Here is a 56,668-nt window from a genome sequence, read left to right as displayed (position 1 = left end):
TTTTCCGGCCTTCGGCGTGTTGCTTTCACCTGTTCTGGCTGCCGGGGCCATGGCTCTGTCCTCGGTGTTCGTCCTCACCAATGCCTTGCGACTTCGCCGGATCGCGCCAGTGATGGATGAAGCAAGGTCAAGGGTCGCTTTCACGCCAAGTGCCGAAGCCGCGCCTGCTGAATAGGAGGGGGTGACATGAACATTGGAGAACCTTCGCGCCAGTCCGGGCTACCGACCAAGATCATACGCTGCTTTGAGGACATCGGCCTGAGTGCCCACAAGACGGCCTCGATCAAGCTTTAATGGTGCGGATCGGCAATATGCCGGCCAGAGAAGGGTTGACCGGGGCGCAGGTTCACCGGATTGTGACACAGGTTCGGGTTCGTTGCTGGCAAACAGGATCCAGTAGGTCATTGCTGATGCGGTTGCAGTCTTGCTTTTGGATGACTTTGAAAATGCTCCTCGTGGCGGCCTTCGTTGCTGCCGGAGGATCGTTCAGTCATTCGCTTGCCGGAACTGCCCACGAACACTCACATGAAACCGCTGCCGCCTCCGGCGGCGATATTCCCCACGATCATGCTTCAAACCATTCCGATCACAATATGGCAGATCATGAAACCGTGCATTGTGGGGCCTATTTGCTGGCGTTGACGGATGACGAGCATCTGAGCATCCCTGACCTCATCGAAGACAGCGTCCGTGACACCGTGGTGTCCAATGTGTCCCGGGTGTGGAAGATTGATCCGCCTCCCCCGCGACCGGCTCCTTTATCCGTTTGAAATCGCTTGAGGCGGAATATCCGCCACGCAATCTGGATACAGGACAAGATCAATGAAATTTACGGTTATATCAGTGACTGGCGCGCTGTTGCTTGCAGGCGTTGCCGGCGCCTTTGCACATGGTGGGGCGTCCGGAATCGTCAAGGAACGCATGGACGCGATGGATGAGATGGGCGACGTGATGAAGTCGCTGACTGCCATCATGCGTGGAGAAAAGGACTATGATGCGGACGCAGTGCGTGAGGGCGCTGCGGTTATCCAGTCCCATTCCGGCGAGGCCCTGACCAAGCTGTTCCCGGAACACAGCATCGAAGGCCCATCGGAGGCGAAACCGGAAATCTGGACCGACTGGGAAGAATTCTCTGAGCTCGCAAAACAGCTGGACGTTTTTGCAGCAGGACTTGGCGCAGCGGCCGAAAACGGCCTGGCACACGGCAAGGGCGGTGCAGGTATGACGGGTCAGTCGGGCATGATGGGGCAAGACACCATGATGGGTGGAAATTCCATGATGTCCCAGGGCGGTATGATGGGCTCCGGAGGAATGATGGGGGACGCCGGTCACATGGCCGATCCCGAAATGCTGGCCCAGATGCCTGCGGACGGGCTTTTCAACATGGTCGCGCAGACCTGTTCGGCCTGTCACTCAAAATTCAGGGTCGAGAAAAACTGATCGATGCGCCTCTGGCTCGTTTTTGCGATCGTTGCTCCCGCGTTGGCGGGAGCGGCGTTCGCCGTGCTTTACCTCTGGCCTGTCGACAAGCCCGAACGGATCGAAGTCCTTGCCGGCGATCCGGGCCGCGGCGCCTATCTTGCCAGGATGTCGGGATGTATCGCCTGCCATACCAATACGGAAGGTGGCGGGAAACCTCTGGCTGGCGGTGTCAGGCTGCCGACGGACTTCGGCACGTTCTATTCGCCCAACCTGACGACGGATCCGGATCACGGCATTGGAAACTGGAACTTGCAGGATTTTGCAGCGGCGGTACGACAGGGTATTTCGCCGGAAGGAGAGCCCTACTATCCGTCGTTTCCCTATCCGTTTTACGGTTCCTTGAGCGACCAGGATATCGCGGACCTGTGGGCAGCCTTCAAGACGGTTCCCCCCGTTGCTGAAGCATCGACACCACATGACATGTTGCCGCCATTCAATCTCAGGATGGGCCTGAAACTCTGGCGCGGACTGTTTTACGTGCCGGAGACATTCGACCCGGATCCTGCGCGCTCTGATCTCTGGAACAGGGGCAAGTTCATTGTTGAGGGACCGGCTCATTGCGGCGCTTGCCACACCCCTAGAAATGCCGCAGGTGCACGTCAGGCGGAATTGGCTCTGCATGGCGCCAGCGAACTGCCTGACGGCGGCAAGTCTCCACCCATCACGAGTGCCACGCTGAAGAGGCAGGGCTGGACGATAAGTTCTCTGCAGTATGCGCTGAAAACCGGGATCATGCCCGATGGGGATGTCTTTGGCGGCTCCATGGGCGAGGTCGTGCGCGACGGCACTGCTTTCCTTTCCGAAGAGGACAGGGAAGCAATAGCAACCTTTCTCCTGGAGAGGGACGGCTGACCGTCTGAAGGAGAGAAACCATGAGAAGCCGCATCTTACTCGGTGCACTTTCTGCGGCAGTGTTGATTGTCGTCGCCAGTGCCATTTTCCTCCTGGCACCCCCCGATGTTGACGAAGGTGTCGCCCGGCTGAAGCCGGGCGACCTCAAGCTTGTGCGTTTGGGAGCAGACATTTACGCGCAGCATTGTGCAGCTTGCCATGGAGACGACCTGAAAGGAGAGCGCGACTGGATGGACGCCAATCCGGACGGTTCCCTGAAGGCCCCGCCGCACGACGAAACCGGGCACATCTGGCATCATCAGGACGACCTGCTGTTCCGTATCACGAAGCTTGGCACCGCGAAGGCGGTTGGCCTTGAGAATTTCAATTCGAACATGCCGGCGTTCGAAGGAGTGCTGACAGATACCGAAATCATCGCCGTCCTGTCCTGGATCAAGGCACAGTGGCCGCAGGAAATTCGTGAAAGGCATGACCTCATCAATACGCAAGGAGGGGCCCCATCGTCTTGAAGGCCGTGCGTTTTCGCCATACGGCTATGAAGCATTGCGGTTGCGGCACAGGTTCGATCGCAAGGCGCGGTGAAGCTGGACGGCTGGAGAGTTAAGTGATTTCGGTACTTGCCAATCAAACCTACCGCCATCTTTTTTTCGCGCAGGTCATCGCGTTGTTCGGCACAGGTCTGATGACGGTTGGTCTGGCGCTGCTGGCCTTCGATCTTGCAGGCGATGAGGCTGGCGCCGTTCTGGGAACAGCCCTTGCGATCAAGATGATTGTCTACGTCGGCATCAGCCCGATTGCTGCCGCTTATGCGAGCCGGTTTCCGCGTCGGATGTTTCTCGTCACGTTGGATATCGTCCGGGCTCTGACCGCGGTGGCCCTGCCCTTCGTTGACGAGATTTGGCAGATCTACGTTCTGATCGCCCTGTTGCAAACCACGTCCGCGGCCTTCACCCCTGCCTTCCAGGCCAGCATTCCCGATATCCTTCCGGATGAAAAGGACTACACGAGTGCCTTGTCGCTGTCGCGCATGGCGTATGATCTTGAAAACCTTCTCAGCCCAATGATTGCAGCCGTCCTGGTTGGCCTTGTCGGCTTCCACTGGTTGTTCGGTGGTACCGTTGCCGGCTTCCTGTTCTCCGCCGGGTTGATCCTGACCATTCGGCTCGTCTCGCCGCAGGCCGACGCGGAAGAGCCCGCATTCCGAAGAACCGTCAAGGGTCTGCAGATCTATCTGAAGACACCACGCCTGAGAGGATTGCTGGCCCTCAATCTCGCGGTTGCCGCCTCGGGAGCCATGGTGATCGTCAACGGTGTTGTCATCGTGAAATCGTACCTTGGTCTCGACGACACCGACCTGGCCTTGTCGATGGCGGCCTATGGCGGAGGCTCCATGGTTGTCGCGTTGACGCTGCCAAAGCTTCTTGCAAGCCGTTCCGAACGCTTCGTCATGCTCGCCGGCGGGGCACTGCTTCCCGTTTCATTGCTGATATTCGCCGGCCTGTTGGCGGTCCTGCCGGAGCCTTTCGTTTGGCCAGCCCTGCTGCTGGTCTGGTTTGCCATGGGGGCGGGCATGTCAGCGGTGCTCGTGCCATCTGGACGGCTTCTTAAAAATTCCGCCCATCCCCAGGACCGTCCATTGGTTTTTGCGGCACAATTTGCTCTTTCGCACGGTTGCTGGCTGATTGCCTATCCGCTCGCCGGCTGGCTTGGAGCAAATTCCTCGATGTCTGTGACAATGGTCGTTCTCGCCGGTTTGGCTGTGCTTGGCTGGGCTGTGGCCGGCAAGTCCTGGCCTGCAGACGATCACAGTATTCGCGACCATGCGCACCCCGACCTGCCGGCAAACCATCCGCATCTTGCCAAAGCACATGGAAAACGACACGCACATGCGTTCGTGATCGACAGCCTTCACCACACCTGGCCGGATCGCCAGCCATGATGGATCTTCTCATCTCCTGGCAACGCTGGATCTATGGCGGTGTGCGGGCATCGTTGCTGGAATTCAGCCAGTCGGGGGATTTCTGGCTTCTTGCGAGCATGATCGGGACAGGGGTGCTGTTCGGCGCCATCCACGCTTTGACGCCCGGGCACGGAAAGACGATCCTGGCTAGCTATGTCGCCGGAGCCAGAAGCAGCTTCGCCCGCGCATTTTCGGTCTCGACACTTCTGGCGGCAACACATGTGCTCACAGCCGTTCTGATCGCCTTCTTTGCCTCCCAGCTTGTGGAAAGATCCTTTGTTGGTGGCGGCCGGGCCCCGGCCCTCGAGTTGATCAGCCGCGTCACGCTGATCGGTATCGGCGCATGGCTTTTTGTCCGGGCAATCCGCTCAAGGCCGGGCAGGAAGCGAGCCGAAGGCTTCTGGGTGGCCCTTACAGCCGGTCTCGTACCGTGTCCTTTGACATTGTTTGTCGTGGTGGCAGCCCTGTCGCAAGGCGAACCGGTGGCGGGTCTGATGTTCGCGGCATCGATGCTTGTCGGCATCGCCTTCACACTTTGTGTGGTTGCAGGATTGGCGGTTGCCGGCCAGCGCCTGTTTCTTGATGTCGCTCTCAGGAACGGCGCGACCCTCAACGTGGTTTCACGAGCGCTCGATGCGACTGCCGGAATTCTCATTATCCTTTTCGCCGGTATCCAATTGCTTGAATAGACGCGACCCTGTTCAGATCCGCTTCAATTTCCCAGACGCAAACGAAAAATTGAAGGGCCGACGCTCATATTCGCTTCTGCTTCGGCCCCGCCAGGCGTATTTAGGTCTCAGGTTGTCTTGTGATCGGATGAACTATCGCAGAACCGGACGTTTCACGGTTCCAGATCAAGAACGGAAATTTATTAACCGCCCTTCGAAGGCTTGCTCAACAGCACCTATCAGGCACTTGTATTTGTGCTGGACTGGATTATATCGCGCAACATGACCCGACCCGTGCATCACATCAGCAGACTGGCCGCGACGATCCTGTTCGCGATTGCCCTGCTGTTTGCCGGGTTTGCACCGGCGCACCAGGCGATTATGGCTCCTGGAGAACATGTTGCGGCCAACGCCGGCATGCCGTGTGAAACAATGATGGGTCATGTCTCGGCCATGATGGGCGATGAAATGCCGGACGACGGACAGGTGAAATTCGACCTGTGCTGCGACGGTGCGTTGTGCGCTGCCGATACGGTTCGCGATAGCCAGGAAATGGCACTGGGTTTTGCCCAGGCCCTCGCCTTCACACAGTTGCCGCCTGATGCCCTTCACGTCTCGGACACCACCCTTCCCGAACGACCTCCCCGCCGCCTCTGAAAACATCGTTTCTCCGCAGATTTTCGCGGAGCCAGAAGTGATGGACATGCCTTCGGCAAACAGCCGCTGGCAACTCAGAGGTTACTATGCGTGGACGTTATACCGCGCTCAGCATCATCGCCCTTGCCGCAGGTGTGGCAGGCGGGGTGTTTCTTGAGCGCCTCTATCTGAACCCGGGCGACGGCAAAGCGTCGGGGGGACCAGAAATTCTCTATTGGGTCGCCCCCATGGACCCGAACTTCCGCCAGCCCGGGCCCGGCAAGTCGCCGATGGGAATGGATCTGATACCGGTTTATGCCGGACAGGAACCTTCCGCTGATCCGGCTGAAGTCAACCTGTCGGCGGCCGAGGTCAATGCCATCGGTGTACGTACCGCTTTGGCCCGTGTCGGTGAAATCTCCCGGCAAATCGAAACCGTCGGCTTCGTCGGTTACGACGAACATCTGACCAGTCATGTTCACACCCGGGTGGACGGCTGGATCGAGACGCTGAACATTCGCGCCGTTGGCGACCGGGTGAAAAAGGGCGAAGTGCTGTTCGAGCTGTTTTCGCCCGAATTCGGCATTGCCAGCTTCGATTTCCTGCGCTCGCTTTCGAACGGCAACGGTCTGTCCCTGGAGGCTGCCCGCAACAAGCTGCGCAGCCATGGGGCTTCAGAGGAGCAAATTGCCGAGATCGAGGCAGACGGCAAGGTCGCCCGCAGGATCAAGGTGGTCGCGCCGCGCGACGGGGTCGTTATTGCCCTCGCTGCCGCCGACGGTATGTTCCTGCAGCCCGGCGCTCAGGCCATGTCCATCACGGATCTCAACAAGGTATGGCTGATTGTGGATGTCTTCGGGCGCGACATCGCGCGTTTGACGGAAGACATGCGTGCGGTCGCCCGCTTCGAACATCTGCCGGGACGGACATTCGAAGGCCAGATCGATTACATTTACCCGGAACTCGATCCAAAAACGCGAACCCTGCCTGTCAGGCTCCTGTTCGACAACGCCGAAGGTCTGTTGCGGCCGAACATGTTCGGCAACGTCAGGCTGTTTCCCAACGAGACCCGCACTGCCGTCACCATTCCCTCCGAAGCCGTCATCCGGACGGGGACAGCGGAGCGTGTTGTCATCAAGGTCGGCGAAGGCACCTTCAAGCCAAGGCTGATCACCACCGGATTGCGTGACAATTTTGGAGAAAACGGGCGCACGGAGGTTGTTCAGGGGCTTGAGCCCGGTGAAGAGGTTGTTGCTTCGGCCCAGTTCCTGATCGACAGCGAAAGCGCGCTCAATGCGGGCTTGATGCGCATGGCGCCTACGAACGAAGTTCCTGCGCGCGGAACCGGTGAACTGGTCGCGCTCGACCGCGAAGCCCGGCTTGCAACCATCCGCCACGACAGTCTGGAAAGTCTCGACTGGCCCGCGATGACAACACGTTTTCCTGTTGCGGCGTCCATCGCTCTCGACCGGTTGAGCGAAGGCCAGCAGGTTTCCTTCAAGGCAGCGCGCGGCGCTGATGGCCTGCTGGGGTTGATCGAGCTCGGGTCAGACGACGGCATTGCAGCCACGGGGTCGGGAACCGTTCTTGCGGTTACAAGCGACGGTAAACTGACGATGGAGCATGGTCCGATCCCGGATCTCGGCTGGCCTGCCATGCAAATGGACCTGGATGTCTCGGGCTTCGATCCGCAGTCGGTTCCGGTGAATGTTCCGGTCGAATTCGACCTTGCCAAGGGCGACGGCGGTCTCTTCTCGATCGTGGCAGTAAGGCAGCCGGGCGTTGCCGAGGACCCGGCGGCAGGGCAGGCCGAGGAAGTTGCCGACGACGCGCAAGCAGAAGCCGCACCCATCGTGGTGGCGGGAACGATCAACTCGATCGATACCGAAAACGCGAAGGCTACAATCACCCATGGCCCCATTGCCGAAATCGGCATGCCTGGCATGACCATGGCATTCGCTGTGGACGAGGCCCTGGATCTGGATGCCCTGCCGGTCGGCACAGAAACCACGCTCACCTTTTCAAGGCCGGACGGAATGACGATGGTCCTGGCAAAGGCAGAGCCGGTTACCCCGCCGATGGAAGTCCGCGGCACCATCAATGCACTTGATCGGGATGCAGGCACGGCCAACATCACTCACGGACCGATGGCAGAGATAGGCATGCCGGGCATGACCATGGATTTTGCCGTTGATCAGGCCGTTGCCGTTGGTGATTTGCCACTGGATCAGGAGGTAACACTCTTGCTCCAGCGCAATCCGGATTTCTCCATGACATTGGTCGGCGTCCGGCGTGAGGAGGGTTTGTGATGATTGCCGCAATCATTCGTGCCTCCATCGCCAACCGGGTGATCATGTTGGCAATCGCCGCCATGATCGCCGTCGCCGGTATCTGGGCAATCCGTGAAACGCCTGTCGATGCAATCCCGGATCTTTCGGACGTTCAGGTCATCGTGCGCACGCCCTACGCCGGCCAGGCGCCTCAGGTGGTGGAGGACCAGGTCACATTCCCCATCGCCACGGCGATGCTTGCCGTGCCAGGTGCCAGTGATGTGCGCGGCTTTTCCTTCTTTGGCGACAGCTACGTCTACATCGTTTTCGAGGACGGCACCGATCTTTACTGGGCCAGAACCCGTGTTCTGGAATACCTCGGTCAGATCGCTGCAAACCTGCCTGAAGATGTTTCACCACAGCTTGGCCCGGATGCGACGGGTGTCGGCTGGATTTACCAGTATGCCCTGATCGACCGCACCGGAAATCATGACCTTGCCCAACTGCGTGCCCTTCAGGACTGGTTCCTGAAATACGAACTTCAGACCGTCGACGGCGTGTCGGAAGTCGCCACGGTCGGCGGCATGGTGAAGCAATACCAGGTGGTCGTGGACCCCAACAAACTCAGGGCCTACGACATAACGCTGGCGCAGATCCGAGGTGCCATTCAAGCCGCGAACCGGGAGACCGGTGGCAGCGTGATCGAGATGGGTGAAGCCGAATTCATGGTGCGTTCGACCGGTTACGTCGATGAGCTTGCCGATCTTGCCACGGCGCCGTTGATGGTCAACGACCGCGGTGCACCGCTGACCCTCGGAGACGTTGCCGACATTCGCCTCGGGCCGGAAATGCGCCGTGGTGTCGGTGAATTCGGCGGCGAAGGCGATGCCGTCGGCGGGGTTGTGATCCTGCGCTGGGGTGGCAACGCGCTGGCAGCCATCAAGGCAGTCGAAGCGCGGATCGGCGAACTGCGCAGCAGCCTGCCCGAAGGAGTGGAGATCGTCACGACCTACGACCGCTCCGGCGTTATCGAACGTGCGATCGACAATCTTCAGACAAAGCTGACCGAAGAATTCATCGTTGTCGTTCTGGTCTGTGCGGCGTTCCTTCTGCACTTGCGCTCGTCGCTCGTCATCCTGTTTTCCCTGCCTCTCGGCATTGCGGCTGCCTTCATCATCATGAAGCTGCAGGGCGTGAATGCGAACATCATGTCGCTTGGCGGCATCGCCATCGCCATCGGCGCGATGGTGGATGCGGCGATCGTCATGATCGAGGCGATGCACCGTCGGCTGGAACATGAAAAACTGACCGCGGAGAACCGCTGGCGGATCGTGGGGGAATGTGCCTCGGAAGTGGGCCCTGCCCTCTTCTTCTCCCTGGCGATCATCACCGTCAGCTTCCTGCCGGTGTTCGTTCTGGAAAGCCAGGAAGGCAGGCTCTTCAAGCCGTTGGCCTTCACCAAGACCTACGCCATGGCGGCCGCGGCCATACTCTCCATCACGCTGGTTCCGGTGCTGATGGGGTACTTTGTCCGCGGGCGAATTCTTGCGGAGAACAAGAACCCGCTCAACCGGATCGTGATCTGGCTCTACCGCCCCTTTCTGGATGCAGCCGTTGCCTGGCCCTGGGCAACGACCGTTCTGGCAGGTGTTCTGGTCGCCTCCATGTGGTGGCCCCTTCAGAGGATCGGCACGGAATTCATGCCAGCCCTCAATGAAGGTGACTTCCTTTACATGCCGACGCTTTATCCCGGTGTTTCCATCGGCAAGGCGCGTGAGGTTCTTCAGCAGTCCGACCGTCTTATCGCCACCGTACCGGAAGTAAAGACGGTCCACGGCAAGCTGGGCCGTGCCGATACGGCGACCGACCCTGCCCCGCTGACGATGATCGAAACGACCATCCAGCTGAAGCCGCGCGCCGAGTGGCGGGAGGGCATGACGATGGACCGGATCCGGGATGAGCTGGACCGGGCCGTCCAGATACCGGGTGTCACCAACGTCTGGATCCAGCCGATCAAGAACCGCATCGACATGCTGGCAACCGGCATCAAGACCCCTGTCGGGGTCAAGATCACCGGGGCCGATCTTGGCGTCATCGAGAAAATCGGTATTGAAGTCGAAAACGCGGTCGCAGGAATTGATGGCACGGCATCGGCCTATGCCGAGCGGCCCGTCGGGGGACGCTTCATCGAGATCGACGTCGACCGGGAGGCGGCTGCCCGCTTCATGCTGAGCGTGCGGGACATCCAGGACGTCGTGCAGACTGCGATTGGCGGCATGCAGGTGTCGGAGTCCGTCGAAGGTCTGGAGCGCTTTCCCATCAACCTCCGCTATCCGCAGGACTGGCGCAACAGTCCAGAGCGCTTGCGGGAACTTCCGGTGGTCACGCCGTCCGGTGCCCATATTCCGCTCGGTGCCCTGGCAGACGTCAGCGTTGTTGACGGACCGGGCATGATCCGGTCTGAAAACGCCCGGCGCACCGGGTTCGTCTTCATCGACATCACCGGCCGGGATCTGGGCGGCTACGTTGATGAAGCGCGCAGGACGGTTGCGGAGAAGGTGCAATTGCCTCCCGGCTATTCGATCGCCTGGTCGGGCCAGTATGAGTACATCGAACGCATGCAGGAACGTCTGAAGCTGGTAGCTCCGGCGACCTTGCTGATCATCACGCTCATGCTGTTCATGGCGTTCAACCGGGTCATCGAAGTCGGCATCATCCTTGCCGCCCTTCCCGTTGCGCTGGCCGGAGGTGTCTGGTTCCTCTGGTACCTGGATTTCGACATGTCGGTCGCGGTGATCGTCGGGTTCATCGCCCTTGCCGGCGTTGCGGTCGAGACAGCCATCGTGATGCTGCTCTACCTCAACCTTGCCTGGGAAAAACGCAAGAAGCTTGCGGCCACCGAGGTCCGCTCCCTGACGGTTGTCGACGTTGAGGAAGTGGTTTTCGAAGGTGCGCTTTTGCGCGTGCGGCCAAAGGTGATGACCGTTGCGACGATCTTTGCCGGGCTGATCCCGATCATGTACGGCGACGGTACGGGCTCGGAAATCATGCAGCGGATCGCAGCGCCCATGGTCGGTGGCATGGCAACCGCCACCCTTCTGACGCTCTTCGTCATTCCCGCCATTTTCACGATCTGGAAGCGGCTTGCTCTCTCGCGGGTCAACCGTGAGCTGAGCATAGCCGCCCCGGACATCAAAGGTGCGGTGCAGCCGGCCGAATGATTTTGCAACTCACAAACAAACTCCAAGAAAGGCAACTGAAATGAAGACCCTCATCCTCACAGCGTTCCTGTCCATGGCTGCCGCTCCGGCCGTTCTTGCCCAGTCGTCGCATAGCGGCATGGATCATTCCAACATGCCCATGACCGCCGAACAGATGGACGGCGCGGTCCACGCCAATGCCGTCGTCAACTCCATCGGTGACGGGACTGCAAACGTCAGCCACGATCCGATTCCCGAAATCGGCTGGCCGGCCATGACGATGGAACTGCCCCTTCTGGAAGGCGCACAGATGTCGGATGATCTCACCCCGGGTGACAGCGTGATCCTGATGCTGGTGAAAGGCGACGACGGCATGTATGCCATCGGCGGAATGATGCCGAACTGACGCCTGTGACTGCAAAGGTTGCCCGGAGCAAGAGATCCGGGCAGCTCACATTACGATCGGCCAATTAGCGGATTCCTGCTTGAAATATCCGTGGGCCACTTCAACAGAAGCAGTCAAGACGGCCATCGCGAGAGTCCAAAGGCTGCTATCGCCGTTTCAAACACCAAAACCAGTCAAGCCGCTCTTCATGCGGTGAACGGCTCTCCTCCCGAATGCCCAGGAACAAGGCCGCGGTTGCCCTGGCCAACAAGCTGGCCCGCACGGCGTGGAGTGTCCTGCGCCACGAACGCGGTTCGACACCCCCAGAGATCTGACCATAGAAGCGATCTGACAGCTTCCCGGTCACAACGGTGTTCGCGAAAGAGGACAGCATGGAACGAAGAAACTATGCCCCCAGAGGCTGACGACCCTTTAGGTCATCATCGACCTTACCGGTAATGAGACCAAGGTGCGTGTGTAACCTCATCGAGGTCACGGCCCGCGAGCCGACAAACAGGCCGGATACATATGAGCGATTTCCGAAGACGCGCCGATTTCTCAATTGCGAACAGCAGCCAGCACATACATAGCACCGGAATCGACACCACATCTAGGGCCGATCAATGTCAGCTAAGCCCGATCAGAGCACGTAAACCGTCCACAGATGACTCCGGAGTTGATGCGCCGTTCCTAGCGCAACTTGTCGGTCAGCAAAGCGCCTCCATTTCAGCCATACAGGGTCTCGTCAACAGATTCCAAAACCGGACATTCGCTGAGTGGCGGACAATGCAGCCTTTAATTAAACGGCAGCTTTCAATGCATGTCTGGTAGATAAAAACGCGGCCTAGCCGCCCTAAGGGCGCTCAATTTCGGACGCCAAGCCTATTGGCGGTTTTGCGGAAGGTGGATTTGGCAATTGATGGGACATCTCTCACTACCAATTGCGTCGTAGATGCCTCGCTTCCATCGCTGCCGCGATAGCCAGGACCTTTTTGTCTTTGCCTGGCAGTCCGTCAATTTCCACTCCCACCGGCACACCTTGGACGCGGTTGGCCGCCGGGAAAGTCACACCTGGGGCGCCATAAAACGATGCGGGCACCGTGTTCCTCATTGTTCTCCAGACAGGAACTGCCTGATCGTCCACAACGACATCGCCCTCATCTCCCAATGCTGTCGCTAGGATCGGCGTCGTCGGAAAGATGATCGCGTCGAGTTTGAATTCCTTGAAATGATCGAGGTACTTCTTACGGAAACCAGGCAATGCAACGGACACCACATGCCGATATCGCTCGGCGAGGTCCTCAGCGTTCGCTTCCCGCAGCGCTTGTGCGAATTCCTCTCGAACGTAAGGGCCCGCGATACCGGCGATCAGAGCATCAAAACCAATCCCGGCACCGGAAGTCTCAAGATATTCCGCAAGGCTTCGAGGAAGCTCCCAGGCGCGGATCGGACCAGACAACTCGTCGAGGGATCGCGCCAGATCGTGCAAGTCAGCTTGTACGATGGTTACGCCATAAGATCTCAGTTGTGCCAGCATGTGCCCGAACTCTGCAGCGACGCCAGTCTCGAGTTCGTCCAGGAAATACGGCCCTGGCAACCCAAGCCTCAGACTTGGCAGATCGATGGAAGGTGTGCTGCCGTCACCACTCAGAACGGCATCCATTAGTTGAAGGTCCATCACGGTTCGGGCCATGAGTCCAGGAACGTCACGCGTTGGGAACAGGGGCATGATCCCGGTACTATCATACCGTCCGCTGGAGGGGCGAAAACCAAATATGCCGCAGTGAGACGCGGGAATCCGAACCGAGCCCGCCGTGTCTGTCCCGATCGCGCCGGGAACAAATCCAGCTGCAACCGCCGCGGCTGATCCGCTGCTGCTTCCCCCTGCCGAACGCCTGCGATCGTGCGGGTTCTTCACTGGCCCGGTAAATTCGTTGCTGCTCGTGATCCCGAATGCCAACTCGTACATATTGGTCTTGCCGAAAACGATAGCGCCCGCATCCTTCAGTTTCTGGACCAGAGGCGCGGTTCGGTTGACCACATGGTCTCGTAGAGCCGGTGTCCCGCCGGTCGTCGCCAATCCGGCCACGTCGATACAATCCTTGATCGCTAGCGGAATACCATGCAAGGGCCCGAGGGTGCGGCCAGCGACCAGGTTAAGGTCAGCCTGTCGCGCGGCTGCGCGTACGCTCTCGGGTTCGAAATGGGTGAACGCATTGAGATCGGCATCACGCTCTGCCCGTTCAATCAGTTCCCCTACATATTCTTCGCACGAGAGCTTGCCAGTACGCATCATCTCGGTTGCAAGTTTGATCGTGAGTTGCGGAAGTTCCACCTGCTCAGCTCCCATTTGGTTGGAAAGGAGCATGCCACACCCGGAGTGAACCGCAAGACGACCGATCAATCGTGACGGGGGACGAACGAGCAAGTAGGGCTCAAAGCGGGCTTGCCGCGGGACAGTATCCCGATTCTGACCTTTGCTGGTGCCTGGTCGGCACAAACGACCCGAAGCGGTCGTTGACGTGCGCCGCGGCCAAGATCCGGTTTGCGTACCATGTTGTTCGTTTCAGTTCGAAAATGCGCTTTCCAAAACCGGACATTGGCGGCTTGGTGCTTGAACACTATTGGTACCCTGTCTTACACCCCGCACACAGTTACAAAAGGGAGCGCAGTCGCTTTGATGCTGGCCGCCCAAGTTCAACGACATTCGCGCCTGTGCTGAAGTGAATGCTGCTCCGACCGGAAGCGTGCCAGTTGACGCGCTGGATCTGCGAGCAGTTCACGATGGTGGAGCGGTCCAGCCGGTGAAACGGCGGTGCCGGAAGTCTGGTTTCGAAGACGCGTAAAAGACCGTTGGCGAGATGCTGCTGCCCGTTTTCCAGATAGACGCGGGTGTAGTCCCCTTCGGCTCGCAGAAAGGAAACCGCCTCATGGGGCACCAGGATCGACGCGGAGTTGGTCTTGAGCTGAAGACGGTCCTGTGCCGCTTCCGGGGCGGGAGACGCGTTTTTCTCCAGAGCAGATTGACGCGATGGCAGTCTTTCGCGCAGGCGGCCGATTGCGGTTTCCAGCCGTTCCGGCTTGACCGGTTTCACCAGAAAATCGATCGCGGCCACATCGAAGGCATCGATGGCATAGAGGTCATAGGCGCTGACGACGATGACGAATGTCTCCGGCGGCAGATCCTTCGCAAGGTCCAGTCCCTTGCCATTGGTCAGTTCCACATCCAGGAACACCGCATCGGGCCGTGCCCGGTTCATCATGCCCCGGGCAGAGACCAGGTCGCCCGCCTCCCCGGCAATCGTAATGTCGGGATATTCGCCGAGCATGCGCCTGAGACCGCGTCTGGCCGAGGGTTCGTCGTCGACCAGGACTACACGGAGCATGCCGGGCCCTTCAGCAGGATGCGGGCGACGACCGTGCCTTGTCCTTCACTCAGGCTGAACTCATGCATATCCGGGTAGTAGAGCTGCAGGCGCTTTCTGAGATTGGCATGGCCGATCGACTTCCGCGTCGGGTCCGTTTCAGAAATCTTCCCGGAATTCGTGACTGCAACCTCGACCTGATCCGAACCGAGCGGGCGGACGGACACGTGAATGTCTATCCGGTTCGACTGATGCTTCAACCCGTGCTTGACTGCGTTTTCCACAAGCCCCTGCAGGATCATGTGCGGAACGATGGTGTCCCTGACCGTCTCGTCCACGCTCACGGTGCATTGAAGCTTGTCTTCAAACCGGATTTCCTGGATGCGCAAATAGGCATTCATCGCCTCCACTTCTTCCGACAGCGGACAAAGGTCCCGGCGCTGCTGATTGAGGCAGTAACGCAGGTAACTTGCAATTTCCCGCACCATTTCGAGCGCGGTATCCGGTCTTTCATGAATTTCCGATGCAACGGAGTTCAGCGCGTTGAACAGGAAATGCGGCGCGAGTTGCAGCCGTAATTGTTCCAGCTCGGACCGCATGGTTTCCGCCAGCGCCTCGCTTTGCCGCAGCCGCGCAATGCGCGCTTCGTAGTCGGACCTCAGACAGAAATAGGCGAGCATCCAACCGAGAAGAACCGAGGTGTAAAAAACCGCAGGCGTGAAGGAATTGTTGAACGGCAGCGCCTCTGGGAAAAACATATCACGGATCACCCATGCCACAGCCATCTGCACTGTGCCACCGATGAGCGAGAATGCCGCGGCTGCCAGAAACACAGGTAGCGTAATGAGCCGCTGCACTTTTCGGAAGAAATAAAGATGTGCCGCGCTTGTCAGCAGAAAGCCGACGGTGTCCATCGAAAGGGTCAATGTGAGGGCGAGCTTGGCGTCGGAAAACGTCACCATTCGCGCGAAGAAACCGTAAGTGGCGATGAACAGCCAGCCGCCGATCTGCAGCTTCCAGAAGAGATGCTCCGTCTCGGGCTGCAGGCTTTCACCTGCAACAAACGCACCTGCGTTTTGCCGGTTTCGTATGTCCTCTACTGACGCGAAGGGCCCACGCGCCTTCCCCGGAAGGGCTTCGTCTAAGAGCATGTTTAAGGCGATCTCATTTGGAAATGACTTTGTTCAATATAGGATAGCCATGTCGGGGCAGCTTACAACTTCATCGAAGATTTCAGCAGGTTCATCGAATTTGCAGTGAAATTCATGAACCGGCGACCATAGTGCCTCCTGAAGAAGATCAAAAATACCGACCGCAGATATTTCAAGACAATTGCTTCAGGGAAACGACCATGGGCCGCGGCCACGTAACCGCAGGAAAAGACCGGGCTTCTCGCACGCACACCAGGGAAAATAGCCGAAAAAAGTCTCTTTTGCTTTCGACCGCATCCCTGGCAAGCCTTTGCCTTGCGTCCCCCGCGCTAGCAAATTCCCTATGCGATCAGTCGGGCGATCCGTGGGTCTGCACATTCGATGCCTCCTCGGATGTCAGTTACGTCGATCTGACCGCAACGGGCGCATCCGCTGGCGCGCAAGCACCCGGCATCACGATCCAGAATTCCGGCCTGCTGAACATGAACATCCCCACCAGCGAGGGGCTGTACGCAAACTGGTATGTCGAATCCAGAGGCGCGGACGGCGAGGACGACGGTGCGGCCGGGGCAGGCGGAACGGTTACGATCGTCAATCAGAGCAGTCTCGACATAGATGTGTCGGAAGTCAGCCAATTTGCCATGGGCATCTTCGCCCGTTCCAGCGGCGGCGAAGGCGACCAGTCCAATGGGAACAACAACTCGAACGGCGGCTCCGGTGGTAACGGCGGCTCCGTTCAGGTCACCAACACAGGCGTCGCAAGCTATTCCGCCGTCGGATACGCCAACTTCGGATTTGCCATCTTCGTTGCCGAGAGCAACGGTGGCACCGGTGGAAACCAGAACAACAGCATCCTGTCGGACCAATACGGCGGCCAGGGCGGCAGCGGAGGCAGCGTCACCGTCAACAACACCGCCCCGAGCGACTTTACTGTCGGTTCGAGCAGCAACCGCTTTCAGGGGCTTGGAGAAGGCGGCGGGTTCATCGCCAGATCCTTTGGCGGCAGTGGCGGCGATAACAACGGCAATGCCGGTTCTGGTGGAAACGTCACGATCAACAACGCCATGAACGGCGACATCTACTGGGATGTCACCACGGCCGGGGGCGACGGCCTGTTCGTTCTGTATGGGTTAAGCGAAGGCGGCGCCGGCACCGCCTCGACGGACAACAGCGACGACGGCGGCGATGGCGGCAACGGCGGCACGGTCTCGATCACCAACTCTGCCAGGCTCGTCCTCGACGTTACCGGCGGCAGCTACGAACCGAGCGCAGCAATTGGCGCAAAAAGCCTCGGCGGCAAGGGTGGCACCGGCCCCACAAAGGATCATAGCGGCGGCGATGGCGGCACGGCAGGATCCGTGTCGGTGTCTCTTCAAGACGGAAAATCCATCGAAACGAGCGGTGCCAATGTGTACGGCGTGCTGGCACAGAGTGTCGGCGGTGAAGGCGGAGACGGCGGAGACGGAACGGCGCTGGCCGGGACCGGAGGTGGTGGCGGTTTCGGCGGCGATGCCGACGCGGTTTCCGTCACCGTTTCAGGTGGCACCAGCATTGAGACAAGCGGCGCTTTTTCCGCAGCCATCGCGCTGCACTCCATCGGCGGCGGCGGCGGAACGGGGAGCGATTTCCAGAGTGTTCTCGGCGGTCAGAGCGGCAACGGCGGCAATGGCGGCGATGCCGGAAATGTAACCCTCTCGCTCGGCAACGCAACAGTCTCAACGTCAGCAGACCATGCCTTCGGTGTCGTCGCGCAGTCGATCGCAGGAAGTGGCGGAACCGGCGGGATCGATGCCTCAACCCTGGTTGGACTGGGCGGCGATGGCGCCGGTGGAGGCGCAGCCGGTACCGTAACGGTCAACTCAAGCGCCGACATCACGACCAATGGCTTCAATTCGCTTGGCATCATCGCCCAGTCCATTGGCGGTGGCGGCGGAGCCGCCGGGTCTTCCAGCGGGTTTGTCAGCATCGGCGGCAGCGCTGCCGGATCGACAGCGTCCAATGGAAGTTACGTTGGCGTTTCGAATACGGACACCATTACGACCAAAGGCGCTTCCTCGGCCGGTATCCTGGCGCAATCGATTGGCGGCGGCGGCGGGTCAGGCGGCGACAGCACCGGTACTGTCGGCGTGGGTGGCCAGGGCTCGGCGGGCGGAAACGGTGGCACGGTCGCCATTCCGAACATCGGAACCATCGTCACCTCCGGCGGCTATTCTCCTGGAGCCATCTTCCAGTCAGTTGGCGGCGGCGGCGGCAACGGCGGCAGCGTGCAGACCCTGTCGACCATCGCCTCCATCGGTGTCGGCGGGTCTGCCGATCTGGGTGGAGACGGCGGTGAGGTCTGCGTCAACAACACCGGCGGATGCGTTTACGCCGACCTGTCTTCCCTGTTGACCGCCACGAGCGACGGAAACGCCAACATCACCACCACCGGCGTATTCGCGCCCGGGTTGATCGCCCAGTCCATCGGCGGCGGTGGCGGCAACGGCGGCAGCGTCAAGAATTTCAGCGTGCTGTCCTTCCTCGCCTTTCAGATGGGAGGCAGCGGCGGCGACGGCGGTGATGGCGGAACCGTTTCCCTGACCCAGAACCAGTTTTCCGCCGCGACCTCAGGCGCTCAGTCGACGGCTGTCCTCGTACAGTCCATCGGCGGCGGCGGCGGCACGGGTGGCAGCGCCAACTACTTCGACGCGACCATCGGCTTCAACGCCGCCTTTGTTCTGGGCGGCAGCGGTGGTACCGGGGGTAACGGGGACGACGTCACGATCGACCTTTCGAGCGGCACAATCGCCACCGGCCTTTCCGCATCTTCCACCTCCAAGTACGCCCCCAACAATGCGACCGGCATTCTGGCTCAATCGATTGGCGGCGGTGGCGGCAATGGCGGGTCGACATCCGCCGGCGATTTCCTTGTTGCCGCCCCGACAGGCACCGGCGTTCCCCTCGCCTTCAACTATGTGGCAACCGTTGGCGGCAACGGCGGCAATGCAGGAGCTGGCGGCGACGTGACCGTCACCTATGACCAACCCTCAAGGCTCACGACGATCGGCGATGCCTCTCACGGGATCCTGGCCCAATCGGTTGGCGGAGGCGGCGGCAACGGCGGCGATGCATCCGCGCTGACAGCCACGCTTGGCGACAAGGACACGGTGGAATCCACCGCTACGGTCGCCTTGGGAGGCGGCACCGGCAATGCCCTGAGTGACTTCAATTCGGATTATGCGTTCACGACATCCGGTGGCGGCAATGGCGGGGAAGTCAACGTAACCCTGGGAACCTACGGCTCGTCCTCCAATTCAGGCGGCACCACTGCAACGAAACTGACAACCCTTGCGCCGGAAAGCACGCTTTTCACCTTCGGCGACGGTGCCCATGGCGTTCTGGCGCAATCGATCGGCGGCGGCGGCGGCAACGGCGGTCTGGGCAACAGCAATGCCTATTCGCAAGGTGGTATCGCATCGCTGGAAGCGAAGATTTCCCTGGGCGGCCAGGGTGGTTCGGGCGGTGACGGCTCCTCCGTCGAGATCCATAACTTTGCCGGCTACACGGTCCAGACGCAGGGATCGGGCTCCAAAGGCCTGGTCGGGCAGTCCATCGGTGGCGGCGGCGGCAACTCGCAGGGTGGCACCGTCTACCTTGGCGTTGGTGCCAGCAGCGTCTCCGGCAGCATGTCCCTGGGTGTTGGCGCGATTGGTGGCAGTGGCGGCGACGGCGGCACCATCTACACCGAACAATACGGCCGCATCGAAACCTTCGGCGGCGACTCGGACGGTGTCGTGCTGCAATCCATCGGCGGCGGCGGTGGTATCGGCGGATCGCTCGGCAATGACGCGTCGTCTCATAAGGTTCTCGACGCCATTGGAGCCTTGAAGAAACAGATCAAGCGCCTGTCGGATTCGGGAGCGTCCTATTCGTTCACGGTCGATGTCGGTGGTGGCGGCGGGTCCGGCGGTGACGGCAATCAGGTCAAATATTACCATGATGGCCAGATCATCACGCAAGGTGCCTGGGCGGACGGGGTCGTCCTGCAATCAATTGGCGGCGGCGGCGGTCAGGGCGGTTCGTCCACGGCCAGCGGCAGCGAAGTCAGCGCCTCGATCGAACTTGCAGTCGGCGGCAGAGGCGGCTCTGGCGGGGACGGCGGTGAAGTCGCCGTCTGGCTCAATAGCGGCGACAACAATTTCATCAACACGGCCGGTTTTGCAGCCACCGGTATGACGATGCAATCCATCGGTGGCGGCGGTGGCCAGGGTGGCGACGGCTCGGACAACCAGACCGGCACACTGGCAATCGGCGGGGACGGTGGCGGCACAGGTGGTGCAGGCGGCGATGGCGGCCAGGTTCACACCTATGACACCAGCGCGGTAACGATCACCACCAACGGCAATGATGCTGCTGCCCTGGTTGCCCAGTCGATCGGCGGTGGCGGCGGCACCGGCGGGGTCGGCAGCAGCGCGGAAACAACCCGCGTCGACGGCAGTGAGCTGAGCGTCTCTGTTGGCGGTTCAGGCGGTGTGGCCGGCAATAGCGGCACAATCGATCTGGCAATGGACACGACGATTGCGACCTACGGCAACCGCTCTCATGGCGTTCTGCTCCAGTCCATTGGCGGCGGCGGCGGGTATGGTGTCACCGGCAGCGTCGAAGGCGGGCTTGATCTGGCCCTCGGCGGCACGGGCGGGGCGGCTGGCAATGGCGATACGGTGACCTTCCAGCTAACCGGAGGCGCCGGTATCCAGACCAGCGGCGACGGCGCTTTCGGCCTGGTGGCACAATCCATCGGTGGCGGCGGCGGTTTGGCGGGCGATGCGACCGGCGGTTCGATGACCAACGCCACCGCGAACCTGACCTCAGGCGGCGCCAGCGGCAACGGCGGGCAGATCACACTGGATATCGATGCGCCGATCACCGTCACGGGTGACGAGTCCATCGGTATTATCGCTCAGTCCATCGGCGGCGGTGGCGGTATTTCTGGAACCGGCACCGGCGGCGTGGCTGGCCTCATGTCAACGGACAGCACTGGAACCGCAGGCGCTATCGATCTGGAAATCGCAAGTCAGGTCTCTGCCACCGGATCTCAATCGTCAGGCGTCTTTGCGCAAAGCCAGGGCGCAGACGGCAACGGCACAATCGAGATCACGGTTGACGGACAAGGCAACGTTCAGGGGGGCACGGATACGGACGCGGCTGCCATCAGGGTCGCCAACGGGCTCAACAACACGCTCGTTCTGAACGACACTGCGATTGTCCAGTCAGGCGCATCGCGCAACGGCACTGACGACACCGGCTCCTATGCGGTCTGGTACACCGGCACGGGCACGACGGCGGACGGGGCAATCCTTGACGTGACCGTCAACGACACTGCATCCCTTTACGGGGATGTCGTCCTCACCAATGCCGACGGCGGCAGCGCCGGGACGGTCACCAACAATTCCCCCAACACCCTTGCTGATGGCTATCTGTATGATGCAAATGTGGTCAACAACGGCCGTTTCGTTTTGGGCCGCGCACGCGACCCCGGCAAGACCGTGATTACGGGCAACTTCACGCAAAGCGCGCAGGGTTTTCTGGTCGCGGACATCGACCTGAACAACACCGATTCCGATTGGCTGGAAGTGCGCGGCGACGCAACGCTAGCAGGAACACTCGGTCTCAAGACCATCAGCATTCTTCCGGACAGGAAAACGAAGGTTCTGTCGGTCGGCGGGTCTGTTACAGGCACCCTCACCCCGCAGGACTCACTCATCTTCGATTACCTGTTCAGTCCGGAAGGCTCCGACTATTATTTCCAGGTAACCGGCGCCGACTTTACGCCCAACGGCAAGGTGAAGCTCAAACGGGATCAGAAGGCAGTTGCCGAGAATCTTCAGGATATCTGGGATCGCGGCGGCAACAACATCTTCGGCACGTTGTTCGGGGCCATTGCCGACGAGGTCGACAATCAGTCCGGAGACTACGCGGACACCCTGAACCAGCTTCTGCCGCGCACCGGGCTCGCAGCCGTCGTTGAACAGACATTCGAAATGTTGTCCTTCGGCGACAGCCTGATGAGCTGCCCCGTCTTCGAAGGTGATGGCGCGGGCATAACAGAGGGCTCCTGTGGCTGGGCACGGGCAACCGGTGGCACTGGCCACCGCGCGGCGATCGGCAATTCGCCGAGCTATAACGCCGACGCGCTGACCTATCAGCTCGGCGGGCAACGGGAAATAGCCCCCGGCTGGTTCCTCGGCGGTGCCGCGGCCTTTCAGCAGACCTGGATTTCCCAGGCCTCCGGAACCGTCAAGGGAGACGGCAAGTCGGGATATCTCGGGGCAAGCCTGAAACGGGAGATGGGGGCGTGGACCCTTTCTGCCGCCGCCGCCGGCAGCTATGGCAGCACGCGCTTCGACCGCAACCTGTCGATTTCAGACCTAAACGAAACCATCTCAAGCTCGCCCGACGTGCTGGCAGGCTCCATCAGGGCGCGGATCGCCCGCACATTTGCGGCAACAAACGTCTACGTCAAACCCTACATCGACTTTGACGCGATCTATTCCAGGGTCGGCAACTACCGGGAAAGCGGTGACTACGGGCTGGAATTCGACTCCACAGGCCATTGGAATTTCGCCGCAACGCCTTCCGTCGAGTTCGGCAGCCGTCTGCGCTACAAGGATGGCAAGGACCTGAGGGTTTACGGCAAACTCGGCGTCTCGTTTCTGTCCAGCAACGAGTGGCAAACCGATGCCCGCTTCACCAACCGTTCCGGGGGAACGGGGTCTTTCAAGACATCTGTCGAGCATGAAGACCTGTTTGCCACCATTGGCGCCGGCCTGCAGCTCACGTCCATCGAAGGGGTCGACCTGCGGCTTGAGTACAACGGCCGCTTCTCGGAAAAAATGGCCACTAACAGCGGCTCTCTCAGGCTCAGCATTCCCTTTTAGCAGGGATGTGAGAAAGGTTCTGTCGCAATAATTTCCGGCGACGTGCAGATGTCTTTGTGTTTCCCAAATCAGACAACGAACAGTTCACGTCCTTGGGGAAATGAGCGCCTTTGAAGGAAATGGCCTTCGCACGTCTCCAGAACACCGGAAAATCAACGACACATCAATACCTCCAAATCGGTTCATGAAAAGTTCGCGACAGAACCAGTAGCGCAATGGGTAATGTCAGGTTGTTTGAAATTTGACCGTGTTTAGACGGCACCATGCCCCTCAGACATGCGTGCGCTCGCGGCTCCCTACTCGGCCATGGCCTGACGCCGATGATTTCGAGTTTGTGCTGCGGAGCGGTTGGTCTGGAATGGAACAAAGCAGTTTCGGGCAACTGAGAAGATCGACACGAAATGCTGTAGTGAGCCTATCGACCGGATGCCTTGTCATGTTCGCTCCCGCTTTCGAAACGGCAAGTGCGAATTTTGCTTCCTAATCGAGGAATTGCAAAGACCGCTACTCGTCACCCTTAAATTTTGTGACAGAACCCTCGTAAGGGTCCTGATCGAACGAACTGAGTCTTCCGAAATTCCTCGTTGCGGCGTGCTCCATCCACCTGCCAAACTCATTGTGAGCGAAGTGAAAGACGATGCCGCAGAGCCTTGTTGCACAGATCGACGATAGCCCGGAACGCTACTTGGTGGCAAGGTCGCGCTACGCCTCGTTCAAGCGGTGCGCCACTGGGCTAAGACGCGCAGCTGCGCCCATCTGATGGTGCATGTCACCAATGGTGAGAACGCGGAGGACGCGGATAAGTTCTTCCGGCGCTGCGGGATTGTGACGGTAGGTGGTAATTATTGTTGTTCACCCTGAGCAGCTCGATGAAAAGCGAGAAGCAAAACAAAATAAGAGTGGCAGAATGAAAGATCTTCACCCGCGAAATATTCAATTTTTACTCTTTTATGTAGGTAATTATCTGAAAATTAATATAATCAAGTTTGTTGTTTTATACGTCTGCACTATCTTAGTAACCACAATTTTTCTAGAAAAACCATCGAAAGCAAGCGAAAATTACGAAAAGGAATTATCTCAATTACTTGAAGGTACAATATTTCGCTATGGCGACGAAGAATTACAAGTGACTGTCGATGGATGTCGAATCGAAATAATAAGTAAGAATGACAATTGTTACTATCCAGAAAACACAGAAATAATAAAAAAAGAAATTTGCTTGCGTGAATTTGAAGCAATAAAGGTGATCGAAAACAGCCACTCATCATCGATCAGCTTAAATCCAAGCAGAGAAACTAGGAAAAAAATTGAAAATCTAGACTTATTTTCTAAGGGAAAAGATGATGACTTTGGAATTTTGTGCCCCTCCGAGGATAAGCTATTTACAAAAACAGCTAATTTCCAATGCAATGGGCGCAAATATTTTCGGGTTGATCCCGGAGGGGCTAATATTCGACTGTACTTAGGAAGTGAAGAAATCGTAGAAGAAAAACTTAATTTTTACCTGAATACCGTTTGCAAAGGCGATTAAACTCATGTCAAGGGCGTTGTTGCAGGGATCGCCGGACGGCTGATATCGAGGCGTTCTGTTCTATTCAGGATGCTGTCAATGCCGCACAAATTTAACGCCGCTCATCGTGACAAGATCCCGAAGCAAAAGTATCGGGTGACCAACTGGTCTGAGTACAACGAAGGCCTGCGGCAGCGCGGTGATCTGACGATTTGGATGAGTGAGGATGCTATTAGGTCATGGGTTGCGCCGCGGCGTGTGACCCGTGGTGGTCAGCGCAAATATTCGGATCTGGCGATCGAGATGTGCCTGACCCTGGGCATGGTGTTCCGCCAGCCGCTGCGGCAAACGCAAGGTTTAATGCGTTCCATTGCGGGGCTCTTCGGCGTGGAAATCAAGGTGCCAGATTTCTCTACTTTGTCGCGGCGGAGCAGCGGCTTGAAATTGCCTACACAACCAAGGATCAGCAGCCGAGCGCCAGTCCATTTGGCAGTGGACAGCACCGGCCTGAAGATCTTCGGCGAGGGCGAATGGCTTGAGCAGAAGCATAAAACCAAGCGAAAACGGCGCTCTTGGCGGAAATTGCACCTCGGTCTTGATCTTGCCAGCGGCGAAATCGTCTGCTCGGATCTTACCCAAGATGACGTCGGCGACCCGACTGCGCTTCCCGTTCTTTTGGATCAAGTCAACGGCCCGGTCTCTCGGTTCTTCGCGGATGGAGCATATGACGGGGACCCAACGTCTGACCTGCTGGCCGCTCGGTTTGGATCGACGGTCGAAGTCATGATCCCACCACCGAAAAACGCGGCCTTCAGTCCAAATGCGCTGCTGTATCCAACCGTTCGTGATCGCCATATTGCCGACATCTCAGCCCGTGGGCGGATGGCTTGGCAGAAGAAATCAGCCTACAATCAGCGCAGCCGGGTTGAGACTCTCATGGGTCGCTGGAAGACCGTCATTGGGCCGAAGCTAAAGGCTCGACGCTTCGAAAACCAGAAAGCTGAGGCTAAAATTGGCGCCGGCATTCTTAACCGAATGACCCGACTTGGCCGCCCCATTTTTGAACGCACCGCCTGAAATCCGTCTCGGGTTGGCCGCGTTCCGGGCTATCGTCGATCTGTGCAACAAGGCTGATTGAAATTTCCCCCTTAAGCCAAGGTCAAGAGGTTTGTTCTCTTCGGGATTGATAAAATATGAGCGACCGTTAGTAAGATTATAATATTGAATGCCGCCACTAGACTCTCGTTGAAGTATCCCATCTTTCATTATTAAATATCTCCAGCCCTATATTTCATTTTGCTTTTTTTAATTTAAATAATGTCACATCATTTTTTCTCCGCGCAAGAAACGAATAAGAAATACCGCCGCAAAGAAAATGGCCAATATAATTATGAATATCTGCGCCTTGTCTAAATATTTCGACTCTACGCCAAATATTTTAAACATAAAAAAAACTATACAACTCGCTAGGAAAGTAAAAAATTCTTTTTTTCCAACTGTAATATGTTTCATTTTACTTTTCTTTACTGCTCAGAATATAATTCCCACCAACCGTCACCATCCCGCAGCGCCGGAAAAATCTGTCGGCGTCTTCCGCGTTCTCGCCATTGGTGACATGAACCATCAAATGAGAGCAGCTTCTAGTCGCAGCCCAGTGGCGCACCGCTTGAACGAGGCGCAGCGCGACCTTGCCTTCGAGCAACGTGCCAGTAAGCTTTTGGGATAAGTTCAATGTCTGCACCGTCGCGATTAGCGCACCAGTGCCCAGAAAATGCTCGCCCACTTGCACCGAAGCAAAGCCGAAGAGACCATCCTCGGCCAGCGGCTCGTCCACCCCCAGCACAGCATAGATTAGCCCGAAACGTTCCGGCTCGGACATGGCCTTGTTAAAGATCGCCCGGGCCTTGGTTTCGGAGAACGGAATATCGCGAAAGATCGTCCTGAGATGCGCTTCGCGCGCGAGATGGATGCCGGCGCGGCAATCGGTTTCTGAGCCGTCCGCTAGTCGGAGTTTGATGCCAGTTCGCTGTTGAATGATATCACCAGCGTTCGCGGCCTCGCTCATACGACCATCAGGCTGTTGCTTGGAGGCGATGCCTTGCCGATTGTCCAAGTAACGCTCACCGTGCGCGGAAAGAGTATCTTCTTCCCTCACTTGAATGCCCCTAACCAACGCGTTACGCGTTGTCTCCCCGATCAGAAGCTTTGCTCCTGATTTGTTATAGTCGCAACCTGACGCCTCTTTCTGGTTGCGCGGCTATAGTTAACACCCTGGTCACTTTTGACAAGTTCTTAAGTGCACTTCTTGGTTGATAGAGGTTGTTTCGAGCAACGTTGTCGGGTTTTTGTGAGCTCGTCTCAGGTGTCGCGGTGTCACCCTTGGCCAAATCAAAGCATGTTGGACGTCGTCCGAATCTGGCTGAGAAGCCTCCGCCTTTGGTGCTGTTCTTCCCAGCCACTTATCATCCATTTGAATCCGTTCCTTCGCATCGATTCCAATCATTCATTGGACCGCTGTTCGGAGATCTTCGACACTGCGGTCATGGAACCAGATGACGATCTCCTTCTCCTCAAACGCGTGGACCCCGGCCGGAACATGAACCGGTTCTACCACCTGTCGGTCGAGCCCACCCTGTTCGGCGGATTTGCCGTTCGCCGGACATGGGGACGCCTGGGCACCTGGGGTCGAACGCGGCTTGATCTGTTTGCAGATGTGTCATCGGCTCTGGTCCATCAGCAGAAGCTGGCGGCACAAAAACACAAGCGCGGTTATCGTCCGGAATGAGGCTGTGGCGTTGTACCTGACCCCTGACCCCTGTTCCATGGGATTTTCCCCAGACAGATCACTCAGGCAAACGTCATAAAATACCCCAGGCTCTGTATCTGTCTCGGCCTGTAAGCTCGCGGGGGAGCGCGGGGCCGAGTTGGCGGATCATGCGGTCGACGGCGGCGGCGGTGACGCCGAGGTCCTGGCGGGCCATGGGTATGGTCACCAGGGGCCGGGACAGGAACATCCGGGCAAACTCCGGCAGCCTTGAGTGGCTCCGGCAAGACTGGCAATGGCGAGCCAATTGCTCCTGGGCAATCGAGAGCCGGTCCAGCTGATCCATGGTTTCCTGGGCGGCTTTTTCAAAACCGGACAGGAAGCCGGAAATACGCACTTGGAACGTGTCCTTGCGGCGCCAGCGAAAGGGCGACTTTCGCAATCCCGCTGACAGGCTCGGCAAATGAGACGTGGTCACCTGGGTTTTCAGGAAGACCGCCGACAGCAGGCGGCCAAGTTCCGGCCATCCGTCCAGTGGCTGCAGCACCTGCCATGCATCAAGCAAAATCGCCGCCGCCAGAACCGGCGGCAATTTCAGGGCTTCAGTTTCCTCTTTGACAGTGAGCCAGTCGTCCAGGCGGTCACCCCGTTCGGAAAACCGAGAGATGTGCGCGGAAGGTATGTCTCCGGATTGGCGGGACGAGACAGGTCTTTCCGGGACGGTTCCCTGCGCCAGATGTCTGGAGCGTTCCAAAACGGCGTCGATCTCGGCAAAGAGAGTTTTTTCGCTGTCGGCAGTGTCCTGTTGCACCGAGGCTGAGGCGGCACGTCCCCTCCCCTCCCCTGAGCTTCGGATTGTCGTTGTCTCGAACTCGGTGTCATCTGACGCCCGACCCACAAGTGCCAGAAGACCATCGCGGCTCAAGACAGTGTCCGGGGCTTGCCGGTCGACCCGTCTGCGGAGGGCCAGGAACCTGGCGGCCCGGGTCAACTCGTGGGTGGGTGCGCGTCTGTCGGTGCCGGCGTCGTGCAGGACAAGGTCTTCCAGATGAACAAGGTCTCCATCGAGGGCCATGGAGGCACAGGTGTCAAACAGGTGAGACCGGCTGCGCACGCCGTCTTCCAGCGCTGGTGTCCGTCGCAATCTCTCGTCGGCTCTGGTCAGGGACCGGCTGGCGCGGTCAAGCGGTTCGGCCAATATCGCCCAGTCCAGTGAACTCAGTGACTTGCGAAGGTTGTAAGTCGTTGACATCGGATAATAATAATTCATTAACGATAACAAACAAGCAAAAAAAGATCATTACATGTATGTCCGTCAGAAAGCGTTTCTTACTGTTGATAATTAAAGCTTATCGATAGTTAGACATTTCAACGGTATCATGGTAAAAATCGGGGGCCCTTACCCGACCAGCAAAGCCTGTCAGCCCATGCCCGAAAGCCCCCTTCCCGCCCCTTTTTTCAGTTCGCGGCCCGCACACGACGAGGCGTCCGATCAGGCTGTGAGCCAGAAAGTGGAAAACCTCGACATTCTGGCTGCCATCCTGCCCGCCCTTGCAGGTCCGGATCGGGCGGAGCAGCTTGCCCGGCTTCTGACCGATGAAGATATCGACACCCTGCGCCACATTGCCAGGGAAGGCATGGGCGAAAATTCCCTGAGGGCCCTGACCTCCGATTTTTCCTATCTGGAAGGCTGGTGTCTGGTGGCAACCGGAAGCCCCCTGCCCTGGCCGGCACCTGTTCCCCTGATCCTGAAATTCATCGCCCATCACCTGTGGGATCCGGACAAGAAAATGTCTGATCCCGATCACGGGATGCCTGACCACGTGGCGCGGGCTCTGGTGGCACAGAAGCTCCTTAGAACTCAAAAAAAGTCAGAAAACCTTCGGCCCCCGCATGCGCCGGCGACCGTGCAGCGGCGGTTGGCATCCTGGTCGACCTTGCACCGCTGGCGTGGTCTGACGGGACCGTTTTCGGCGGCAGAGGTGCGCTCCGCCATGCGTCTGGCCGTTCGTGTTGCGGATCGGCCAAGGACCAGAAAAAGCCGCAAGGCCATCACGGCCGATTGTCTGGAGGTGTTGCTTCGGACCTGTGAGGGCGACGACATGTGCGGACCGAACCTGACAGATATCCGGGACCGGGCGGTGTTGCTCGTCGGGTTTGCCTCCGGTGGCCGTCGGCGTTCTGAATTGTCCGGGTTGCGGGTCGGCCAGATTACCTGGGAAGAATTTTTGCCTTTGGATCCGAGCGATCCGGACAGCGAACTACTGCCTGCCGCCAGCTTACGGCTGGGGCGTACCAAGACGGAAGAGTCTTCGGACGACAATACGGTGCTTCTGATCGGCCGGACGGTCGACGCACTGAAGAAATGGCTGGACGCATCACAGATTACGGACGGGGCCGTTTTCCGGGCGATCGATCAATGGGGTAACCTGAAAACCCGCGCCCTCACCCCGCAATCCGTCAACGCCATCGTCAAGAAACGCTGTGCGCTTGCAGGGCTCGATCCGCAGGATTTTTCCGCCCATGGCTTGCGCTCCGGCTTTCTGACGGAAGCTGCCAACAGGGACATTCCAATCCAGGATGCCATGCTGCAGTCGCGGCACCGCTCCCTCGCCCAGGCCTCCAGCTACTACAGTGATGCCGGGCGCAGCAGAAGGCGGTCAGCCAGAATGCTGGGGTAAGATCAGGCATTCGGCCTTGAGCCTTGAGCCTTGAGTGAAGGGGTGGCGAAGGTTTCGCGCGTTGCTCGCGACCTGTTCAGGTATTGGATCATCTTTGGACGCACGGGGCAGTGGATCACAGTGACAGAGCTGGCAAGGTGAAAGGCAGAAGGCTGAAATGAGCCAATTTGTGCTGGCGCCAACGCCAATAAGGCGCGCAGTGTGCAGCCCAGCTGCCTGCCTTTAGTGTGCCCGCCTGGTGTTGCCTCCTTTGTCTCTTCGATGGCGAGAAGGTGCCGAGGGAGAGGCATTTGATCGGACGTCGGCATCATCCAGAGGCTGATGATTATAGCCGCCTCAAGGTATGGCCCGCGGTTCAGGAATTGACCAGCAGATTGAAAGTTTGTCTTAAGTGTTTGAGTGTCGTCACCGGCTGTTGCGCGTTGCTTGATGTGGCGGAAATAATGCGTCTTGAATTGCCGTCAGAGAATTGGACCAACTGCCTGAAAGATGCCCAGGCCTCTCCCGACCTGTTCCAAAGCTTGCTAAGTCCCCTGCCCTTCTTCGCCGGCGCAGGCTAGCTTCATCGTTGCCAGTGGTGAAGAGCGCCGTTCGAACCCCTTCGAGCGAGCTAGGCGCCCACCAGTTACGGGTAAATTCGTAGCGGGATTTCCGCTCTGTCTTATAGAGACGCCGAGTTCTGCTTGAGCCGCTCTTTGTCGTTTATGCTAGCAGTTCTGATGAGTCTCCGTTTATCGTCTGCCGTCGGCTTAGGGCGCTAATCACGACAACACCTTCATATTTGATGCGCTCCTCATACAGACAGAGCAAAGGGTAAACACTGACACGCCCTTTCGGCCTTGCTTCTGAAGCGCATATGTGACCCCGTTTAGAAGTCTCATTTTCATGCCCCAAGGGCAGCTGGCCGGTTCAAATATAGCAATTGCTATATCGCCCTGAGCTGCACGCACAGCGGAGTGTTGCGACCTTCCGCAAACTCTACTCGCCCTGATTTATAGCAATTGCTATATGCGTTGATCCCACGTTACAGAATTTTCAGAGTGACGGCTGGTTACCCGTAACGATCTGTATGGATGATATGGAACTGGAGCGCGAATTTGGCGTATTGCGTCACCCTGCCCTTCGACGTGGAAAGTGCTGACTTGTCGCAAAAGCCATCATGCTCACCAGAACTTCCAGCTACTATTTTGGACGCGTGTGGCAAGCCCCGTCGACCTAGCACCTGGTTGCGCCGTTAGCCTGGATCAAACGTAAACCTTCATCGTGTCGGGCCGAGCCTAGATGTTCCTCTGGGCGTTGAAGCCACGGGCAACGATGCCACTAGTGGCGCCCAGTGACGGAAGCGATTGGCGAGGGCAGGGGCCAAAAGATGCGCGGGGAGGGGGACAGTGCGGCCTGTTTGCTGACTGCATGCAGGGGAGTTTGTGTAGAACCCAATGCCCTGTTGTGGGTAGACCAAACAATGGCACAGGCAGAGGTAACGCTGCCAAGTATCCCGGTCAAAGGAGCTTTAGCCTGGCCCCAGCCCACGGAACAACACTCCGAGCGGTGCTGGATAGGCGGCGCCTTTGTTCATATGCGCAAAATTTCCTGTCGCCGACATCCATCAGAAGCCTCATCTTTCGCGCGACGTGGGTCGTTAAAACGGCGACGTATTGGTCCAGACCATTGCCCGCAGAGGAGGGGAGGGGCCTTCTGCCGGGGTGCTGGGTGCTGGGTGCTGGGTGCTGGGTGCTGGGTGCTGGGTGCTGGGTGCTGGGTGCTGGGTGCTGGGAGAGAATGTAGCTCTGAAATCAGCGAACCTGCGCCGGCCCATGCGTTCGAGCGCGCAATCCAGCTCAAGGCCACATGAAACCTTCTGAGGCTACCCACCAACGGGTGGCGCAAAACTCTCGGTTACAAGCATGGTGGCGGGCCAGACAATTCTGGTTTTGTGACTGTCGTCGCGCAGCACGTGCAGCACTTCCCGGGCGATCGTTCGTCCGAGTTGTTCCAGATCGATCTCGAATGCGGTCACCGGTGGGTTCAGGAAACGAAGAAGCTTGCTCCGACGGAGTGTTGCGACCGAGAGGTCCTTGCCGGGAGCCAGTCCGGCTTCGTGCAAGGCGGAATATACCCCAAAAGCCATCAGCTCGTAGTTCAGCAGCAACGCAGTTGCGCGGTCGGGCATGTCAAGGATCTGGCGTGTAACCTGCTTGCCGCCGGATTCGCTGACCTCGCACTCGAAAATCAGGCCGGGATCGAACTCCAGGCCTGTCGCGGCAATTGCAGCCTGATAGGCTCCGCGCAGCAGGCTGGCGATATTGGATCGGGCAGGCGGCACGGTGATCGCGATGCGCTTGTGGCTGAGGTCCACCAGCTTGCGGATTGTCTGGTCGACAAAGCCCTCGAAATCGAGATCGATCCAGGGATGCTCGTTCTCCAAACGCGACCGCCCGAGCGTGAGAAACGGGAGCCTTGATTTGAGCAGGAACTCGATACGGGGATCTGTCGTCATGGTCGCGGTGACCACGATGGCGTCCGCCGTTCCGCGCGCAATGACACGTTTCAGAAACTCGGTCGGATCGTTGGCGGAGTGGCAGGGCAGGATGATGAGATCGTAGCCTTCGCTATCGAGTTCCGCCTGCATGGCATCGATCACCCGCATGAAGAAATTGTCGCCGCTTCTCAGTTCAGATTTGCCGGTCTCCAGCATGAAGGCGATCGTTTGGGTGGTTCCACGGCGCAAGGAGCGCCCCGAAGCGTTTGCACTGTAGCCGAGTTCGACGGCCGCATTGAGCACCCGCTCACGGGTTTTGGCATTCACATCCGGTTTGTCGTTCAGCGCTCGCGAAACTGTTCCGATTGATATCCCAAGATGTTGCGCGAGGTCTTTTATGTTCAAGGACACGGGCTCCAGATGCAGTTACCGAAAACGTTTACGAAACTTCTTGACACAAAGTTCCTTCATAATCTAGCGTCGTAAACGTTTACGGAGCACGGAACGACGAAAGGTCACAACCGTCGCCCGATGGGAGGAAACCATATGCAGACCGCCATTATGGTGGGGTGCGGAGCCATGGCCGAGGGCTGGCTGCGCGCACTTCAGGACATCAACTCTTCCGGCAAGCGTGTCGAAATCATCGGTTTCGTCGATCTGGACGCCGAGCTAGCGCAAAAACGCGCTCAGACCTCCGGGTTCGAAAATGCAGAAACCGGAAACGATCTGACCGAACTGCTTGCAAAGCTGAAGCCCGACCTCCTGTTTGACATCGTTGTGCCGTCCGCTCGCAACGAGGTGGTGACCCGGGGCTTTGCAGCCGGCTGCGACGTACTTTCCGAAAAACCCATGGCCAATTCGCTGGCAGAGGCGAAAGCACTCCTGAACGTGCGCCGGGGGGAGGGCAGGTTACATGCCGTCATCCAGAACCGAAGATTTCTGCCCGGCATTCGGCGGGCAAAGCAATTTCTGGACGAAGGCGGCATCGGTCGCGTGGCTGAAGTCCATTGCGACTTTTTCATCGCGCCGCATTTCGGCGGGTTCCGGGAGGAAATGGACCACGTGCTGTTGCACGATATGGCGATCCATACCTTTGACGCGGCCCGTTTCGTCGCCGGGCTGGAGCCGCGCCGTGTCTTTTGCCACGAAAGCAATCCGCCTCATTCCTGGTACCGCCACGGGGCGAGTGCAGCCGCAATCTTCGACTGTCATGACGACGTGACAATGACCTATCGCGGGTCGTGGTGCGCGGAAGGTGCGCGAACGGACTGGGAAGCCTCCTGGCGGATCGTCGGATCACGCGGGACACTGCTGTGGGACGGCAACGAAGGCTTCCGGGCCGAGGTCGTCAAATCTTCCGAGGGCTTCCTTTGTCCGCTGGAAGAGGTCCAGGTGCCAGACCTGCCGGCAGCCCTGGAGGTCACGGGCCACGCGGGGGTGATCGCCGATTTTCTGGATGCGCGCGACACCGGCCGGGCCGCTCTTACGGATTCGGCCGACAACATCCGCTCGCTCGCCATGACATTTGCTGCAATCCGAAGCGCCGAGGAAGAGCGTTTCATCGAGATAGATATCTGACCCAAGGACATTCATTCATGAGCAATCCCGCAAAATCGATCCGGATCGGAACCATGATCGCCGCAACAGGAGGGGAAGCTGCGAAACGGATCGATGAGATCGCGGATCTTGGGTTCGAAAGTTTCGAACCTTTCTTCTGGCAGACGACCAACGGGCAGGATCTGGCGGAGCTTGGCAAACGCTGTGTCGAGGCGATCGGCGACAGAGATATCACGATCTCAACCCTCGGCATGTTCGGCAACCCGCTGGAAGACCAGCCGCTGGATCGGGATACCCTTCAGGGCTGGAAGGACTGCATCGATAACGCCCATCATTTCGGTGCAAATTGCGTCGCAGGGTTTACAGGCCGCGTTCGCGGCAAACCCCTTGAAGAGAGCCTGACAAGATACCGTGAAGTCTGGTCGGAGCTTGCAAAACGCGCCGCCGACAAGGGCGTCAGGATCGCCTTCGAAAATTGCGCCATGGACGGCAACTGGCAGAGCGGAGACTGGAACATCGCCCATAATCCGGATGCCTGGGAGCTGATGTTCAACGAAACAACGGACGACAACCTTGGCCTGGAATGGGAACCGTGCCACCAACTTGTCTATCTGATCGATCCGCTGCCGCAGATCCGCAAGTGGGCCGACAAGATCTTTCATGTGCACGGCAAGGACGCCACCGTCCGCCATGATGTCATCCGCGAACACGGCATCTTCGGAAAACATCCGTTCGTCTTCATGCGCACACCCGGTTTCGGCGACAGCAACTGGACGGACGTCATCAGCGAACTGCGCCTTGCCGGCTATTCAGGCTCCATCGACATCGAAGGCTGGCACGACCCTGTCTACCGTGACGAGCTGGAAATGACCGGCCAGGTGCATGCACTCAACCATCTGAAAACCTGCCGGGGCGGCGCCTTCATACCGGGCACCGGCAAATACGAAGGCGGCGACCCCTCACTGACCTAGGGAAACGCCGTCCGTCATTCATGTCGCATACAGGGAGGAGACCCAACATGGACTTGAAATCAATAGCATTGGCAACATCCGGGCTGATCGCGATGGCTTCATCCGCCATCGCCGATCCGGTCGAACTGGATCTTTGGACCATCGACGACCCGGGAGAGTATCACTACGTCATGGCCGACGAGTTCATGGCCACGCATCCCGACATCAAGATCAACGTGCGAACCGTCCAGTTCGAGGACATGGTCAACGACCTTGCACGCGGCGTGGCGACAGGCGATGCCCCCGACATCACCTACATCGACAATCCGGAAGTGGCACTGTTCGCTTCTCGCGGACTTTTGCTCGACCTAAAACCCTATATCGAGCAGTCCGATATCGTGAATGCCGAAGACATCTTCCCCGGGCCGTTGTCATCGGTCAGCTTCGAGGGCGGTATCTACGGCATTCCGCGTGGAGCGAACACCATCGCGCTCTACTACAATGCCGACATGTACCGCGCGGCCGGCCTCGATCCGGACAATCCTCCAAAAACCTGGGACGAGCTATATGAAGCTGCCAAGGTGCTGACCAAGCCCGAGGACAATGTCTACGGCCTCGCATTTTCAGCGGTTGCGACCGAAGAAGGTACCTTCCAGTTCCTGCCCTGGTTGCAGATGACCGGCGGCGATTACGACAATGTCGATACGGAAGGTGCCGTACGAGCGCTCTCACTTTGGAAGAAAATTCTCGACGAGGGCCTGGCCTCGCCGGACACTTTGATCCGCGGCCAGTGGGACAGCACAGGCACTTTCAACGCCGGCACTGCGGCCATGTCGATTTCGGGTCCCTGGGAATTGCCCCGGATGAGCTCGGAAGCCAAGTTCGAATTCAGGGCCGCTCTGCTGCCCGCGCCGGAAGAAGGAGCGGACCGCGCCTCGGCGCTCGGCGAGGGCGACAACGTCATCCTGGCCAGTACCGACAACCCGGACGAGGCCTTCCTGTTCCTTGAATTCCTCTATGACAACATGGACCGGGTCTGGAACGAATTCGGCTACCTGCCGGCATCCAAGGTCGAGGTCAAGGATCCCAAGTATCCTGAAATCTATGCGGTCTTCGAAGAATCGATGAAATATGCCCGCAACCGCGGACCTCATCCGCAGTGGCCGCGCATCAGCAAGGCGATTCAGACCGCGATTCAGTCGACACTGACCGGTCAGGAAACGCCCGAAGATGCCCTTGCGACCGCGCAGACCAGCATCGACAAGGTCCTGAAGTAGGGTCTGTTCAGGCGGGGTTTGCGATGTTCGCCCTGCCTTGGGGTGTGTGCTCGCGAGCCGTCCTGTCGGACGGGAGCGCACACCCTTTTCATCCGCCATTGAGGAGGAGACGGATGCTCACCTTTACCAGACCGCTCCGGGACGGAGCCGGCTTCGACACAATTCTCGTGACGCTGGCGCTTGGGTACCTGGTCCTGTTTTCAGGATTTCCACTCGTCTACAACCTCGTCATGTCGTTCCAGGAAGTGGACCTGTTTTCTCTCGGGTCTTTCGACAGGCCCTATGTTGGTCTCGATAACTACACCGATGTTCTGTCCCGGCCCGAGGCCTGGGGGATTTTCCTCAATACAGTGAAATTCGTCGGCATCTCCGTTGCCGCGCAATTGTCCATCGGGTTTGCCCTGGCAATGTTCTTTCAGCAGAATTTCCCGGGCAGTACCTGGCTGCGTGGGCTGTTCCTGGTGGGCTGGATCATGCCGGCACTTGTCGTCGGTGCCGTCTGGAGCTGGATCCTGGCGGGCGACTTTGGCGTCCTCAACCATGTCCTTTTGTCTCTCGGCCTGACCGGTGAACGTATTTTCTGGCTCTCCGACCCGGACGTCGCTCTCTATTCGGTCATTCTCGCCAACATCTGGCTGGGCGTTCCGTTCAACATGATCCTGCTGTCGGTCGGGCTGGCGGGGATCCCGGAGGACATCTATGAAGCAGCCGAAATGGACGGCGCGAATGCCCTCCAGCGGTTTTTCACGATCACCTTGCCAATGATGCGTGCCCAATTGGGGGCTGTGATCTCACTGGGTGTCATCTTTACGCTTCAACAGTTTGACCTGTTTGCTGCACTGACGCAGGGGGGGCCGTCGAACGCCTCCAATGTCTTCCAGTACTGGAGCTGGCAACTGTCGTTTCAATACTACGAAATCGGGGTCGGATCGGTGATTTCGGTTCTGATGATCCTGTTCGTGATCCTCGTTGCCGCGGTCTACGTGCGGTCCACGCGCCATGAACAAGTAGCGTAAGGCGTCGAGCGATGATGAGAAAATACCTTTTGACCGCGATCGCGCTCTGTCTGGTGAGCGTATATCTTTTCCCACTCTACTGGATGTACATCACGGCCCTGAAAAGCGGCACGGAAATCTTCGCCAATCCGCCGACCTTCTGGCCGGAAGATCCGCAATGGACGGTTGGCGAAGTCTGGACGCGCCTGAAGATGGACGCCTACCTCTGGAACTCCCTTCTGATTGCTTCAGGAGTGACCATAATCGTCGCCATCTGCGGCACGGGTTGTGCCTATGTGCTTGCTCGCATACGTAACCACTGGATGGACGTGGTGCTCTTCATCGTTCTGATGATGCAGGTCCTGCCGTCCTCCCTGATGATCACGCCGATATTCGTCGCCTTCAACCAGGTCGGCCTGAACGAAGTGCCACGGACTTCGGTGATACTGGCACAGGCGGCGAAGGTGCTGCCGCTCTATATCGTGCTGTGCCGGGCGACGTTTCTGCAGGTGCCGAGAGAGCTGGAAGAGGCAGCGCTGGTCGATGGAAACTCGCGGATTGGTGCCTTCCTGTCCATCATCGTCCCGCTTGCCCGAAACGGCATCCTGGTGACGTCCGTACTCATCTTCCTGCAGTCTTTCGGTGAGTATGTGTATTCGCGTTCCCTGATCACGCAACGGGCGCTGCAGCCCGCGACCGTCGGCCTGCAATCCTTCATGGGCCCGAACACGTCCGACTGGTCCGGTGTGATGACCTATTCCGCGATCTACGTGACACCGGTTCTCATCATTTTTGTGTTGCTGCAACGCCAGATCGTAAGCGGCCTGACCTCCGGAGCCCTCAAATGAGCTATCAAATCGAACTGGAAAACATCCAGAAATATTACGGCGCCTACCACGCGCTCCGCGATGTCTGCCTGGAAATCCCGAAAGGTCAGTTCGTTGCGCTGGTCGGACCCTCCGGATGCGGCAAATCAACCTTGCTGCGAACCATCGCAGGGCTGGAGAAAATCACCAGCGGCACGATGCGTATTGCGGGAGATCCGGTCAACCAGAAGGCACCCCGGGAGCGGGACCTGGCAATGGTGTTCCAGTCCTATGCCCTTTATCCGCACATGACCGTTCGCCAGAACCTGACGTATTCCATGCGGCTCCGGCGACGCCCCAAGTCCGAAATCGACAAGGCCGTCGAGGAAATTGCCCGCGTGACCGGGCTGGATGAACTTCTTGACAGATATCCGCGGCAACTGTCCGGTGGGCAGCGCCAGCGCGTTGCCATGGGGCGCGCCATCATTCGCAATCCGAAGGCCTTCCTGTTCGACGAACCGCTTTCCAATCTGGATGCGGCGCTCAGGGTGCACATGCGCTCCGAAATTCGACAACTCCATAATCGCCTGGGGGCAACGTCTGTCTATGTGACCCACGACCAGATCGAGGCGATGACCATGGCCGATCAGGTTGTCGTCATGAGAAGCGGGGTGATCGAGCAAAAAGGCGCTCCTCTCGATCTCTACGACAGGCCGGTCAACAGGTTCGTTGCCGGGTTTATCGGATCTCCCGCGATGAATTTCGTCGACGGCGTCATTGCAAACGGAGGCAGGACGGTCGTTCTCGATCTTCCCGGGAAGCCGGAGGTTGCCTTTGAAGGTCACCAGCAGGCTCCGGGGCAAATGGTAACGGTCGGCCTGCGGCCGGAGCACCTGACAGTCGGGCAGGGGGATGCAGGAAACGGACTGTCGCTTCCCGTATCGCTCATCGAGCGCACGGGCGCGGTCTCCTACGTACTCACCGACACGGATCCGGGTCTTCTGATTGCCGCACCTGTGCGCATTGAAGACGGCGTGCGTTCGGTTTCCGTCGCGATCAAGCCGGAGCATGTCCACCTGTTCGACGGAGAGAGCGGCAAGGCTCTCTTGCACGCCTGACTGGTCGTCCCATGGACGGTCAGCGGTGGGCGTCTACGTCATCAGACCCGAACTTCCTCATTGCGTCAAAGAACGGCTATCAAGTCAGTCAGACCTCAGAAAGATGGAACCTTGAAACCACTTCCTGAGCACCGGCCTCTACAAAGCGGGCGTCCGAGCCAATCGTCACCATGTTCATACCCCGCTCCACCGCGGCTCGTGCATAGTCTGGTGTTCCGCAATGGAGGCAACACACCAGACCCGCTGAGGCAGCTGTTTTTCTGATATGTTCGATCAGATCGACCACTTCGGGTTCAGTCCGGTCAAATCCCGGTCCGTGTCCGAACGCGGACCCGAGATCCGACGGACCGATGTAGACACCCGTCAAGCCAGGAACCTTCAGGATCTCTTCAAGCTCATCAACCGCGGATTTCGTTTCGATCATCGCGAGGGTGACAACCTCCTTGTTGGAGACACGCTGATAGTCCGCCCCCAACGCCAGGCGCGCCCTTACCGGTCCCGAACTCCTGCCGCCTTCCGGCGGATACAGGCAAGCGGAGACAAATCGTTCCGCATCTGCAGCGGTTTCTATCATGGGGGCAATTATCCCCATCGCACCGGCGTCCAGGGCACGCATGATGGCCGCCTCATCGACCCAGGGAACGCGGACCAACGAAGCGGCACCGGACTTTTCGATTACCGGGAGGAGGGACAGTAGGTCGGCGTAATCGGCCGTACCGTGCTGCAAGTCCACCGTAAGTACGTCCCATCCGGCAACCGCCATGGCCTCGGCGCTCAAGACCGAAGGTACCGCGAGCCAGCCATTTACAGCGGCACGCCCCTCGGCCCATACCTTTCGCAACGGATTTGAAAAACTCAACATGCGCTAGCCTGCCATGATGTGGGAGAGTTTGGTGTTTTGATAGTCCTCGATGGCTTCGCGCCCACCTTCGCGGCCCATGCCGGAATGATCAACATCTCCAAATGGCGCTTCTGCATGCGCGATCATGAAGGTGTTCACGCCGACCATACCTGCATGCAGGCGTTTTGAAAGGGCTTCCCGTGACCGCGAAGGCTGCTAGCCTGCTGATTTTCACCGAGAACTGACCCGGTAAGGCCCGATTTTTTCACTGAGAACTAGCTCTGACGCACATTTGCTGACGTGTAGCTATTAGGATGCGCCAATCAATCGCGCCTGCAATAGATCGAGTTTTGCTCGCCCGTACATTTGGCGTTTGATGAGCTTCAGGCGTGTGATCTGTCCCTCCGTTTGTCCATTCGACCAAGGAGAGATGATGGCGTTTCGGACGGCGTCGATATCCTTTTCGACGCCGTTGGCGAAGGATCCGACTAAGCTGTTCTTGGCTGTTTCAAGCCAGTCATCAAGCCTGCGTGCTGTCTTCGAACGGATCATGGATTGGAAGTCGCCAATGGCGTCGCGCGCGGCCACCAGTTCCGGAACACTCATTTCAATCGACGCCACCAGGACTGCCTCGGACTTCGCCAAATCATCGCGTGCGGCAGTCATCAATCGAGCGATAACCCTTGCCGACGGCGTTCGGGCGAGACCACTCTGGTTAGCTTTCTCTGCCAGCCGCCGGCGCTGTGCCCATTGTGAGACGACGCCACTTTGCCCTGGAAAGCCCTTCTCCCGCATCTCACGCCAAAGTGCCAAGGCATTTCGAGCCCCTTCGTCCCAGCGACTGTTAAGCCAAGGCAGCCAGCTATCGAGCGAGCTGGACCGTTTACGAAACACATCAAGGCGCTGGCCTCTTAATACGTCGCGGACAAGCTTCCGGCTATGACCGGTTTGCCGCACGATCTGCCGAATGGGGGTGCCCTTTTTCGACAGCTCCCGGATCGCTTCATTCGTTTCCTGGCGGCGCAGATAACCCTCGTACTGCAACTTTTCCGCATACGTCAAAAGCTCGGGGTCAATGACATTGCTGACAACCGCCTGCCTGATCTGGCGCATAGACCTGCCGACAGCGTCGAGAAAGGCCCGGCTGGAATTCTCCATCAGATGCCAACGGTCGGCGACCTGGTCCGCATCAGGCAGGGCCTTCGCGATGGCCTCGCCGTAGCCGCCACCCCGGTCGCGAGCGACGATCGATATCGACTGATGTTGGGCAAGCCATGATCGAGACGCATCCAGCGCCCGATCCAGCAAGAGGGTAACAGGCCTCCGCCGTTCCAGGTCGCAAACGATTGTGCCGTAGGTCTGGCCGCGTCGAAAGGCAAAGTCATCAATACCTATGACGGTGAGTTCATCGCTGTGATCGGCAATACGCCGGCGAACCACACGCAGCAGCGTGTCGTTGCTCGCTGGCATCATGAGGCGGTTGGCAAAGGCGGCGGCCGGTCTGCCGCCGAGGGCCAGGCCGAGATGGTGGACGATTGTTTCCAGCCGTTGGGTACGCCGACCATAGCGAGCCAATACACTGCCATCGAACTGCTCGCAGAAGATGCGCCGACCGCATAGGACGGCATCGCACCAGAACCGGCGCGCGACTATTATCAATTGTACACGCCGACCGGAAAGCGGAAGATCAGCAGGTCGGCGCACATATCGGCTTTGAACTCTTCGGCTTAGTCTCCCGCAGTCCGGACATGTTCCCGAAGGTTGGCGCGACCGCAACTGGATTTGAACGCTATCCGCTACAACCTTTACTTCATCTACTGAAAAGCCGTCAGGCGCGAGGCTCGCGCGCGGAATTCGATGTCGCATAAGCTGATCCTCCAGTGAACCAGCAAAAGCGAGCCTTCCAACAGCAGCAAATGTGAGTCAGAGCCAATTCTCGTTGGAAATCAACACTCTACCGCCTTCGACACCCTCGCCCGAGGTCCAGGTTCGGAAGTGGTTCCTATTTTCTGAGGACAACCGCGTCAGGAATGGCCCCATGAGGCACGTTCTGTTTGGGCGGGTATTCGTGCGTGCTAGATAGTCTTGACCGTCAGGAACGTTTCAGGGCGGGGCAGGGGAGTGCGGATCGATCATGAGTGTTGCAAGGACAACGCTTCCAGATGGACGGCAAATCTGTTGTGTGAACGCGTATGAAGTCGGTTTCGGTTGGCACGAGGTCGTGTCGGAGGATTTGACGCAGCACGGACTGGATCTGCCAGCCGACGGCATCTGTTTCGATGTCGGTGCCAACATCGGGCTTTTCAGCCTCAGACTGCGCGATCTTTGTCCGGCCATGCAAATCTTCGCGTTCGAACCGATGCCGGCAACCTTCGAAGCCCTGCATAGCAATTTGGCCGATCTCAACGGGCGGGCTGAAGCCTTCAGGCTCGCGCTCGGGGCTCGGCAAGGCACAGCAGAATTCACCCACTATCCGGCATTGTCCGCACTGTCGACGGGGGACACAGGGGTGGGCGAAATACTTGCCAACGGCCTGCGAAATCTACTTTTCGGAGAGGGCGCCAGTGCGGATATCCGCGCGATCATCGACAGGTCGGGCGCCCATGAAAAACTTGACGACGATGCCTTCATCGAACAGCTGTTCCACAAGGATACAGTCAAGGTCGACGTCGATACCCTGGCAAATGTTGTTCATCGCACTGGCGTGGAGATGATCGACCTTTTGAAAATCGACACGGAAGGACAGGAGCGCGCGGTGCTCGACGGGATCGATGCCGCGTTCTGGCCGAAGATCCGGCAACTGGTCGTTGAAGTGCATCGCGGGCAGGACGAACTGGTCTCCCTCAGCTCGGAGCTTGAAGACCGCGGCTACAAGACAGTGATCAAGGATCACCCGATGGCTGAGGGCGGAGCGCCGGTCTTTCACATCTACGCGCGTCGGGTCGACTTGCGCCGAGCCTAGGCACTCGCCAAGCATGTTCTCCGGAAAGATTGAGACATCTGCCGGACATTGTCTTTGTGGTCAGGGCCGGCGCTTGAACCAGTTCTGTCGCAAACTTTACATGAAGCGATGTGGAGGTATCGAGGCGTCGTTGATTTTCCGGTGTCCTGGAGACGTACGATGGCTAATTCCTTCAAAGGTTTCCATTTCCCGAAGGACCTGATCCCGTTCGCCGTCTTCTTCTACGTTCGCGTGAAGGGCAAATGGGTCTATCTTTACCGGGCGGTCGACAAGTCCGGAAAGACGCTGGACTTCATGCTTTCCAGACGTCGGAACAAGGCTGCAGCCACTTTTCGATACAAAAAGTAGGTCCTAGAACACTTGGTCTGTATTCGATGAACGAGTTGCGAAAACATCTTCCAAGCACCTCTAAAACCTGACTTATCAAACCGTGTCTCGCTGGAAGAGCCTGCGAAATTGAACACCCTCGATAAATTGACCTAGGCACTGTAATATCGGACGAAAATTCTTGCATTCACCCAATATGCTATGAGAAGTATTATTGCATTACTATTCGCATACATCATCACCTTTAAAAAATATTACTTCCTTACTGATTAAGCACATAAGCAAGCTTTGCTAATAAAAGGCCTCGCGCCTCGCATGAAAACTTGCGAAATTCAAAGCTTCCCCTGCGCGGCGTTCATGGTGTAGTATTCGTAAACATGGGGGCTGATGGTTGATTAAATTTTATTTCTTCGCTCCTGTGCAAGAAGTTCAGGTGGTAAGCTGGGTGACCGACCTGCAGGGGGGTGGGAAGCCGCATGGTCTGACCTGCGAGCATAAAGGGTACTCGTAACAATCTCCGCAAGACCGTGCTTTTAATGGAAACTCTTGCACTTTGATTATGGAAAGTGCTCCGAAGGAAACCGATAAGAACGCGAAAGGTTCTGTTGAAAATAGAAAAACTCCAAGCTTAGACAACAAAAAAAGAGCTCAAATCAAGCCACGTCCTGATTGATAATCAACGCCACTATACGATTAGTGGCAACGCTATACTTTTAACTGTGCATTTCTCGGGGGATATTCTGTTTTTACAGCTCGTTAATTCTCGCCCGTGCGGACATCCGCACCAAGTCGGTGGAAACCGACGAGTCCAGGGCGACCGATAAGCTCAACCTTCATTCGCGTGCGCAGATTGTCCGTTTCGCCGTTGATCATGGTTGGATGAACAGCGCGGAAATGAATACCCAGTCGGTGCCGAACGGCTTCACAGCTCTGTAGCGAGAAAGGATCCGTAATGCGTGTAGTGTTTGTTCTTGCGGGCCTCGGGGCAGGCGGTGCGGAAAAAGTCGTCAACCTGCTGGCCCACCACCGCCTTGCCGCTGGCGACGATGTACACGTGATCGCCCTCAATGCGACCGATTCCACCTCGTATTTTTCCTACAATCCCGAAATTCAGGTCGAAGGCCTAAGCCGAACCGGCCAGTATTCCCGGCATTTTGTCACTGTACAACGGGCAATGGATCTGCGCAGGCGCCTGGCAAGGATCCGACCGGATTTGGTCGTCTCCTTTCTGACCAAGATCAACGTCATAACAGTACTTGCGACCGCGGGCACCGGCACACCGACCATTATATCAGAACGCAACAATTTCGATCTTCAGCAAATGAGCCGCTTCTGGCGCTGGACGCGGCCGATGGCGGCCTTTGCAGCGACCAGGGTCGTCGTGATGACTGAGCGCGCGCGCGCAAGACAACCCGACCGCGTCCGAAAAAAAACCATCGTTATTCCAAATCCGGTCACGCCGCTGCCGCGCGCCAGGCCGCGCCCTGATGCGGGCCGCAGAGTTGTTGCGGTAGGACGGCTCGACCGGCAGAAAGGGTTTGATATCCTCATCGCTGGCTTTGCTCAGGTCGTGGAGCGCGTCCCTGATGCGGAGTTGACGATCTATGGCGAAGGTCCGGAGCGGTCCGCGCTCGAAAAGCAGATTTCCGACCTCGGGCTGCAGGAAGTCGTTCGCCTGGCGGGTGTCACGCAAGTGCCGGGCGAATGGACATCGCCCGGCGACGTGTTTGCCCTGAGTTCACGCTTCGAAGGATTTGCGAATGTCGTCCTTGAGGCGATGTCGAGCGGAATGGCGGTTGTTTCCGTCGACTGCCCCTGGGGCCCCGGTGAGATCGTGCAGGACGGAACCACGGGCCTGCTCGTGCCGATGGGCAGCAAAGAGGCGCTTGTTTCGGCGATCACTCGGGTCCTTACCGACCCGGGGCTGCGCAGGTCTTTCTGCGATGCCGGCCCGCCCTCGCTGGAACGCTTTTCCACGGCAACCGTTCTCCGCAAATGGGACGAGACAATTTTTCAAGCCGCAGGCAGCCCGCCTGCCACGGTTTTTGCCGATCCTTGAGATGGAGTTCACCGGTGCCGTGGCGGCCGCGTATGCCGATTTCCGGTAGTACTGCATAGCCGCAATTCGTCATTGGTTGCTTCAGCTGGGCATCAAAGCCGGGCAAAAGCGCCGCCGGCGTATCCGTGAAGTACCTGACCCATAATGCAACGGTAGATACATTAGGTCGTGAACTCTCATTAACCGGGCTCACCAGGGCCTTACGGGAACCGGTGTTCAGTAAATCGGAAGTGCACATTGTTAGTGTCGTTGTCGGCGTCATAGAGGTAGAAAGTGACAGGGCATTTAGCCTGGTCCGCCCAGGCGATCGCTTCCTGAACAGTTACGTCATCTCGCCTGTACCGATCGAATACCAAAAGCGGCGGTTTCTTGGCAGACTGATCACACCCAGACAACTATTGTCATGCTCTACAGCTTCGATAATTGCGTTTACGCGCGTCCATCGATAGGGCCGCGTTCTTCGATCAAAAAGATTCCAGCTGATTAGCCCAATGTCTTGCAAGGAACCGTTACTTTACGTTGCGTTAAATCGGTGAGAAGCAGTATAATCAGATCAAGCTTGCCTCTGAAAAAATATACGAATTTCTTTGCAAGCTCGACAACTTCGTTTGACTGTAGAGCGCACACTCTTTTGTGCCTAATCAGGCAAAATCTCGCAGGGCGCGCATCCGAGCCAAATCAAGTGTTGTTCGACTTTCGGACAGGACAGTGCTCATGGCGAAGGACTTTCTGTATTATAGCGAAGAAATTGAGCCTAGCCGCGACAAATACCATGCGGTCATAAAGGGGAACCTTTTTCTTTTTTTCGACAAGAACAAGGCGACGCTTCTTCCAGGGCACAACAAAGTCATCCGGGAAAAAGTCGTTCGCTACATGGTGAATGCTGTCCGCGCGTTGGGTCAAGGCGACTACAACTTATCAGTCCTTGGAATGACCAGTGCGACAGGTCCCCGGACGTTTAACGAGGACCTCGCCGGAAAACGGGCTTACAACTCCGCCTTGTCCGCCATACGCATGTTTGAGGCATTGGCGAAGGTCGACCCTACTCTCAACAAGACAACTATCAATCCAACCACTGTTCAAATCGCTGATGATCTGGCGAGAATTGATGCAGGCCTTCTGCATCTGGGGAAGGATCAAGTTGAATCGCACCAGGGTTTCTTTCGATCAGCGGTTTTCCGTTTGTCGGCAGGAAAGCTGGAGAACCATATTGACCATCCACCCAGCTGGATTGCGTCGGGGCCCGAGGCTCGCCGTCGTGCGCGTGAATTGCTCAACATGCCGCAGCCTGAGATGGCACCATTTCCAACCCCTTGGGGGTATCTCACGATCCGCAAGGGCGACATCTGGGGAAAATCCAGACGCCTCATCGTTGCAACGGGCTGGGACCACATTGTCTATCTTCAGGAAGATACACTTTGGTCAGTTCGAACCGCTGACTTTGCGAGAGAGGTCTTGCTCGACGGTATCATCGAGGGAATGGTGGTTGCCAAGCCACTGGTAAGATTAACCGTCATTTTGATGGGGTTTGTCCAAGGGCTCCTCGTTGGTCCACTGGTCGCAGCTGCAGGCAAGACAATCGTCCTGGTCATGTGGGCAGGCGCTCATCCGAAGCTTGTTGGCGAAGCATGGGACGCTGCCACTCCAGCGTTTCAAGCGCTTAAATTCATCCACGAACGTTGCCCGACATTGTGGGCTGTTCTGCTCGCGAAACTCTTGGAGGTCGCCGGTAAGGAAATCGTTTCGGCACTTGAGGAAACGGTGACAAAGCCGGAAAATATTGCGTTTTGTCTGGGCCGGATTTTGCGTGGCGTTGGCGGCGTCGACAAGATGTTGCTCGGAAAGGCGTCGCCTGGAAAAAGACTGATCGAAATCACAATGGGGCGAATACTGGTTGTAACCATCAAGTGCGTTTCTCTGGTAACCGGCCTTCATCTGCCTGAGGGGTTCCTTACCGTGACAAAAAAGATCGTCGGGCAGCTTGCGAGAGACATACAGCAAGAATTTAGAAACGACGGTCAAATCGCTATTGTATTGAGCGATATTCAGGCAAATCTCGTTTCGTCTGAAATACTCCAACCTGGCGTTATACAAGAGCTTGATAAGATGAAAGATTCTCTCGGTAAGATTAACAAGTTTCTAGAACAGCTGCAGAGCGACATGGATTCTGAAAACTGACCAAACGTTGCTTCGATCGCCGCGAATTAGACAAAAAATTTGTAGCACACAAAGTGGCATCCCCGACTTGTTGTCTTGGCGCTGAAGCTGTAGCGCCTTGCTAGGATGCACGCTATCTGCCTCGCCTGAAAGGCTTTCGCTTTCCGAGATCATTCATCGCCTATGCCGTTTGGCTTACCATCGCTTCGCGGCGAACACGGCTGATGTTGAAGGCTTCCTGGCAGAGTGGGGTATCATCGTCAGTCAGAAGCTACTCGCAAAGGGGTTACGGCCGACATTTGGCACACTGCGTTCGCCGGAACCGGCCGACCCCAAACAAAAGTGGCACCTCGACGAAGCAGTGATCATCATTGTCGGGGCGAAATACTGGTGAGACAATTACAACGCTATTGCGTCACGACCACACATGCCGTCAGAGCGGCAACGCGGCGATCACAGGTTGTGGACACCATGCCAAATACACGCCGCATTTCTACGATTGATTTCCGCTTTAGGTGACCTTCAAGTTTCACATCGTGTGTGTGCACTTGCCGTTCGTTTGCAAGGGCAACCACGGATAAGCAGCCGGAAACTTCATGCGTAGACTTGCGTTCATTGCCCTTCTGTTCCTTGCCCTTGTACCACTTGCTTCCGGGCACGCCACTGAACGAGGAAACCTTCACGGGAAACCTCAACCATTCAGTTTTGAGATCCTGATCGAGAGGGCTCGCGAATTTGCGGCCAAACCCTTTGAAGCCAGGAAGATTCGCGCCGAAGAAACTTTGGATGCCATCGACTACGATGCCCATTGGAAGATCCGGTTTCGAAAGTCAGCCACCCTGGAGATCGCACCCGGTGTCCCCCTGCAGTTTTTTCACCTGGGCCGCTTTTTCAAACACCCCGTCAAGCTGCACGAGGTCGTGGATGGAACGGCGCGAGAAATACTGTATTCGCCAGATTATTTCGACATCCCTCAGGACAGTCCAGCCAAGAAGCTGCCGGAAAACATCGGCTTTGCAGGTTTCCGGGTGATGCGAGAGGATCTGAATACCGATTGGGTATCCTTTCTCGGAGCTTCCTATTTCAGGACGGACGGTCAGTCCCGCCAGTACGGGCAATCGGCGCGCGGGCTTGCGCTGAATACCGGCCTTTCATCACCCGAGGAGTTCCCGAGCTTCACGGAGTTCTGGTTCGAACAGTCAGATACGGAAGAAGGCAGTCTCACGGTCTATGCGCTGCTCGACAGTCCTTCGGTTTCAGGTGCCTTTCGCATGAAGATGAAAAATGAGGACGGCAACGGCCAGATCATGGACGTGGAAAACCGCCTGTTTTTTCGCAAGCCCGTAGAACGACTGGGAATTGCGCCCCTCACTAGCATGTATTGGTACTCGGAATCCAATCGGCTGAACGGAAGCGACTGGCGCCCGGAAGTACACGATACCGATGGTCTGGCGATGATTGGCAACACAGGAGAGATAATCTGGCGCCCCCTTAACAACCCTTCTGAAGTTCGCACGTCTTCTTTCCAGGCAGACAACGTGAGGGGGTTTGGTCTCGCACAGCGCGACCGTGATTTTGAAAATTATCAGGATGACGGCGTATTTTACCACCGGCGGCCTTCTGTTTGGATTGAACCCACTGAACCTTTCGGAAAAGGGAGCGTTCAATTGGTAGAGATCCCCACAGATGACGAGATTTACGACAATATCATCGCCTATTTCATGCCGGAAGATCTGCCACATGCTGGAGACGAAAGACGATTTTCCTATCGCATGACATGGCGAGACAGGCACGCACTGCCGCAGTTGGGGGCCAGAGTGTTTGCAACACGCATTGGCCAAGGCGGCATACCTGGTCAACCACGTCCGAAGGATCAGATGAAGGTCGTGATCGAATTCAAGGGCAAGTCCCTGGAAGGCCTGACGAACGAAGATGAGGTCGAACCCGTGGTGGAACTATCGAAAGGAACGGCAATAAATCCCTTTGTATTGCCGGTCGTTGGAACGGAGCGCTGGCGTTTGGTTTTCGATGCCAGGATCGATGGACAAAATCCCATAGAAGCCCGGGCCTATCTCAAACACGAAGAAGATGTCCTGAGCGAAACCTGGCTCGGGCAAATTTCGGCAGACAATCTGCGAAAAGACTAGATCTCCGGACGCGAAGCCCGCGTTACCAGGCGCGAGTAGCGCGCCCTGAATACGGAACGCGGGTTTTGCATCTGAATTTCCCTGACGCTTGCCTGAAAACTGATGGCTTTGCTGAGCGGCTGTTGCAACGAAATGCTTGAGCGCCAGAGGTTTTCACCGTTCGCGCTGTTGAAAGCTGCGGAAAGAACGGTCCCGGTCGGGGCAATATGTTTCCGGAAAGGTTAAGGCGGCAACCGTCAAAGTTGCTTACCGGATACTGCGCACCCGTGAGAGATGAACTGCAACAGTTTGAACCCTAGAAAACCAGTCTCTTGAACGGGATCGCGGCAGCCCCGATTGCTGCAGCATCGCCTTTCACTTCGCTCACAATAAGTTTGGCGGGTGGATGGGGCACGCCGTAACGAGGAATTTCATAAGACTCGGTTCGTTCGATCAGCATCCTTGCGAGTGCCGGCGGGATCTGACCACCAAGAACGATTGCCTGGGGCCCGAATACTGCCCAGATGGCGTTGATCAACCGGTTGTATACCGGTGTGATGGAATCCAGCCATTCCTTGACGCCCGGCCAATCCGGGCGAAAATTATGCTGCAAATAGTCCACAGTCGGAACATTGATACCGTTCGCCTCAAGCTGCTTCATGAGATACTGCAACGCTGGCCGTCTGTCGATTTCAGTGGGATCGAGAATACAAGCGAACTCACCGGCGTTGCCGTTGCCGCCAAGCAGCAGTTCACCGTTGCTGATCAAGCCGCCACCGAAGCCGTAGCCTATGAACATATAGGCAAAGTTCTGGACGTATCGACCCACGCCGAACATGGCCTCACCGGCAGCAGCGATTTGTCCCGCATTGAGGACCCACACAGGTTTGGCAAAGGCATCCGCCAGCAATGGTCCGAGCTCAATCAGTGACCATTCATGTAACGGAAGAGGGCCGTTGAAGCGGGTCCCGCCAACGTTGTAGCCCATGAAGCCCACACCGATGCCGAGATTGTCTTCTTCCGTCAGCGCGTGACGCGTACGCAGGTTTGCAATGACGTCCCTCAACTTTGAGAGGGATGTCGCCATGTCCTTTCCGACAAGGTCTATGGAATCCTGCGCGATCAGCTCACCGGTGAAGCTCATGAAGTAGATGTAAATGGTATCCGCGTGGATCGATATTCCACAGGAATAGGCAAAATTACCGTTGAGATGCAGGGTGGGGCTCGGTTGACCGCGTCCCTGACCGGGTATCGGAGCGCCTAATCTCACCATGCCCCTGTCCACCAGGGCATCAACGATCCGGTAGATCGACTGCTGTGTCAGGTCGAGGTGATCGTTGAGGGCCGAGCGCTGCATCCCCGGATAAAGCCGGAGCAGCCGTAGGATGTTGCGTTCATTCTGCGATACGACCGTATTTTCTCCCTTGCGCAGGAAGCGGCTCGAAATCAAAGAGTCCGGTGAATAATTCATCAGTCTGACTTTAAGGCAATTATCACAGATATGGCGTAATAACCAGGGCAATTGCTAATTGCTTTAGCATGTTTGTAGTGATTATTCCATTCAAAAACAGACTCTTATTTAAAAGTTCGGCACTCAGTCAAAATTGGAGTTCCTAGACGGAGTGCTTTTTGTTACACTTCGTGTGTAAAAAGCGATGCCTGCTAAACCGTCAGCTGACATCGCAACAAGGCAACAACCTGAAGAACGGCGGTCCCATCGACTTCGCAATACTGCTGGAGCAATGCTTGGCACCGGTTCCCCACACCGGAAAGCAATAACAAAGCCAAGGGTGCTCCAGTGGGACTTTCACCTCTGCTGAGGTTCTACTGAAATGATAACGAGACGCTTCTTTATTTCTGCATGTATTGCCGGACTTCCGGCGATGAAGGCGTTTCCAGCCGGGGCAGCTGCTGGCCATTCGCCGGTGCTGAACAGTGCTCTCCAGATAGACACACCGCCATATGCCTATCTCGACAAGAATGTCATGGCGATGCGGGGTGTCCTGATCGATTTGTTGAACATGCTGGACGATCCTTGTATCGGGTCCTTCCTGCACCACGGGTATCCGTGGGCACGTGCGCAAAGCATGGTTGCCGCGGGGGCTGCGGACGTATTTTGCTGTCAGGTTACCGACGAACGCCTTTCGTATGCCTGCTTTGCGCCAACCCCGATTGCTGCCTACGCCCCACGGCGCATCTTTTTCGCCAATAACAATCCGAATGTGGCGGCCATAACCGCAGCCGGGTCAATTGAAGACCTCTACGAATTCACAACCGTCGACCTCATCGGCGACAGCCGTGCGGACGAGATCTGGCGCGGCCATCCCAACCGAACACTGGTTGCGGAAACAAAGTCTGTCATATCAATGCTGGAAGCCGGGCATGTCGATTTCGCACTGGCCGATCCTCATACCATGCAGTTCAAAATGAGAGAGCTCGGGTATGAGGGACGTCTTTCGAGTGTTGCTGGCAGCCATATTTTTGACCAGCGCCCGGAAACGATCCATTTCGGACTGCGCAAGACCTTTCCCGGCGCTCGGGCTGTGATCAATAAGGTCGACGAAAGAATCCGAACCACGCTTAGCTTCGACCTGCACCAGCGGATCATGGCTCGGTACGTTTCGAAAATTGGCTCCAGGGTTTGACAGACAGGGAATATGCCAACAAGCCGAAACGATGCGCGGCGCTGCTGATGGCGTGGACGCCCCTCAACGCCAGCCTGACCGGCCCAGCCGGAAGAGCCTGCGGCGACCGTGGTCGTCACCTGTCCGTAGCACCGTATTGATCGGAAGCACGACCAGCGCAGCGCCGATGCCGATCACAAACAACCGGGGAACGATATCCCCGAACGTTGTCGCGATGGAGATTTGCGAAAGCCACAAATAGCCGGTGGCGCCAGGCACAAGACCGGTGAGGATCAGCGTCTTCTGGCAATGGGAAATGGAACGTCGTGATCAGGGCCAACTGAACCCCGGCATCCATGACCGTGCTACGCTTTCGAGCAGGTGCCGTGACAAGCCCCGTCTTCCAGATCTAGCCTGGAAAAAACGTGTTCCGCCCGTGAGCGCTCCTGATCAACCAAAGTTCCACGTCTAAACCCAAAAACCGCACGTTTGAGTCAAGTGACCCGCCTCACAAGTGCGACCTGCAATACGCGTGATATCCAGCCTCCCAACAAGAACTCAAGTGATACTGAAATAGAGGTGTTGATCTGATGCACGTTCAAATCAGGAAGCCAAAGAACCCCATCCCCAAGGACTATTTTCCCCACAACCGTGCGGAACAAAAGCGCGACGGCGTCTGGGTGAAGTGTGGAGTCGTTATGCCTGTCGGCGCCGGCGATAGCTGGGAGACGATCGGCAAGTTCTGCGACGGCATCCCTGCCGAAGAAGTGGCCTTTGCCAACTTCGAGACCTACGATCCCGCCGAGATCAACTGGTACCTGAGAGAATATGTCGGTTGCCACAAGCCTGGCCCTCGTGGCTTCAACTTCATGTTTGATGGTGCCAAGCCTGGACTGATCCTGGCTCCGTTCCGAGATGCGCTGATCGGCGATGTGGTGGAGCGCGCGCACAGGCAGGAGGAGCGCCGACAGCGCCGCACCATCCTCGATCGGCGATGGGACAACCGCAATATCGACATTCCGGAGGGTGAAAAACTCGTCGTGCAGGCACGCGAAATGATTTACCGCCGCGTTCAGAACCACGTCCCGAACTCGCAGGATTTCGATGTACAGAAGGAATTGACCGGATTTCTCGTGGGCGAGGCTATCGACGGGGGCAAGGGGCTCCTTTCGCCACACCAAATGCTGTTGAAGACCTTGCTCAAGCCCCTCAAGGAACTCCATCCGGAAAACGATCGGGTTCGTCAGCTGCGCAAGAAGTATTATGAAGGGTTCGCCAACGGCGTGGCGGCGGCACTCTTTCCAGGGCACGATTACCCGCTTCACAACAAGATCCCGGGCGAGAAGGTATTCTATGATGCCGGTCTCGAGCATGGTCGCCAGATGAGCGGGCTGCAACGTTACCAGTTCGTGATGGGCCTGATGGAGCGCGCAAGACGCTACGGTCTCCAGGGAGCCAACCCGATCTATCAGCAGAAAGCCAACTTCTCGAAGGGTTTTGGCGGACGCGCCGTCGCGTTCTATCTCGCACGGGAGTTGTCTTCCAGCCGATTGCTGGAACGCAATATCCACGAGACTCCGCTCAAGGACGACATTGTGGATGCAGTAAAGGATACCCTCACGGACAAGGCCAAGGAAGCTGTCGGTATTCCGTCTTTCTGAGACGGGATACCGAGGCGACGCCAGACGGCAAGACCGTTGGAGTGGGCGATGTCCCGGCCCAAATCTGGCAATGCATTGAAACAATCAAGGCTGCAATCGATGTTCGGATGGATTGGTGCCGGCGCTTGCGGCGCGGCGCGGGCGTCCGGCTCATCTCGTGATCTAACCAGAACGCCCGCCAGCCGCTGCGCTTGAGCGCTTGGTTCAGGCCTGCCAGTTCCTGGTCTTGCAGGAGGGAGGGAGGTGCGGGTCTGCTCATGCCACCCAGCACCCACGCCGGTTTCACGAGATGAAACCCTCATGCGATCTGCGCAACAGAGCCATCATGAACGGTCTGCTTTCCGGAAACTGGCATCCACGTCATTCGGTGTGACGCCCGTCATATCTGAAAAGGCCTTGCACCGCTATCTAGGACGATAGTGGCCGTTCGGTGAGATAACCCAGCATCGGCCGGCGAAAATATTGAAGTCATCAGGAAATTTGCTCTGCGGCACAAATAACGTCGCAGAAAGCGAAATATTAAATCCAAGAGAAATACCGAAAATGGAACCTCACAAGTACCGTAATAAACTGCCGCAAATTGGCGACACATGTCTGCTCACCGATGGCGGCCTTGAAACAACTCTGATTTTTCACGACGGCATCGACTTGCCGTTGTTTGCCTCCTTCCATGCCTTGAGAGACACTGAAGGCCGAGCTGCCCTTCGCCGCTATTACGAACGCTATGCCCGTATCGCCAATGCGCAGGGTACAGGCTTCATACTCGACAGCGCGACCTGGCGCGCGAGCAGTGACTGGGGCGATCGTCTTGGTTACTCGGCCGAACAATTGAAACATGCGAACCAGGAAGCCATCGCAATGCTTTTCGAATTGCGCGCCGAGTTTGAAGGTGAACACCCCTTTGTCATAAGCGGCAATATGGGCCCTCGCGGAGATGGCTACGCGCCCGAAAGCGTGCTGACCGCTGCCGAAGCCGAAGAGTACCACGCTGTTCAGGTCGCCACGCTCGATGCAGCAGGGGTCGATATGATCAGCGCGATTACAATGACACATACCGGCGAGGCCATTGGCATTGCGAGGGCCTGTGCGAAACGGGATGTACCACTGGCGCTTGCCTTCACGGTCGAGACCGATGGGCATCTGCCAACCGGCCAGCCGCTCAAGGACGCGATCGCCGAACTCGATGCCGACTGTCCACCCGCCTACTACATGATCAATTGCGCCCACCCCGATCACTTCCGATCGGTTCTGGAGGGTGGCGCAGACTGGTCTAAGCGCATTCGGGGCCTCCGCGCAAATGCGTCGCGGCTGAGCCACGCCGAGCTGGACGAGGCAGAAGAGCTTGATGATGGCAATCCGCAGGAACTTGGCAGGGACTATGCCAGCCTTCTGTCGGTCTTGCCGAACTTGCGGGTCTTCGGTGGCTGCTGTGGTACCGACCATCGACATGTCGACGCAATCGGACAGACCTGCATCCACCAGTCTGACCGAGCGTAAGAAACGGGGAGCATCGCTATGACCGTTTCGACCATGGTTGGCAGGATTTCCTGTCGCTGGAACGCGACCGGTATTCTGGAACGTTGGCGCAGAGCCAGACGAACCCGCAACCTGATCCAGACACTGGAGAGAATGTCGGACCATGATTTGCGCGACATCGGATTGAGCCGTGACTGCGTGCGTTATGTGATCGGGAACGGTGACACACCTGCGCTGCACCAACTGAGGCACGCTCCAGCAGTCGAGCTGGAAGAAGAGACAGTCGATGGCACGCGCATGGCGTCTGATGCGGGAGCAGTAGGGTGAAAATGAAGGTCCAACCGAATAACGAAACGCCTGTTGAACGGATCCGTCCGGCCACGAAGGAAGACGCACGCGAAATTGCTGCCCTGTTCCTGATGTCCTCAGATGGACTTGCTTCTTATATCTGGTCTCGCACCGGGGCACCCGGCGCGGACCTCCTGGAGGTTGGGACGTCGCGGTATGCACGCGAAAACACAGCGTTTTCCTATCAGAATTGCCACATGTTTGAGATCGGGAACCAGGTGGCAGCCATGCTGCATGCCTTCGAAATGGTCAGTGACCAGACCCCCGAGACAGACCCTGTTCTCCGGCCGTACTCCGAGCTAGAGGTGCCGGGATCGTTGTACGTCTCCGGCGTGGCTGTCCGTCCGGAATTTCGTCGCCGAGGGGTGGCGCGCAAGCTGATGATCCAGGCTGACCGCCTTGCGCGGGAGCAAGGCCTCGCGCGAGTTTCACTCATCTGCTTCGACGCGAATGTGCCGGCACTTCGTCTCTACTCTTCACTGGGCTTTCGCGAGATTGATCGGCGGGCCATTGTGCCACATCCGAGCCTCCACCACTCCGAGGGACATGCTCTCTTGCTTGTGCGAGAGTGCGATGCCAAGTGAAAGGCAGACCCGCAATTCTTCCGCTGCGAGGGCTCTCCCGATTGCGGTTCTCGATCGCGATTGCTTGTGGCGCGGTGTTTCCCTTTCCGATCCGGAGCAAGCAGGCCATCCATCGTCAAATACCTCCAGGATGGCCGGAGAAAGGTGCCACCCGCATCGGTGCCGGTTTTGCCCGGTGACACCAGCGACGCAAGCCGCTGCATCTTAGGGAAGACCCGTTCGGCCGCGTTCAGATCGCGCTTCGCCTCAAGCAGGAAATCGACCGGATTGACGCGAGACGTCTCCGATATTCAGGTCAAAGCCTCCTATTCAGCTGGTACGGCCGCTGCAGTTGGAGCGAAGGCAGGTTGGGCCCTTGCTTCGTCCATCGCGGGTGCTATCCGGCGAAGTCGCAATGCGTTCGTAAGCACGAAAACCGAGGACAGAGCCATGGCCCCGGCTGCCAGAACAGGTGAAAGCAACACGCCGAAGGCCGGAAAC

39 protein-coding genes and 3 pseudogenes are annotated in these 56,668 nt (G+C 57.7%); 32 read left to right on the top strand and 10 right to left on the bottom strand.

Annotation, left to right across the window (positions count from 1 at the left end; all coding sequences use genetic code 11):
- Positions 1-446: 446 nt before the first annotated feature.
- From ACYQ54_RS28340 to ACYQ54_RS28295, 10 genes are all read left to right on the top strand, one after another.
- The gene (locus ACYQ54_RS28340) at positions 447-770 is read left to right on the top strand and encodes a hypothetical protein (RefSeq protein WP_460088456.1); all 324 of its coding nucleotides are present in this window, start codon (positions 447-449) and stop codon (positions 768-770) included.
- A 52-nt stretch (positions 771-822) separates the two neighbouring features.
- Positions 823-1,440: a c-type cytochrome gene (locus ACYQ54_RS28335; protein ID WP_460088453.1), complete on the top strand. Its 618-nt coding sequence runs from the start codon at positions 823-825 to the stop codon at positions 1,438-1,440.
- Between the two features lie 3 nt (positions 1,441-1,443).
- The gene (locus ACYQ54_RS28330; protein WP_460088451.1) at positions 1,444-2,334 is read left to right on the top strand and encodes a c-type cytochrome; all 891 of its coding nucleotides are present in this window, start codon (positions 1,444-1,446) and stop codon (positions 2,332-2,334) included.
- Between the two features lie 20 nt (positions 2,335-2,354).
- Positions 2,355-2,843: a c-type cytochrome gene (locus tag ACYQ54_RS28325; RefSeq protein ID WP_460088449.1), complete on the top strand. Its 489-nt coding sequence runs from the start codon at positions 2,355-2,357 to the stop codon at positions 2,841-2,843.
- A 95-nt stretch (positions 2,844-2,938) separates the two neighbouring features.
- Positions 2,939-4,273: an MFS transporter gene (locus ACYQ54_RS28320; protein WP_460088447.1), complete on the top strand. Its 1,335-nt coding sequence runs from the start codon at positions 2,939-2,941 to the stop codon at positions 4,271-4,273.
- On the top strand, positions 4,270-4,983 hold the full coding sequence (locus tag ACYQ54_RS28315) for a HoxN/HupN/NixA family nickel/cobalt transporter (protein WP_460088444.1): 714 nt from the start codon (positions 4,270-4,272) through the stop codon (positions 4,981-4,983). Before ACYQ54_RS28320 ends, ACYQ54_RS28315 begins: the two co-directional genes overlap by 4 nt.
- Before the next feature lie 261 nt (positions 4,984-5,244).
- Positions 5,245-5,619, top strand: a complete 375-nt coding sequence (locus ACYQ54_RS28310) for a hypothetical protein (RefSeq protein WP_460088442.1) — start codon at positions 5,245-5,247, stop codon at positions 5,617-5,619.
- Between the two features lie 86 nt (positions 5,620-5,705).
- Positions 5,706-7,907 carry an efflux RND transporter periplasmic adaptor subunit gene (locus ACYQ54_RS28305; RefSeq protein ID WP_460088441.1) on the top strand — a complete coding sequence of 734 codons (2,202 nt, stop codon included), beginning with the start codon at positions 5,706-5,708 and terminating at the stop codon, positions 7,905-7,907.
- Positions 7,907-11,089 carry an efflux RND transporter permease subunit gene (locus ACYQ54_RS28300; protein ID WP_460088438.1) on the top strand — a complete coding sequence of 1,061 codons (3,183 nt, stop codon included), beginning with the start codon at positions 7,907-7,909 and terminating at the stop codon, positions 11,087-11,089. The genes ACYQ54_RS28305 and ACYQ54_RS28300 overlap by 1 nt, the downstream gene beginning before the upstream one ends.
- Before the next feature lie 40 nt (positions 11,090-11,129).
- Complete coding sequence (locus tag ACYQ54_RS28295; RefSeq protein WP_460088434.1) at positions 11,130-11,474, top strand: copper-binding protein; 345 nt, start codon at positions 11,130-11,132, stop codon at positions 11,472-11,474.
- A gap of 913 nt (positions 11,475-12,387) precedes the next feature.
- Here ACYQ54_RS28295 and ACYQ54_RS28290 read toward each other — a convergent pair.
- The 3 genes from ACYQ54_RS28290 to ACYQ54_RS28280 all read right to left on the bottom strand — a co-directional run bounded on the left by ACYQ54_RS28290 (position 12,388) and on the right by ACYQ54_RS28280 (position 15,969).
- Positions 12,388-13,821 (bottom strand): amidase family protein, encoded by a 1,434-nt coding sequence (locus tag ACYQ54_RS28290; protein ID WP_460088431.1) that lies wholly within the window; start codon positions 13,819-13,821, stop codon positions 12,388-12,390.
- A gap of 286 nt (positions 13,822-14,107) precedes the next feature.
- The gene (locus ACYQ54_RS28285; protein ID WP_460088430.1) at positions 14,108-14,839 is read right to left on the bottom strand and encodes a LytR/AlgR family response regulator transcription factor; all 732 of its coding nucleotides are present in this window, start codon (positions 14,837-14,839) and stop codon (positions 14,108-14,110) included.
- Positions 14,827-15,969, bottom strand: a complete 1,143-nt coding sequence (locus ACYQ54_RS28280) for a sensor histidine kinase (protein WP_460088429.1) — start codon at positions 15,967-15,969, stop codon at positions 14,827-14,829. The genes ACYQ54_RS28285 and ACYQ54_RS28280 overlap by 13 nt, the downstream gene beginning before the upstream one ends.
- A gap of 281 nt (positions 15,970-16,250) precedes the next feature.
- Here ACYQ54_RS28280 and ACYQ54_RS28275 point away from each other — a divergent pair, with 281 nt between their 5' ends.
- The 3 genes from ACYQ54_RS28275 to ACYQ54_RS28265 all read left to right on the top strand — a co-directional run bounded on the left by ACYQ54_RS28275 (position 16,251) and on the right by ACYQ54_RS28265 (position 25,473).
- On the top strand, positions 16,251-22,886 hold the full coding sequence (locus ACYQ54_RS28275) for an autotransporter outer membrane beta-barrel domain-containing protein (RefSeq protein WP_460088427.1): 6,636 nt from the start codon (positions 16,251-16,253) through the stop codon (positions 22,884-22,886).
- A gap of 835 nt (positions 22,887-23,721) precedes the next feature.
- Positions 23,722-24,417, top strand: a complete 696-nt coding sequence (locus ACYQ54_RS28270) for a hypothetical protein (RefSeq protein WP_460088426.1) — start codon at positions 23,722-23,724, stop codon at positions 24,415-24,417.
- A gap of 78 nt (positions 24,418-24,495) precedes the next feature.
- Complete coding sequence (locus tag ACYQ54_RS28265) at positions 24,496-25,473, top strand: IS5 family transposase (RefSeq protein WP_460088424.1); 978 nt, start codon at positions 24,496-24,498, stop codon at positions 25,471-25,473.
- Between the two features lie 436 nt (positions 25,474-25,909).
- Here the strand turns inward: ACYQ54_RS28265 and ACYQ54_RS28260 are convergent, their stop codons facing one another.
- On the bottom strand, positions 25,910-26,551 hold the full coding sequence (locus tag ACYQ54_RS28260) for a hypothetical protein (RefSeq protein ID WP_460088423.1): 642 nt from the start codon (positions 26,549-26,551) through the stop codon (positions 25,910-25,912).
- A 387-nt stretch (positions 26,552-26,938) separates the two neighbouring features.
- Here ACYQ54_RS28260 and ACYQ54_RS28255 point away from each other — a divergent pair, with 387 nt between their 5' ends.
- Complete coding sequence (locus ACYQ54_RS28255; RefSeq protein ID WP_460088421.1) at positions 26,939-27,181, top strand: WGR domain-containing protein; 243 nt, start codon at positions 26,939-26,941, stop codon at positions 27,179-27,181.
- A gap of 73 nt (positions 27,182-27,254) precedes the next feature.
- Here ACYQ54_RS28255 and ACYQ54_RS28250 read toward each other — a convergent pair whose 3' ends face one another.
- Positions 27,255-28,412, bottom strand: coding sequence for an RHE_PE00001 family protein (locus tag ACYQ54_RS28250; RefSeq protein ID WP_460088420.1), 1,158 nt, complete (start codon positions 28,410-28,412; stop codon positions 27,255-27,257).
- 247 nt (positions 28,413-28,659) lie between these two features.
- On the opposite strand from ACYQ54_RS28250, the gene ACYQ54_RS28245 reads away from it, so the two are divergent.
- On the top strand, positions 28,660-29,841 hold the full coding sequence (locus ACYQ54_RS28245) for a tyrosine-type recombinase/integrase (RefSeq protein ID WP_460088418.1): 1,182 nt from the start codon (positions 28,660-28,662) through the stop codon (positions 29,839-29,841).
- Positions 29,842-31,705: 1,864 nt separating this feature from the next.
- Here ACYQ54_RS28245 and ACYQ54_RS28240 read toward each other — a convergent pair.
- Positions 31,706-32,725, bottom strand: coding sequence for a LacI family DNA-binding transcriptional regulator (locus ACYQ54_RS28240; RefSeq protein ID WP_460088416.1), 1,020 nt, complete (start codon positions 32,723-32,725; stop codon positions 31,706-31,708).
- Positions 32,726-32,866: 141 nt separating this feature from the next.
- Between ACYQ54_RS28240 and ACYQ54_RS28235 the strand changes: the two genes are divergently transcribed.
- From ACYQ54_RS28235 to ACYQ54_RS28210, 6 genes are all read left to right on the top strand, one after another.
- Positions 32,867-33,898, top strand: coding sequence for a Gfo/Idh/MocA family protein (locus ACYQ54_RS28235; RefSeq protein ID WP_460088413.1), 1,032 nt, complete (start codon positions 32,867-32,869; stop codon positions 33,896-33,898).
- Positions 33,899-33,915: 17 nt separating this feature from the next.
- A complete protein-coding gene (locus ACYQ54_RS28230; RefSeq protein WP_460088411.1) occupies positions 33,916-34,848 on the top strand; it encodes a sugar phosphate isomerase/epimerase family protein in 933 nt (310 codons plus the stop codon).
- A 47-nt stretch (positions 34,849-34,895) separates the two neighbouring features.
- Complete coding sequence (locus ACYQ54_RS28225; RefSeq protein WP_460088409.1) at positions 34,896-36,104, top strand: ABC transporter substrate-binding protein; 1,209 nt, start codon at positions 34,896-34,898, stop codon at positions 36,102-36,104.
- 113 nt (positions 36,105-36,217) lie between these two features.
- A complete protein-coding gene (locus ACYQ54_RS28220; protein ID WP_460088407.1) occupies positions 36,218-37,120 on the top strand; it encodes a carbohydrate ABC transporter permease in 903 nt (300 codons plus the stop codon).
- Positions 37,121-37,131: 11 nt separating this feature from the next.
- Positions 37,132-37,947, top strand: coding sequence for a carbohydrate ABC transporter permease (locus ACYQ54_RS28215; RefSeq protein WP_460088405.1), 816 nt, complete (start codon positions 37,132-37,134; stop codon positions 37,945-37,947).
- Positions 37,944-39,023, top strand: coding sequence for an ABC transporter ATP-binding protein (locus tag ACYQ54_RS28210; protein ID WP_460088402.1), 1,080 nt, complete (start codon positions 37,944-37,946; stop codon positions 39,021-39,023). The genes ACYQ54_RS28215 and ACYQ54_RS28210 overlap by 4 nt, the downstream gene beginning before the upstream one ends.
- Positions 39,024-39,111: 88 nt before the next feature.
- Here the strand turns inward: ACYQ54_RS28210 and ACYQ54_RS28205 are convergent, their stop codons facing one another.
- The 3 genes and pseudogenes from ACYQ54_RS28205 to ACYQ54_RS28195 form a co-directional block, all read right to left on the bottom strand.
- Positions 39,112-39,885 (bottom strand): HpcH/HpaI aldolase family protein, encoded by a 774-nt coding sequence (locus ACYQ54_RS28205; RefSeq protein ID WP_460088401.1) that lies wholly within the window; start codon positions 39,883-39,885, stop codon positions 39,112-39,114.
- Positions 39,886-39,888: 3 nt separating this feature from the next.
- Positions 39,889-40,050: pseudogene (locus ACYQ54_RS28200) on the bottom strand (aldehyde dehydrogenase family protein); the annotation flags it as partial.
- 123 nt (positions 40,051-40,173) lie between these two features.
- Positions 40,174-41,730, bottom strand: a complete 1,557-nt coding sequence (locus ACYQ54_RS28195; protein ID WP_460088399.1) for an ISL3 family transposase — start codon at positions 41,728-41,730, stop codon at positions 40,174-40,176.
- A 316-nt stretch (positions 41,731-42,046) separates the two neighbouring features.
- Here ACYQ54_RS28195 and ACYQ54_RS28190 point away from each other — a divergent pair, with 316 nt between their 5' ends.
- The 6 genes and pseudogenes from ACYQ54_RS28190 (at position 42,047) to ACYQ54_RS28165 (ending at position 49,516) form a co-directional block, all read left to right on the top strand.
- A complete protein-coding gene (locus ACYQ54_RS28190) occupies positions 42,047-42,826 on the top strand; it encodes an FkbM family methyltransferase (protein ID WP_460088398.1) in 780 nt (259 codons plus the stop codon).
- Between the two features lie 222 nt (positions 42,827-43,048).
- Positions 43,049-43,153, top strand: a pseudogene (locus ACYQ54_RS28185) (DDE-type integrase/transposase/recombinase); the annotation flags it as partial.
- A gap of 952 nt (positions 43,154-44,105) precedes the next feature.
- Complete coding sequence (locus ACYQ54_RS28180) at positions 44,106-45,212, top strand: glycosyltransferase family 4 protein (RefSeq protein ID WP_460088396.1); 1,107 nt, start codon at positions 44,106-44,108, stop codon at positions 45,210-45,212.
- Positions 45,213-45,926: 714 nt separating this feature from the next.
- Entirely contained in the window at positions 45,927-47,390 is a 1,464-nt protein-coding gene (locus ACYQ54_RS28175; RefSeq protein ID WP_460088394.1) for a hypothetical protein, read from the top strand.
- A 116-nt stretch (positions 47,391-47,506) separates the two neighbouring features.
- Positions 47,507-47,760 (top strand): annotated as a pseudogene (locus ACYQ54_RS28170) (IS6 family transposase); the annotation flags it as partial.
- Between the two features lie 205 nt (positions 47,761-47,965).
- Positions 47,966-49,516 (top strand): OpgD/OpgG family glucan biosynthesis protein, encoded by a 1,551-nt coding sequence (locus ACYQ54_RS28165; RefSeq protein WP_460088392.1) that lies wholly within the window; start codon positions 47,966-47,968, stop codon positions 49,514-49,516.
- A gap of 295 nt (positions 49,517-49,811) precedes the next feature.
- Here the strand turns inward: ACYQ54_RS28165 and ACYQ54_RS28160 are convergent, their stop codons facing one another.
- The gene (locus tag ACYQ54_RS28160; RefSeq protein ID WP_460088462.1) at positions 49,812-50,966 is read right to left on the bottom strand and encodes an ROK family protein; all 1,155 of its coding nucleotides are present in this window, start codon (positions 50,964-50,966) and stop codon (positions 49,812-49,814) included.
- 412 nt (positions 50,967-51,378) lie between these two features.
- On the opposite strand from ACYQ54_RS28160, the gene ACYQ54_RS28155 reads away from it, so the two are divergent.
- From ACYQ54_RS28155 to ACYQ54_RS28135, 5 genes are all read left to right on the top strand, one after another.
- Positions 51,379-52,140: a type 2 periplasmic-binding domain-containing protein gene (locus tag ACYQ54_RS28155; RefSeq protein WP_460088391.1), complete on the top strand. Its 762-nt coding sequence runs from the start codon at positions 51,379-51,381 to the stop codon at positions 52,138-52,140.
- A 677-nt stretch (positions 52,141-52,817) separates the two neighbouring features.
- Positions 52,818-53,780 (top strand): hypothetical protein, encoded by a 963-nt coding sequence (locus ACYQ54_RS28150; RefSeq protein WP_460088388.1) that lies wholly within the window; start codon positions 52,818-52,820, stop codon positions 53,778-53,780.
- Positions 53,781-54,323: 543 nt separating this feature from the next.
- Positions 54,324-55,277: a homocysteine S-methyltransferase family protein gene (locus ACYQ54_RS28145; protein WP_460088387.1), complete on the top strand. Its 954-nt coding sequence runs from the start codon at positions 54,324-54,326 to the stop codon at positions 55,275-55,277.
- Positions 55,278-55,295: 18 nt separating this feature from the next.
- Positions 55,296-55,583 carry a DUF1127 domain-containing protein gene (locus ACYQ54_RS28140; protein WP_460088386.1) on the top strand — a complete coding sequence of 96 codons (288 nt, stop codon included), beginning with the start codon at positions 55,296-55,298 and terminating at the stop codon, positions 55,581-55,583.
- 2 nt (positions 55,584-55,585) lie between these two features.
- On the top strand, positions 55,586-56,188 hold the full coding sequence (locus tag ACYQ54_RS28135) for a GNAT family N-acetyltransferase (protein WP_460088459.1): 603 nt from the start codon (positions 55,586-55,588) through the stop codon (positions 56,186-56,188).
- Positions 56,189-56,668: the final 480 nt, after the last annotated feature.

The sequence above is a fragment of the Roseibium sp. LAB1 genome (assembly GCF_054658235.1).
Note: the sequence above shows the minus strand (reverse complement) of the source record. Positions and strands in the feature narration are given on the sequence as shown.

Bases quoted from the DNA above. Each gene is read 5' to 3' on its own strand.
- ACYQ54_RS28155 (WP_460088391.1), top strand. From the start codon at position 51,379: ATGAAGGCGTTTCCAGCCGGGGCAGCTGCTGGCCATTCGCCGGTGCTG.
- ACYQ54_RS28195 (WP_460088399.1), bottom strand. From the start codon at position 41,730: ATGCGACATCGAATTCCGCGCGCGAGCCTCGCGCCTGACGGCTTTTCA.
- ACYQ54_RS28145 (WP_460088387.1), top strand. From the start codon at position 54,324: ATGGAACCTCACAAGTACCGTAATAAACTGCCGCAAATTGGCGACACA.
- ACYQ54_RS28255 (WP_460088421.1), top strand. From the start codon at position 26,939: ATGGAACCAGATGACGATCTCCTTCTCCTCAAACGCGTGGACCCCGGC.
- ACYQ54_RS28325 (WP_460088449.1), top strand. From the start codon at position 2,355: ATGAGAAGCCGCATCTTACTCGGTGCACTTTCTGCGGCAGTGTTGATT.
- ACYQ54_RS28140 (WP_460088386.1), top strand. From the start codon at position 55,296: ATGACCGTTTCGACCATGGTTGGCAGGATTTCCTGTCGCTGGAACGCG.
- ACYQ54_RS28160 (WP_460088462.1), bottom strand. From the start codon at position 50,966: ATGAATTATTCACCGGACTCTTTGATTTCGAGCCGCTTCCTGCGCAAG.
- ACYQ54_RS28235 (WP_460088413.1), top strand. From the start codon at position 32,867: ATGCAGACCGCCATTATGGTGGGGTGCGGAGCCATGGCCGAGGGCTGG.
- ACYQ54_RS28300 (WP_460088438.1), top strand. From the start codon at position 7,907: ATGATTGCCGCAATCATTCGTGCCTCCATCGCCAACCGGGTGATCATG.
- ACYQ54_RS28265 (WP_460088424.1), top strand. From the start codon at position 24,496: ATGCCGCACAAATTTAACGCCGCTCATCGTGACAAGATCCCGAAGCAA.
- ACYQ54_RS28285 (WP_460088430.1), bottom strand. From the start codon at position 14,839: ATGCTCCGTGTAGTCCTGGTCGACGACGAACCCTCGGCCAGACGCGGT.
- ACYQ54_RS28180 (WP_460088396.1), top strand. From the start codon at position 44,106: ATGCGTGTAGTGTTTGTTCTTGCGGGCCTCGGGGCAGGCGGTGCGGAA.
- ACYQ54_RS28280 (WP_460088429.1), bottom strand. From the start codon at position 15,969: ATGCTCTTAGACGAAGCCCTTCCGGGGAAGGCGCGTGGGCCCTTCGCG.
- ACYQ54_RS28215 (WP_460088405.1), top strand. From the start codon at position 37,132: ATGATGAGAAAATACCTTTTGACCGCGATCGCGCTCTGTCTGGTGAGC.
- ACYQ54_RS28295 (WP_460088434.1), top strand. From the start codon at position 11,130: ATGAAGACCCTCATCCTCACAGCGTTCCTGTCCATGGCTGCCGCTCCG.
- ACYQ54_RS28340 (WP_460088456.1), top strand. From the start codon at position 447: ATGCTCCTCGTGGCGGCCTTCGTTGCTGCCGGAGGATCGTTCAGTCAT.
- ACYQ54_RS28225 (WP_460088409.1), top strand. From the start codon at position 34,896: ATGGACTTGAAATCAATAGCATTGGCAACATCCGGGCTGATCGCGATG.
- ACYQ54_RS28210 (WP_460088402.1), top strand. From the start codon at position 37,944: ATGAGCTATCAAATCGAACTGGAAAACATCCAGAAATATTACGGCGCC.
- ACYQ54_RS28165 (WP_460088392.1), top strand. From the start codon at position 47,966: ATGCGTAGACTTGCGTTCATTGCCCTTCTGTTCCTTGCCCTTGTACCA.
- ACYQ54_RS28135 (WP_460088459.1), top strand. From the start codon at position 55,586: ATGAAGGTCCAACCGAATAACGAAACGCCTGTTGAACGGATCCGTCCG.
- ACYQ54_RS28330 (WP_460088451.1), top strand. From the start codon at position 1,444: ATGCGCCTCTGGCTCGTTTTTGCGATCGTTGCTCCCGCGTTGGCGGGA.
- ACYQ54_RS28290 (WP_460088431.1), bottom strand. From the start codon at position 13,821: ATGCTCCTTTCCAACCAAATGGGAGCTGAGCAGGTGGAACTTCCGCAA.
- ACYQ54_RS28220 (WP_460088407.1), top strand. From the start codon at position 36,218: ATGCTCACCTTTACCAGACCGCTCCGGGACGGAGCCGGCTTCGACACA.
- ACYQ54_RS28230 (WP_460088411.1), top strand. From the start codon at position 33,916: ATGAGCAATCCCGCAAAATCGATCCGGATCGGAACCATGATCGCCGCA.
- ACYQ54_RS28205 (WP_460088401.1), bottom strand. From the start codon at position 39,885: ATGTTGAGTTTTTCAAATCCGTTGCGAAAGGTATGGGCCGAGGGGCGT.
- ACYQ54_RS28175 (WP_460088394.1), top strand. From the start codon at position 45,927: ATGGCGAAGGACTTTCTGTATTATAGCGAAGAAATTGAGCCTAGCCGC.
- ACYQ54_RS28150 (WP_460088388.1), top strand. From the start codon at position 52,818: ATGCCTGTCGGCGCCGGCGATAGCTGGGAGACGATCGGCAAGTTCTGC.
- ACYQ54_RS28315 (WP_460088444.1), top strand. From the start codon at position 4,270: ATGATGGATCTTCTCATCTCCTGGCAACGCTGGATCTATGGCGGTGTG.
- ACYQ54_RS28305 (WP_460088441.1), top strand. From the start codon at position 5,706: ATGCGTGGACGTTATACCGCGCTCAGCATCATCGCCCTTGCCGCAGGT.
- ACYQ54_RS28250 (WP_460088420.1), bottom strand. From the start codon at position 28,412: ATGTCAACGACTTACAACCTTCGCAAGTCACTGAGTTCACTGGACTGG.
- ACYQ54_RS28310 (WP_460088442.1), top strand. From the start codon at position 5,245: ATGACCCGACCCGTGCATCACATCAGCAGACTGGCCGCGACGATCCTG.
- ACYQ54_RS28335 (WP_460088453.1), top strand. From the start codon at position 823: ATGAAATTTACGGTTATATCAGTGACTGGCGCGCTGTTGCTTGCAGGC.